54 protein-coding genes, 1 tRNA gene and 2 pseudogenes (1 of these 57 running past the window's edge) are annotated in these 57,671 nt (G+C 47.7%); 34 read left to right on the top strand and 23 right to left on the bottom strand.

Annotation, left to right across the window (positions count from 1 at the left end):
* The 3 genes and pseudogenes from HZB61_09520 to HZB61_09510 all read right to left on the bottom strand — a co-directional run.
* A protein-coding gene (locus HZB61_09520) for a metallophosphoesterase (protein MBI5056837.1) crosses the window boundary here: on the bottom strand, positions 1 to 2,581 show its 5' portion. 527 nt of this gene lie to the left of the window's left edge; 2,581 of the gene's 3,108 nt are visible here — the first part of the coding sequence; it begins with the start codon at positions 2,579 to 2,581; its stop codon lies off the left edge, out of view.
* 537 nt (positions 2,582 to 3,118) lie between these two features.
* A pseudogene (locus tag HZB61_09515) lies at positions 3,119 to 3,279 on the bottom strand (DUF1016 family protein).
* A gap of 100 nt (positions 3,280 to 3,379) precedes the next feature.
* Positions 3,380 to 3,960: pseudogene (locus tag HZB61_09510) on the bottom strand (hypothetical protein).
* A 273-nt stretch (positions 3,961 to 4,233) separates the two neighbouring features.
* Between HZB61_09510 and HZB61_09505 the strand changes: the two are divergent.
* Positions 4,234 to 4,464, top strand: a complete 231-nt coding sequence (locus HZB61_09505) for a DUF2132 domain-containing protein (GenBank protein MBI5056836.1) — start codon at positions 4,234 to 4,236, stop codon at positions 4,462 to 4,464.
* Positions 4,465 to 4,492: 28 nt separating this feature from the next.
* Here HZB61_09505 and HZB61_09500 read toward each other — a convergent pair whose 3' ends face one another.
* Positions 4,493 to 5,410: a tRNA-dihydrouridine synthase family protein gene (locus HZB61_09500; GenBank protein MBI5056835.1), complete on the bottom strand. Its 918-nt coding sequence runs from the start codon at positions 5,408 to 5,410 to the stop codon at positions 4,493 to 4,495.
* Between the two features lie 358 nt (positions 5,411 to 5,768).
* Here HZB61_09500 and HZB61_09495 point away from each other — a divergent pair, with 358 nt between their 5' ends.
* A complete protein-coding gene (locus HZB61_09495; GenBank protein MBI5056834.1) occupies positions 5,769 to 6,092 on the top strand; it encodes an iron-sulfur cluster assembly accessory protein in 324 nt (107 codons plus the stop codon).
* On the opposite strand, the gene HZB61_09490 is transcribed toward HZB61_09495, so the two are convergent.
* The 4 genes from HZB61_09490 to HZB61_09475 all read right to left on the bottom strand — a co-directional run bounded on the left by HZB61_09490 (position 6,002) and on the right by HZB61_09475 (position 11,715).
* Positions 6,002 to 8,794 (bottom strand): PAS domain S-box protein, encoded by a 2,793-nt coding sequence (locus HZB61_09490; GenBank protein MBI5056833.1) that lies wholly within the window; start codon positions 8,792 to 8,794, stop codon positions 6,002 to 6,004. The two genes, HZB61_09495 and HZB61_09490, sit on opposite strands and share 91 nt — an antisense overlap.
* 144 nt (positions 8,795 to 8,938) lie before the next feature.
* The gene (locus HZB61_09485; protein MBI5056832.1) at positions 8,939 to 9,823 is read right to left on the bottom strand and encodes a menaquinone biosynthesis protein; all 885 of its coding nucleotides are present in this window, start codon (positions 9,821 to 9,823) and stop codon (positions 8,939 to 8,941) included.
* Between the two features lie 5 nt (positions 9,824 to 9,828).
* The gene (locus tag HZB61_09480) at positions 9,829 to 11,274 is read right to left on the bottom strand and encodes an RtcB family protein (protein ID MBI5056831.1); all 1,446 of its coding nucleotides are present in this window, start codon (positions 11,272 to 11,274) and stop codon (positions 9,829 to 9,831) included.
* 27 nt (positions 11,275 to 11,301) lie between these two features.
* The gene (locus tag HZB61_09475) at positions 11,302 to 11,715 is read right to left on the bottom strand and encodes an archease (GenBank protein ID MBI5056830.1); all 414 of its coding nucleotides are present in this window, start codon (positions 11,713 to 11,715) and stop codon (positions 11,302 to 11,304) included.
* Positions 11,716 to 11,795: 80 nt separating this feature from the next.
* Between HZB61_09475 and HZB61_09470 the strand changes: the two genes are divergently transcribed.
* A complete protein-coding gene (locus HZB61_09470) occupies positions 11,796 to 13,937 on the top strand; it encodes a S8 family serine peptidase (GenBank protein ID MBI5056829.1) in 2,142 nt (713 codons plus the stop codon).
* Between the two features lie 15 nt (positions 13,938 to 13,952).
* Positions 13,953 to 14,315, top strand: coding sequence for a cupin domain-containing protein (locus HZB61_09465; protein ID MBI5056828.1), 363 nt, complete (start codon positions 13,953 to 13,955; stop codon positions 14,313 to 14,315).
* Between the two features lie 64 nt (positions 14,316 to 14,379).
* On the opposite strand, the gene HZB61_09460 is transcribed toward HZB61_09465, so the two are convergent.
* The 7 genes from HZB61_09460 to HZB61_09430 form a co-directional block, all read right to left on the bottom strand.
* Positions 14,380 to 16,845 (bottom strand): molybdopterin-dependent oxidoreductase, encoded by a 2,466-nt coding sequence (locus tag HZB61_09460; GenBank protein ID MBI5056827.1) that lies wholly within the window; start codon positions 16,843 to 16,845, stop codon positions 14,380 to 14,382.
* Positions 16,842 to 18,713: an NADH-quinone oxidoreductase subunit NuoF gene (gene nuoF, locus HZB61_09455; GenBank protein ID MBI5056826.1), complete on the bottom strand. Its 1,872-nt coding sequence runs from the start codon at positions 18,711 to 18,713 to the stop codon at positions 16,842 to 16,844. Before nuoF (HZB61_09455) ends, HZB61_09460 begins: the two co-directional genes overlap by 4 nt.
* A gap of 90 nt (positions 18,714 to 18,803) precedes the next feature.
* Positions 18,804 to 19,187: a (2Fe-2S) ferredoxin domain-containing protein gene (locus HZB61_09450; protein ID MBI5056825.1), complete on the bottom strand. Its 384-nt coding sequence runs from the start codon at positions 19,185 to 19,187 to the stop codon at positions 18,804 to 18,806.
* A 214-nt stretch (positions 19,188 to 19,401) separates the two neighbouring features.
* Positions 19,402 to 20,271, bottom strand: a complete 870-nt coding sequence (locus HZB61_09445; protein ID MBI5056824.1) for an NAD(P)H-dependent oxidoreductase subunit E — start codon at positions 20,269 to 20,271, stop codon at positions 19,402 to 19,404.
* Positions 20,272 to 20,393: 122 nt separating this feature from the next.
* Positions 20,394 to 21,158 carry a response regulator gene (locus HZB61_09440; GenBank protein ID MBI5056823.1) on the bottom strand — a complete coding sequence of 255 codons (765 nt, stop codon included), beginning with the start codon at positions 21,156 to 21,158 and terminating at the stop codon, positions 20,394 to 20,396.
* An 85-nt stretch (positions 21,159 to 21,243) separates the two neighbouring features.
* Complete coding sequence (locus HZB61_09435) at positions 21,244 to 21,792, bottom strand: sensor histidine kinase (GenBank protein ID MBI5056822.1); 549 nt, start codon at positions 21,790 to 21,792, stop codon at positions 21,244 to 21,246.
* A gap of 2 nt (positions 21,793 to 21,794) precedes the next feature.
* Complete coding sequence (locus HZB61_09430) at positions 21,795 to 22,538, bottom strand: PHP domain-containing protein (protein MBI5056821.1); 744 nt, start codon at positions 22,536 to 22,538, stop codon at positions 21,795 to 21,797.
* A 215-nt stretch (positions 22,539 to 22,753) separates the two neighbouring features.
* Here HZB61_09430 and HZB61_09425 point away from each other — a divergent pair, with 215 nt between their 5' ends.
* The 4 genes from HZB61_09425 (at position 22,754) to HZB61_09410 (ending at position 26,484) form a co-directional block, all read left to right on the top strand.
* The gene (locus HZB61_09425; protein ID MBI5056820.1) at positions 22,754 to 23,074 is read left to right on the top strand and encodes a hypothetical protein; all 321 of its coding nucleotides are present in this window, start codon (positions 22,754 to 22,756) and stop codon (positions 23,072 to 23,074) included.
* 81 nt (positions 23,075 to 23,155) lie between these two features.
* Positions 23,156 to 24,349 (top strand): DUF4382 domain-containing protein, encoded by a 1,194-nt coding sequence (locus tag HZB61_09420; protein ID MBI5056819.1) that lies wholly within the window; start codon positions 23,156 to 23,158, stop codon positions 24,347 to 24,349.
* 65 nt (positions 24,350 to 24,414) lie between these two features.
* Entirely contained in the window at positions 24,415 to 25,086 is a 672-nt protein-coding gene (locus HZB61_09415; GenBank protein ID MBI5056818.1) for a response regulator transcription factor, read from the top strand.
* Entirely contained in the window at positions 25,087 to 26,484 is a 1,398-nt protein-coding gene (locus tag HZB61_09410; GenBank protein MBI5056817.1) for a sensor histidine kinase N-terminal domain-containing protein, read from the top strand.
* A 162-nt stretch (positions 26,485 to 26,646) separates the two neighbouring features.
* Here HZB61_09410 and HZB61_09405 read toward each other — a convergent pair whose 3' ends face one another.
* The 5 genes from HZB61_09405 to HZB61_09385 form a co-directional block, all read right to left on the bottom strand.
* Positions 26,647 to 26,979, bottom strand: a complete 333-nt coding sequence (locus HZB61_09405) for a serine kinase (GenBank protein ID MBI5056816.1) — start codon at positions 26,977 to 26,979, stop codon at positions 26,647 to 26,649.
* A 179-nt stretch (positions 26,980 to 27,158) separates the two neighbouring features.
* Positions 27,159 to 27,596, bottom strand: a complete 438-nt coding sequence (locus tag HZB61_09400; GenBank protein MBI5056815.1) for an ATP-binding protein — start codon at positions 27,594 to 27,596, stop codon at positions 27,159 to 27,161.
* Position 27,597: 1 nt separating this feature from the next.
* Positions 27,598 to 27,948 carry a hypothetical protein gene (locus HZB61_09395; protein MBI5056814.1) on the bottom strand — a complete coding sequence of 117 codons (351 nt, stop codon included), beginning with the start codon at positions 27,946 to 27,948 and terminating at the stop codon, positions 27,598 to 27,600.
* A 51-nt stretch (positions 27,949 to 27,999) separates the two neighbouring features.
* Positions 28,000 to 28,380, bottom strand: a complete 381-nt coding sequence (locus HZB61_09390; GenBank protein MBI5056813.1) for a sigma-54-dependent Fis family transcriptional regulator — start codon at positions 28,378 to 28,380, stop codon at positions 28,000 to 28,002.
* The gene (locus tag HZB61_09385; protein ID MBI5056812.1) at positions 28,377 to 29,978 is read right to left on the bottom strand and encodes a HAMP domain-containing protein; all 1,602 of its coding nucleotides are present in this window, start codon (positions 29,976 to 29,978) and stop codon (positions 28,377 to 28,379) included. Before HZB61_09385 ends, HZB61_09390 begins: the two co-directional genes overlap by 4 nt.
* Positions 29,979 to 30,247: 269 nt before the next feature.
* Between HZB61_09385 and ndhC the strand changes: the two genes are divergently transcribed.
* From ndhC to HZB61_09305, 16 genes are all read left to right on the top strand, one after another.
* Positions 30,248 to 30,604: an NADH-quinone oxidoreductase subunit A gene (ndhC, locus tag HZB61_09380; protein MBI5056811.1), complete on the top strand. Its 357-nt coding sequence runs from the start codon at positions 30,248 to 30,250 to the stop codon at positions 30,602 to 30,604.
* 97 nt (positions 30,605 to 30,701) lie between these two features.
* Positions 30,702 to 31,220, top strand: coding sequence for an NADH-quinone oxidoreductase subunit B (locus HZB61_09375; protein ID MBI5056810.1), 519 nt, complete (start codon positions 30,702 to 30,704; stop codon positions 31,218 to 31,220).
* A gap of 40 nt (positions 31,221 to 31,260) precedes the next feature.
* Positions 31,261 to 31,791 (top strand): NADH-quinone oxidoreductase subunit C, encoded by a 531-nt coding sequence (locus HZB61_09370; GenBank protein MBI5056809.1) that lies wholly within the window; start codon positions 31,261 to 31,263, stop codon positions 31,789 to 31,791.
* A 72-nt stretch (positions 31,792 to 31,863) separates the two neighbouring features.
* Positions 31,864 to 33,081, top strand: coding sequence for an NADH-quinone oxidoreductase subunit D (locus tag HZB61_09365; GenBank protein ID MBI5056808.1), 1,218 nt, complete (start codon positions 31,864 to 31,866; stop codon positions 33,079 to 33,081).
* A gap of 82 nt (positions 33,082 to 33,163) precedes the next feature.
* Entirely contained in the window at positions 33,164 to 33,628 is a 465-nt protein-coding gene (locus tag HZB61_09360) for an NAD(P)H-dependent oxidoreductase subunit E (GenBank protein MBI5056807.1), read from the top strand.
* 5 nt (positions 33,629 to 33,633) lie between these two features.
* Complete coding sequence (gene nuoF / locus HZB61_09355; protein MBI5056806.1) at positions 33,634 to 34,896, top strand: NADH-quinone oxidoreductase subunit NuoF; 1,263 nt, start codon at positions 33,634 to 33,636, stop codon at positions 34,894 to 34,896.
* Positions 34,897 to 35,012: 116 nt separating this feature from the next.
* Positions 35,013 to 37,577 (top strand): NADH-quinone oxidoreductase subunit NuoG, encoded by a 2,565-nt coding sequence (gene nuoG, locus HZB61_09350; GenBank protein ID MBI5056805.1) that lies wholly within the window; start codon positions 35,013 to 35,015, stop codon positions 37,575 to 37,577.
* A gap of 170 nt (positions 37,578 to 37,747) precedes the next feature.
* Entirely contained in the window at positions 37,748 to 38,713 is a 966-nt protein-coding gene (gene nuoH, locus HZB61_09345) for an NADH-quinone oxidoreductase subunit NuoH (protein ID MBI5056804.1), read from the top strand.
* A gap of 97 nt (positions 38,714 to 38,810) precedes the next feature.
* Positions 38,811 to 39,359: an NADH-quinone oxidoreductase subunit I gene (locus HZB61_09340; GenBank protein MBI5056803.1), complete on the top strand. Its 549-nt coding sequence runs from the start codon at positions 38,811 to 38,813 to the stop codon at positions 39,357 to 39,359.
* The gene (locus tag HZB61_09335; GenBank protein MBI5056802.1) at positions 39,356 to 39,871 is read left to right on the top strand and encodes an NADH-quinone oxidoreductase subunit J; all 516 of its coding nucleotides are present in this window, start codon (positions 39,356 to 39,358) and stop codon (positions 39,869 to 39,871) included. Before HZB61_09340 ends, HZB61_09335 begins: the two co-directional genes overlap by 4 nt.
* 103 nt (positions 39,872 to 39,974) lie before the next feature.
* Positions 39,975 to 40,277 carry an NADH-quinone oxidoreductase subunit NuoK gene (gene nuoK, locus HZB61_09330; protein MBI5056801.1) on the top strand — a complete coding sequence of 101 codons (303 nt, stop codon included), beginning with the start codon at positions 39,975 to 39,977 and terminating at the stop codon, positions 40,275 to 40,277.
* A gap of 140 nt (positions 40,278 to 40,417) precedes the next feature.
* Complete coding sequence (gene nuoL / locus HZB61_09325) at positions 40,418 to 42,340, top strand: NADH-quinone oxidoreductase subunit L (protein ID MBI5056800.1); 1,923 nt, start codon at positions 40,418 to 40,420, stop codon at positions 42,338 to 42,340.
* A 143-nt stretch (positions 42,341 to 42,483) separates the two neighbouring features.
* Positions 42,484 to 44,028 carry an NADH-quinone oxidoreductase subunit M gene (locus HZB61_09320; GenBank protein ID MBI5056799.1) on the top strand — a complete coding sequence of 515 codons (1,545 nt, stop codon included), beginning with the start codon at positions 42,484 to 42,486 and terminating at the stop codon, positions 44,026 to 44,028.
* Complete coding sequence (locus tag HZB61_09315; GenBank protein MBI5056798.1) at positions 44,028 to 45,473, top strand: NADH-quinone oxidoreductase subunit N; 1,446 nt, start codon at positions 44,028 to 44,030, stop codon at positions 45,471 to 45,473. Before HZB61_09320 ends, HZB61_09315 begins: the two co-directional genes overlap by 1 nt.
* A 61-nt stretch (positions 45,474 to 45,534) precedes the next feature.
* Positions 45,535 to 45,864 (top strand): PilZ domain-containing protein, encoded by a 330-nt coding sequence (locus HZB61_09310; GenBank protein MBI5056797.1) that lies wholly within the window; start codon positions 45,535 to 45,537, stop codon positions 45,862 to 45,864.
* An 81-nt stretch (positions 45,865 to 45,945) separates the two neighbouring features.
* Positions 45,946 to 46,030, top strand: a tRNA-Leu gene (locus HZB61_09305).
* Positions 46,031 to 46,048: 18 nt separating this feature from the next.
* Here the strand turns inward: HZB61_09305 and HZB61_09300 are convergent.
* Positions 46,049 to 46,306 (bottom strand): hypothetical protein, encoded by a 258-nt coding sequence (locus HZB61_09300; GenBank protein ID MBI5056796.1) that lies wholly within the window; start codon positions 46,304 to 46,306, stop codon positions 46,049 to 46,051.
* A 135-nt stretch (positions 46,307 to 46,441) separates the two neighbouring features.
* On the opposite strand from HZB61_09300, the gene HZB61_09295 reads away from it, so the two are divergent.
* The 9 genes from HZB61_09295 (at position 46,442) to HZB61_09255 (ending at position 54,969) form a co-directional block, all read left to right on the top strand.
* Positions 46,442 to 46,930 (top strand): zinc ribbon domain-containing protein, encoded by a 489-nt coding sequence (locus HZB61_09295; protein MBI5056795.1) that lies wholly within the window; start codon positions 46,442 to 46,444, stop codon positions 46,928 to 46,930.
* 158 nt (positions 46,931 to 47,088) lie between these two features.
* Complete coding sequence (locus HZB61_09290; protein ID MBI5056794.1) at positions 47,089 to 47,403, top strand: PilZ domain-containing protein; 315 nt, start codon at positions 47,089 to 47,091, stop codon at positions 47,401 to 47,403.
* Positions 47,404 to 47,538: 135 nt separating this feature from the next.
* Entirely contained in the window at positions 47,539 to 48,090 is a 552-nt protein-coding gene (locus HZB61_09285) for a nucleotidyltransferase family protein (GenBank protein ID MBI5056793.1), read from the top strand.
* Positions 48,074 to 48,301, top strand: coding sequence for a hypothetical protein (locus tag HZB61_09280; protein ID MBI5056792.1), 228 nt, complete (start codon positions 48,074 to 48,076; stop codon positions 48,299 to 48,301). Before HZB61_09285 ends, HZB61_09280 begins: the two co-directional genes overlap by 17 nt.
* 99 nt (positions 48,302 to 48,400) lie before the next feature.
* Positions 48,401 to 48,811, top strand: coding sequence for a winged helix-turn-helix transcriptional regulator (locus HZB61_09275; GenBank protein ID MBI5056791.1), 411 nt, complete (start codon positions 48,401 to 48,403; stop codon positions 48,809 to 48,811).
* Between the two features lie 20 nt (positions 48,812 to 48,831).
* Positions 48,832 to 50,205: a TolC family protein gene (locus HZB61_09270; GenBank protein MBI5056790.1), complete on the top strand. Its 1,374-nt coding sequence runs from the start codon at positions 48,832 to 48,834 to the stop codon at positions 50,203 to 50,205.
* 32 nt (positions 50,206 to 50,237) lie between these two features.
* Complete coding sequence (locus HZB61_09265) at positions 50,238 to 51,353, top strand: efflux RND transporter periplasmic adaptor subunit (protein ID MBI5056789.1); 1,116 nt, start codon at positions 50,238 to 50,240, stop codon at positions 51,351 to 51,353.
* Between the two features lie 119 nt (positions 51,354 to 51,472).
* The gene (locus HZB61_09260; protein MBI5056788.1) at positions 51,473 to 54,697 is read left to right on the top strand and encodes an efflux RND transporter permease subunit; all 3,225 of its coding nucleotides are present in this window, start codon (positions 51,473 to 51,475) and stop codon (positions 54,695 to 54,697) included.
* A 50-nt stretch (positions 54,698 to 54,747) separates the two neighbouring features.
* Positions 54,748 to 54,969, top strand: a complete 222-nt coding sequence (locus HZB61_09255; GenBank protein ID MBI5056787.1) for a DUF2892 domain-containing protein — start codon at positions 54,748 to 54,750, stop codon at positions 54,967 to 54,969.
* On the opposite strand, the gene HZB61_09250 is transcribed toward HZB61_09255, so the two are convergent.
* Positions 54,970 to 55,800, bottom strand: a complete 831-nt coding sequence (locus HZB61_09250; protein ID MBI5056786.1) for a hypothetical protein — start codon at positions 55,798 to 55,800, stop codon at positions 54,970 to 54,972.
* The gene (gene ald / locus HZB61_09245; GenBank protein MBI5056785.1) at positions 55,797 to 56,870 is read right to left on the bottom strand and encodes an alanine dehydrogenase; all 1,074 of its coding nucleotides are present in this window, start codon (positions 56,868 to 56,870) and stop codon (positions 55,797 to 55,799) included. The genes HZB61_09250 and ald overlap by 4 nt, the downstream gene beginning before the upstream one ends.
* Positions 56,871 to 57,308: 438 nt before the next feature.
* On the opposite strand from ald, the gene HZB61_09240 reads away from it, so the two are divergent.
* Positions 57,309 to 57,671 (top strand): putative metal-binding motif-containing protein (locus HZB61_09240; protein ID MBI5056784.1); only part of this gene is annotated, 363 nt, incomplete at its 3' end.

Here is a 57,671-nt window from a genome sequence, read left to right as displayed (position 1 = left end):
CTCGGTTGCCCCATTCAACTGCCGGTTCATAAGCCCCTTTACACCAATACATGTAGCAACGAAGATTACACAAATTAACGTACCTCGCACTTTTACCCTCAATCGCATCCTCATACCTTCTTAAAAATGTGTCTGCGCGCTCGTATTGCCCAAGGTGAGATAGCACATCAATAAAGGAACTGAATACATCGTCAAAATGAGCATATTCATTCAAAATAGCATCAGCAAAAAGGAGTTCTTTAAAAAGAAGGTTAGCTACTCGAACAAATTCTTCAGGATGCCCTGTTGCTCGCAAAGCATTTTTAACCTCATTGAGGATATTTAAAGCGATCTTGTAATTATTAGCATTTAATGCCAGCTCTGCACGAAATATCCAGTGCTCTAAGATTGAAAAGGAGGCTCCCTTGTCTATACTTCCCCTCATTTTTGAAATTAGCAAATCAAAAAAAGATGCTATCTTATTAATAAATTTTTCACGCTCTTTAATCGGAAACTCTGTTCTGATGAAACTTCGAATTAAAGGATGCAATTCCAAGGTTTTTTTAGTGTTTGGCGCTGTCTTGATAACTATTAGATTTAGGGCTTTCAAAACTCGAAGCGCTTTGCTAAATTGATTCCAATTCAATTCATTACAGATATACTCTTCTAAACGTTCCTCTGTTTCCGGTCTAACAGCTTCCGCCATATATCTAAGAATTTTGCGCTGTTTATCATTTAGAGTTTTCCATATTGCATTTAACATGACGGATGGAAGATCCAAGTCCTTGCCCTGCCTCATGTCCGTTAAAATGTCATCAAGATTTCTTTGATTCTTAGCAACTTGTTTTGCAATCAGATTTAACCACAACGGATGCCCTTGAGTGAGATTTTGAGCTTCGACAATGCCTTGTTGAGTATTTCCCTTTTTAACATCTACTCCGCTCAACTTGAATAACTCAAGGGTTTCAGGCTCTGAAAGGCCAAACAAAGAAATTTGGACAAATGCCGGATGATTGTCATATGCAACAGTGGGACGACAAGTGAAGATAAATTGTGAATTATGCCTCTTCCTTAGTGCATTATCTATTAAAAGTTTTATTCCTTCCACCGGTTTATTAGCTGACACATCAATGTAGTGGTCAATATTATCAAAAACAAAAAACCCCTTCTTGTCATCTAATATTTCAAAAAAGAACTCTATAACAGCTACAATTCCTTCATCAATAAAGGCAGAGCAAGCAATTCGACCCTTGCTTATTCTTTCAATAATCCTGATAAGATGCGTTTGTAATGTATCGCCTTGCTCACGACAGTCACGCCAATCCCAAAATTGTTCAGTATTCACGTTGTGTTCAATGTAACGAGCAGCCAAGGCAGATTTACCCTGTCCACCAATGCCTGTAATCGCCAATACTTTAATTGAGGGATCACTTAACAATTCTAATTCAGCGTGTCTTCCAACCCACGAGGGAGTAATCGGAGGTGAATCACAATTTGACCATAATCGTGTACTTCCAAACGAGGCTACCTTAATTATAACGGGGATTGGGCTTTCGTCCGATGAGGTGTCAGCAGATAGGCTACCAGAGTTAAAACTAACTTTCAAATTATGCTGAGCGTAATGCAATCCATCTGGCACATTGTTGACATCAACGCGAAACTCTTTAGCAGGATCAACCCATAACCTAGGCCAAACTCTAACTCCATATTCGCTGTCCTTCTGATTATGAACTAAGGCTGCTATGTTATAACCATGGCTAACTGGTTCGTCAGAATGGGAATGAGTTGCTCCGGATATAATCTTTATATACTCGCTACCGCTCCCAGCTCGTAAACTCTCAAATTCTGTCCCGTGTATATGCCCATAAAGATGGATATGAGCATTATTTCTTACCCATCGACTCGCAGTCTCATAATCCGATAACCAATCAAAAGGATGATGACTGAGCACAACTTTTAATTCATTCATAGCCGATTTATCAGCTAACAAAAAACCCTCTAATTGCTTAAGCCCAAGTTGCAACTTGCCTTTATCATATTGATCTTCGGCAAGCAAAGCTGTATTTAATCCGAGCAATGAAATCATTAGATTCGATTTATGCGTAATTCTATAATGCCAGAACAAATCATCGTGGTTATGAATGTATCGAAAAGGAGCAAACGAACGAGCAAAAGACAAATAATTGCTGAGACGTTGAGTCAACAAAAATTTATCTTCATCATGAGCAAATGTGTCGTCTATTTTTTCTTCACCAGACCGTAAATTATGTAGCAACCTTTGCAAATTACGATCATAGCCTGCCACGTTTCTCTGAATATCATGATTACCGGGAATTACAAATATGTGATTTTCATCTAGCGCTATAGAATTAGCTAACTGGATGAGCCATTCCGTTGCCTCATCATATTCGTGACCAGTATTTGCAATATCTCCGGTGACGAAAATAAAGTCTGGTTTTGGAATTTGTCGCGTTTTTGCATTGGCTACATCTTCGAGCAATTTATTCAGGACAAGTTTTTGATCCCATTTATCGGATGCAAAACCGTGACCAAAATGAATATCAGATATATGAAGCCAAGATAGAATATATTCGTCGACCACTGATAACCACCCCCCTTATATCATTAACATACCTTAAGCACCTATCTGACGCCGTTATCCCAATTTGTCCCTCGTGAAATACGACAGCTCTTCGATATACAACCTGACAACAGTACAATAGCATAGAAGCGCGGAAGTTCGGAAGAACAAAATATCGGAAGTAACCCTGAAAAAGTTACGAAACATATGCGACATTGGTAGATAGGTAGATCACTACGCAAAAGCATACCCGATATTAGTAGGCTACGAGGTTATAGGAGGTTACAACGGGGGAAGAACAGGGCCAGGCTTAAAAATTGAATTCAATATCTCAATATGTAAGCCTAGTCCATATGCCTTTGTAGTGTAGAGGTTTATAACGAGGACAATTTTAAAGAAAGACAAGGGGGCTGCCCTTGAAATTGTACTGCCGGTAGCAAGGCGGGAGTCAGGTATACGATTTTCAGAATCATAAAAAATAGCATCAAATACATTCCTGAAAAAGTTTCAACCGCTTGAACAGTTTAACAACTCAAGTGAATAACTCGGTTAATAAAATCACATTAATTTCTTCTCCCCCCTTATCAACTCAATCTCATGCCGTAACTCTTTCGCCAGTTCCTCTTCTGTCGGCAGGTAAAGTTTGTACCGGAGGCGAACATCTGTTTGTTTTCATTAAGCACGCTGTACTTAACTATCGTCTCATTCTTTTCAGAGCAGTTGTTTTTTTCTTTATCCCCCTTCGATTGTTTTAGGGATGGTTCATGGCTGAACGCGTTAAGAATTAAAAACTGTTTGAGCGAAGCGAGTTTTTTTAATTTAGCGGGCAGGTATGAAGCATACCGTGAAAAAACAATCACCGGGCGGCCTTCTTTTGGTTCCGTTTTCTTGGCCGCGCAAGAAAATGAACCGGGGTTTGGGGCAGAGCCCCATTATTATTAATACGATAGCTTCATTCAGATAAAAATTACGGGCATTCTCGTTCTCCACCTTCAATAATAGCCGATAATGGGTCAGGACAGATCCGGCCTGACAACGGGCAATTCATCACGCACTGCGTGATGAATTCCTTTCAGCGGAAATAATGAACTCTCTGCGTTAGCAATTTTAAACAAAAGATAAAAAAGCCTCATATAACGCAGATTAGTCTCAGTGAAGCCTTTTCCGAACTCAACTGTCAGGCGTTTCGCGAGTTCCTTGATAAGGTATTCCCCGTAGTCTGCCTTTGTTTTCCCCTTCTGCTCTTCCTCTACAACTACCCGGCCGATATTCCAGTACGCCTGAACCATGGCAATGTTTACAGCCCGATATGCCGTGCTGCGTGCTTCTTCGAGTATTTTCTTTATGCCTGAGTAAACTGCATCTACCGAGCCCGTTTTTGAAACATCAGCTTTTTTCATTTGCATGCCCCATTCATAAAAAGATATTAAACGCTTGAATGTTCAAATGGCTTTTTAGAAAAAACTACAGCCTGAGTCCCCGTAATAACGGTTGATTATAACATACGAGGTATTGGAGGTTCAGGTCTTTAATTTTAGCGTTTCACAGAGGGGTGTCTACGATCGATGCCCTATATCTCCCCTTGGGCATATGCGCGTCGAGATTTTAGAGCTGCTAAGTGTATACTTTTAGAAACGTTATTGAAAACTGAAATGATCTATTAGGGCTGAAACATGACTAAGCAACAATCCAACGATCCTCTTCACGGCATCACTTTAGAAATGATGCTGACCCGGCTGGTAGAACTTCTTGGCTGGGAGAAAATGGGAAGACTTATCCGCATCAGATGTTTCAATAATGATCCGAGCATCAAATCCAGTCTGCACTTCTTGAGAAGGACCCCCTGGGCCAGGAATAAAGTCGAAGCCTTATATCTGAGGCACAAGGATGAGATCAGTGAGTAACCCACCCAAGGTTTGGGTGGTGTCAGGTCTACTCTTTGCTGTTCGCAAAGAACGTCCCGGCCCGTTCCCTTGCTTCATCCATACTGCTGCTTGACTGGACTTTGCAAGCCAGAGAGTGTCCGAATTTATAATTCCTGGCGAAGTAGTGGGTAAATGCCTTCAGCCTGCCCAGGCGGTATATCGGGCGATAATCGGCGTTCAAGGCTTCGATAAAGGCCGTGTAAATATCGGGCAACGAAACAATCGGCTTCGGGATATCGACGCCGTATACAGCCCCGGCAATTTCCGAGAAGAGCCAGGGCCTTATCACCGCCCCCTGTCCGAGCATCAATCCGTCGGCTCGTGATACCCTCAGACATTTTTCCGCATCCTCTACCGAGAAAATTCCTCCATTGGCGATAACGGGTATCTTAATGTAGTCTTTTATTTCGGCTATATACTCCCACCGCGGATTTCTTGCAAAGGGTTCATGCTTGAACCGGGCATGCACCGTAAGCATATCAATGCCCTCACCTTCGAGCATAGAGCAGAACGTCTTTAATTTCCCGCTGTCGGCCTCTCTGCCCAGACGGATCTTCACACTCAGGGGCAAGGCGGTGCGTTTTCTGGCCTCGGCCACTATTCGGCGGGCCTCATCCGGCCGCTCCATCAGAATTACGCCAGCGCCGAACTTGCCGACCGCTGTAGATGGGCAGCCCATGTTTAAATCAACAGCGTCAGCCTTTAATTTGTGAAGGGCATCAATGGCCCGGCCTATCTCCTGGTGATTGGAAGTCAGGAGCTGATAGGAAAGCGGGCTTTCCCTTTCGGTCCTGATCAGATACGGAGAGATGCGGGGATTTTCCACGGGTACGCTTTTAACCGAGAGCATTTCGGTCGACAAAAGGCCGACCCCGCCGAAGCCGATCATTATCCGCCGGATGGCGCTGTGGGTAAGGCCTGCCATCGGCGCAAGGAGAAGCGGCGGACCGATAAGCAGATCGCGGATCTGTATCGCTTGCGGCTGTGTTTGCACGTTCGTTTCAGCTTTTATCGACACATTTCCTATCTCTTTTTCTCTTGCCTCGGAGCTATGAATTAAGTAATTTTGCGATTTGACATGTTAACAGGAAAACCGGCGGTTCGGCAATGCTGCCCGGAATGTGACAACGATTTTGCAGTAGGGGCGAACGGCCGTTCGCCCCTACTGGTGATTCAGGCAGTTTGATTTTTCAGGTGCATTTCCTTTACTCTAAAAAGAAATGAAACAGCGTCTCAAGAATGTCCGTTTTTTGAGGGGCAGGAAATAAGGAGGATTTTTTTAAATGGTTACAATTACAGATGCAGCCGCAGAGAAGGCAAAGGAGATTCTGATTACAGAAGGAAAGGCTACCTGGGGACTCAAGTTTTTTATGGCAGGCAGCAGCTGCTGCGGCCCCTCATACGGGATTGATATTGTCGAGGCGCCTGAAAGCGGCGATAAGGTTGTGGAGCAGAACGGCCTCAAGATTTTTATGGATGCCGAGACATATGAAAAACTTGAGGGTATGAAATTCGATTATATTGTTGAAGGCGATAAAGAAGGCTTTGTGCTTGCCGGAGGCAGCAAGCCGTCATGCGGCCCAAGCTGCGGTTCTTCCTGCGGGTAATTATTGTACGCCATTTTCATAAAGACTTCCACTACTTCAGGGTCAAAGTGTGTGCCTGCCTGTGAGCGGATGTATGCGAGGGTTTTCTCTTTGGCCCACGCAGGCCGGTAAGGACGGTTTGACGTTAACGCGTCCCACACATCAACTACCGCGAATATCCTTGCCGCAAGGGGGATGGCCTTGCCTTCCAGGCCCTTGGGGTATCCCGATCCGTCCCATTTCTCATGATGATATAATGGGATGTCGAGGGCCGGTCTTAAGTAGTCTGTTCCGCTAAGCATGTCATAGGCGTAAAGAGGATGGCGTTTCATTATTACCCATTCCTCATCCGTTAATTTACCGGGCTTAAGAAGGATGTTGTCGGGAATTCCCATCTTCCCGATATCATGCAGGAGGGCTCCCCTTCTGATATGCACGAGCTCGTCTCCGCTTATCCCTATTTCCATAGCTATGCGAGTGGTCAGATCGGTCACTCTGAGTGAATGACCTTCTGTCTCTTTGTCCCTCATATCAAGCGCGGTGGACCATCCCACAATGGTGCTGTCATAAGCGAGTATAAGTTCATTGCGTGAATGCTGGAGGTCATTGAACAGCGAGGCATGGTCAATGGCGATGGCAGCCTGGTCGGCAATGGTGTCGAGAAAATCCAGCCAATCAGGATTGGCATCGAACTGGCTGCGGTAAAACAACTCCAATACGCCTTTTACATCGCCCTTGGCAATAAGAGGGACGGCGAAATATGAGACAAATTTCTCATCGGGAAACAACCTTGACCGCACAAAGCCGTCGGGTTCCTGCACGAGATTTGCGATGCCGATGATGCGCTGTTCAACAGCGGCCCGGCCCGCATTGCCCTCTCCCAGTCTGAGATGTGTGTGTTTAAGCGCGCTTGAGCGGAAACCTTTGTTGATGACATGGTCAAGCGATTGAGTGTGTTTGTTCAGCAGTAAAACCGAAACGGCGTCAATGCCTAATTGCGTTGTGATCTGGTCTGTAAGGATGTCGAGAGTTGAATGCAGGTCGATACTGGAGTTGACCGCTTTCTCAATTGAATGCAGCACATTGAGGCGGTTAAGCTGAAGCCCGATTAATTCTTCCGAATGCTTGCGGTCTGTTATGTCCCTGAATATTGCGGTAAAAAAAGTTTCCCCTTTCTTCCTCCATATCGCAATGGAGAGTTCGGCGGGGAATTCCCGGCCGTCTTTTTTTTGACCGGTAATCTCGACTGTCTTGCCGATAATGTCCTCGTTTTCCAATACAACTGCCGGGGCCAGTTCTTTTTGACAGAAGTCGTGGAACTGCTTTGACATGAAGCCTGTGATATGCCTGCCCACGGCCTCATCGGTGGTGTACCCGAAAATCCTTTCAGCGGTCGCATTCCAGAAAATGACCCTGCCTTCGCTGTCAAAAGACGCGATGGCGTCGTTGGCAGTTTCTATTACCGAGCGCAGCCTCTCCTCGCCTTCCTGCAGGTCTTCAGTCAGTTTGTCCCGCACCATTGCCGTCATCTTCAGGTCCTCCCTCATCTGGTTGAAGGCGTCCGCCAGCTCGCCGATCTCGTCGTGAGAGTTAATGTCAATTTTCACATCCTGTTCGCCCTTGCCGAATTTGATCGCGGTGTCCCGCAGCTTCAGGATTGATTTTGTAATGCGTGAGGACATGAAAACGCCCAGGACAACTGCAAACAGTGTGATGCTCAGGGAGATAAATGAGATCTTGTTCCGCAATTCGATGACAGGAGCAAATACTTCCTCCGCGTCATAGTCCGTAATTAATATCCATCCCAGGCCTTTAATGTCTTTGTAGTCCTGTGCCTGAATATACACGGACAGTCTCCCGTCGTGTTCGGCGCTTAAGGCCCTGGTCTTTTGTATTTCCTGAAACAGGCCCGGTTTAAAGGAATGAAAAAAATCCTGAAAAAGCCTGTCGCCTTTTTCTGAGGAGTAAATTAATTTCTTGTCATGAGTGATAAGCCTGACTTTCACATTATGCCTGTCCTGCTCATTTTGTATATAGGTTTTTAAATTATTTAATGTGGCTGTGATCTGTTTGGCGCTCAGCAGGAATTTCATTGCTCCGAGGAAATTGCCGTCTTCATCGTCAATCCTCAAGCCGACACTTATGCAATAATCATTAGCGCTTTTATCATATTTAACGTCTTCAACATATAGCCCGTTCTTCTTTGCGGCCTGCCACCATTCTTCATCATCCTGCCTGTAGTCCTCTGTTCTATTGGTCATGGCGACAACAGCCCCGTATTTATTCGTAAAAAATACTTCGCTGAAGATATTGTGGCCGTATCTCTCCCTGTAGTATTCCGTTTTCTCTTTTAATTCCTCCGATAGATCGTTTTCTGTGAGACTGCGCATAAACGGAGTTTCAGCATTTTCAGGAGTGTTTTTCCACTCCGCATTTTTTTGTTCGAGGAATTGTTGAATGTTTCCGAGCTTCTCAAACTCGCGGTTTGATTTTATCAACGTCCGGGGAACAAATATGTCCCTGGAATATTCGCGGAATACCTCGACCTTGTTATAAATTTCTTTTTCAAGGGCTGAGAGGATCTCTTTAGACAGGGATTCGGCGTTATCAACGAAAAGCTCTTCCAGTGTCTTTCTGCTGATATCAATGATCAAATAACCGGTAGTCCATATCAGCAAGGCGACCGCCAGGAACCCAATAGTCAATTTATGAGCTAACTTCATCTTTCTCTCATTTTTTTACGAGATATTTCATCAAGTAAATATGCTCACCCTTAGTCAGCCCTAAGGACAAACCTAAGCTCTTATCGGCATTTCAAGTGAGTTCCCTAAGTTTGTAAAGAATAGGAGGGAGAATGTTTAACTGGGTTACTTGCCGGATAATTTCAATGCGTACTTCTCGAACAGCCGCAGGCCCTCAAGGTGTTTTTCAGTGAAGTCATAGGAGATGGTCTTCCAGTAGTCAATAAGTTCTTTTTCCGTCAGCCATTTATTTTGAGGGGCGTCTTTTGCTATCAGCGGGAATTTTTTACCTGCGTACTTTTTTGCGTTCCTTAATTCCGAGGAGAGTTTTTTGATAAGCTCTTTTTTCTCCTCAACAGCATCTTTCGTTACAACCCACAGGGCAAACACAAATGGAAGTCCCGTGTATTTAAACCACAGCTCTCCAAGGTCGTAGATGAAAAGCGGCTCAGAACCCAGAAGACAGACCTCAGATGCCAGACTATTATTTGTTTTCTTTTTTCTGTCTTCTGTCTTCTGTCTTCTGTTTTCTGTCTTCTTCGCTTCCTGCATCGCCGTGTCGCCTATGTGAAGGACAGCGGAAAAAGTCGACAGGATATTTTTGACGCTGCGGTGGTCCGTGGGTTTGAATTTGCATTTTAGCGAGAGGAATTCTTTCAGGATTATTTTCAAGAGCGCGGTGGATGTTTCAGACGCTGATGACAGCGCAATGGCCTTACCGCCTAGTTCATTTAACGGGTATTTCGAAAACAGGAGGATGCTTTTGATGGGCCCGGAGGAGCTTATGGAAGAGTAGGGCACGATAAGGTATTTGTTCTTGTTCCGCAGGTATTCAATGGAAGATGAAGGGCTGATGTCGAGTTTGCCCTCGCGCAGCATTTTATTCACCTTTGAAGGAACGCCTTTGACAAATCTGTACGCTGAATGATTGCATTGCTTTTCGAGATAGTAGAATATCGGGAAAAGGTTTGCGTACGGGATCCTGCCGATCCTGAGTTTCAATTTTTTCATTAACTTTATCCCTTTATCACACCGAGCGGCCTGAGCCTCGCGACCTTTTTTGAAAGTCCAGCGTTATGCACTACGTCCACAACATTTGAAACGTTCTTGTAAGCCTCCGGCATTTCCTCCGCAAGCGTCTCCCTCCCGGCAGACCTTACGACTATGCCCATGTCTTCCATCTCTCTGCGGATAGAGCGCCCTTTCGCCCTTCTTATCGCCTGATGCCTTGACATCAGCCTGCCTGCGCCGTGGCATGTGGAGCCGAAGGCTTCCGCCATTCCTCTTTCAGTCCCTATGAGGACATAAGACGCCCTGCCCATATCGCCCGGTATTATAACAGGCTGGCCGATATGTTTGTATGCATCGGGAAGTTCAGGATGCCCCGGAGGGAAGGCCCTTGTTGCGCCTTTGCGGTGTATCACAAGTTTTCTCTTTTGCCCGTTGACAATGTGCTCCTCCACCTTTGCAATGTTGTGCGCAACATCATATATCAGGCTCATGCCGATCATTTTCGGCCCTGTGCCAAAGACATTCATGAAGGACTCCTTCACCCAGTACATAATGAACTGCCTGTTGGCCCATGCGAAATTCGCGGCAGCCCTCATTGACGCTAAGTAGTCCCTTGCCTCAGGGCTGTCAAAGGGCGCGCAGGCAAGCTCCCTGTCCGGCAGCTCAATCTTGTATTTTGCCGCCGACCTCTGCATTACTTCAAGAAAGTCCGTGCACACCTGGTGGCCGAAACCGCGCGAGCCTGTATGGATCATAACTGTGATCTGGGTCTTAAACAAACCGAGGGCATTGGCGATCTTCTCATCGTAAATCTCGTCAACGTACTGGATCTCCGTAAAGTGGTTGCCTGAGCCGAGAGTTCCGAGCTGCGACCTGCCGCGCTCATAAGCCTTGTCGCTGATCAGGCCGGGGTCCGCCCCGTCGATGCATCCCCCAGACTCCGCGTGAATGAGGTCTTCCTTTTCTCCGAAACCCTGCTCCACTACCCAGCGCGCTCCTTGCAGAAGGACCTTTCTGTGTTCTTCGGAATTCAAACGCAGTTTCCCTTTCGACCCTACGCCTGTCGGGATGTCCCTGTAAAAGCCCTCGATAAGCTCTTTGATCTTCGGAGCGACCTCTTCTCTGGCAAGATTGGTCCTCAAAAGCCTGACCCCGCAATTGATGTCATAACCAACTCCACCCGGAGAAATGATCCCCTCTTTCAGATCGAACGCGGCAACGCCTCCTATGGTAAAACCGTACCCTGTATGAATATCAGGCATTGCGAGCGATGAACCGACAATCCCCGGGAGTGTGGAAACGTTTGCGACCTGCTCAATGGCCTCTTTCTCAAGTTCTTTCTCAAGGACCTCATCAATATAAATAATTCCGTTCGTCCTCATTCCGGCCTTGTAGCCCTTCGGCACCTCAAGCCTCGTGGCGTCAATTCTATGTAATCCCTCAATGGTCATGATCTCACTTCCTTCATTTCTCTTTGACTATATATCAAATATTACCACAGCCTCCCACTTTGAATTGATCTTTCTTACCGACAGGTTGTGATATGTGGCGGCCTTGATAAGCAGCCTGCTTTCATTGGCCTGAGGATTAAAGATCCCGCCTGAGATCTTTGCCTTCAGCGAGGTGTTTTCAATCCTTATATCAAATGACTTTCCAACAAGGCCGAATGTATCAAAGAGGAAGACAAGCTCGTTGAGCCATTTGATGAGCAAATCTTCAATACTTTCAGCGCGGACGGCAACTTCCCTTTCTTCCGGTCCTGTTACATTTAAGACATCTGTAATGAGATTAAACATCCCTTCCGCGGCATTCGCAAAAAGCTCAGGCAGCCCATCGCCCCATATCCTGAGGCCTGCGTCTCCTGAGATATCAATAGGTTCGTATTTTTTCATGTTGATTTTCAAAAGAAAGGTTTATAATAAAACTATCGCAATTTCTTGTTTCATTCATCAATAGAGCCGGGAAAGTCACGATGACAAAAGCAATAAAGCTCGCTCCTATTATACTTATTTTCACTTTCCTGATATATTCCTGTTTTCTTTTGCTTAATAAAGCGGAGGCTGCAAATATCAATGCCGCTGATGTTGATGCCGCAGTTGACCGCCTCTTGTCCCCCGAACATGTTAAAGGGGAAATGATTATTAAGTTTAAAGGCGAAGTTGCCGCCGATAACCTGGTATTGAAGCAGGCCTCTTCCCTTGTCCATTCAAGGACCGGCGTGATGATAAAAAAAGAATTCGGGGGTTTAAGAGGGCTCCAGCTTGTTAAGACGCCTGGCAATGTTTCTTTGAGGCAGGCGCTAAGAGATTATCTTCTTGAGCCGCAAATAGAATATGCTGAACCGAACTATATTGTTCACGCTGATGTTATGCCCGATGATGTTTATTTCACCAACCTGTGGGGGCTTGATAATACGGGGCAGACGGGCGGGACTTCAGATGCGGATATCGATGCCCCGGAGGCGTGGGACATTACCACGGGTTCAAACAGTGTTGTGATAGCTGTGGTTGACTCCGGCGTTGCGTATAACCATCCTGATCTAAGCGCAAATATCTGGACCAACACCGGGGAGACAAGCTGCGTCGATGGAATTGATAACGACGGCAATGGCTATATAGATGATTGCCGGGGATGGGATTTTATCGGCGACGACAATGACCCTGCTGATTACGCTGCTCACGGCACTCATGTGGCGGGCACAATAGCGGCAGCCGGAAATAACGCCCTGGGAATAACAGGCGTCATGTGGCATGCGAAGATTATGCCTCTGAGATTTCTTGGCGTTGGCGGCAGCGGCACTACAGCGGATGCTGTCTCTGCAATTCTTTACGCAAATGCAAAAGGCGCCCACGTAATAAACAACAGCTGGGGCGGCACGGGTTACAGCCAGGCGTTGAAAGACGCCATTGACGCATCCCCCGCGGTCGTTGTGTGCGCAGCAGGAAACAGCGGCACAAATAATGATGCAACCCTTTTTTATCCTGCAAGCTACACAAGCCCCAATATAATATCCGTGGCGGCAACCGACCACAACGACGCGCTTGCATATTTTTCAAATTACGGGGCCTCCACCGTTGACCTGGCAGCGCCCGGGGTAAACATTTACAGCACAGTGCCTGTTTTCAGCTACGGCGCTCCTCTAACGATCTTCAGCCAGAATTTTAATAGCACGTCCGGAAATCTTCCTCGTCTTGGATGGAGCAGGGGAGGCACGAATTCCACCTGGGCAATAACAACCGGGACAGGCTATGGCGGCACTAACAGTCTTGAAGACAGTCCGGGCAAAAACTATCGTGGCAATACAAGTTCATGGGCCGGCTATATGACCCCGATAGCATCAGTAAAAGATAACCTGTACACGCTTTCATTTAAATGGAAGGGCGTGCTTGAGAATAATTTTGATTATCTGGACATCAATTATTCCCTGGATGGAATTAACTGGGGCTGGGTGGATTACAGGACCGGGACCACCAGCGGGAGTTTTATTTCGGATTCGACTACCGGATTGACTTCGGCGGCAGACATGTCCGGCAGTTTTTATTTCGGCTTTGGATTGTCTGCCGATCCTATCAATCACAACGACGGGGTTTATATTGATGACGTAACACTTGACAGGAGATCGATCAGTATCAGCGGCTATGGTTATTCAAGTTACCAGGGGACATCAATGGCCTCGCCTCATGTATCGGGTGTTGCTGGACTGATAAAGGCATTCAATCCTGCTCTTACGGGTATTGATATAAAGAATGCCGTCCTGAATAATGTTGATGTTAAAACATCTCTGTCCGGCAAGGTCCTGACCGGCGGGAGGTTGAATGCATTTAACGCCTTAAATTCTCTGACCTGTCCAAACCAGCCCGTGAGGATACTTCGTATAATCCCCGCGTATTATTCAACCCTCCAGGCTGCTTATGATGCCGCCGCTGACGGAGAGACTGTCCAGAGCAGGGCGGTGAGCTTGACGGAAAGCCCGAACTTAAATCTTAATAAATCGGTAATATTAGTCGGCGGTTTTAATTGCGATTATTCATCAAATACCGGCAGCACGGCTTTGAGCGGGAACATGAATATCACTAACGGAATACTTTCAATAGAAAACTTTGAGCTCAAATAGCATAGGGATTTTCAGATGCCGACATTGATCAGGAAACCATCCGTCATCACTGCCGCGGGAAACAAGCCGAAGATCATAGAAGAGTATCTCGGAAGGGTGAATTCCAGAACAGAAGACCTGAGCATCGCCAGGATGAAAAGCCCAGGCGGCTGGATCGAGCCCGGCCAGCAGCCTGAGTTTGATGAATATACACTCGTACTCAGAGGTATGCTTCGGGTCACAACAAAAGACAAAATCATAGATGTAAATGCGGGTGAGGCTGTAATCGTTCACCGTGGAGAATGGGTGCAGTACAGCACCCCAGGCAGTGAAGGAGCGGAATATATCGCAGTATGTCGCCCTGCATTCTCACCTGAAACTGTTCACAGGGATGAGTAGAGCTTTCAACTCTATGCTCTCTGCCCTTGCCCTCTGCAACCATTGGAAAGATGTCCGGCAGTCTCTACTTCGTAGCCTCGACATTCACCGCAATGATCGGCGGCTCGCCGTTTGAGGAGGCCTGAGTGAGAGCGTTTATCTTTGCGTAAGGGAAGTGCGTGGGCACAAAGACCGTGCCTTCTGGAATTTCATCTGAATATTGGGCCTTCAGGTACACGGACCCGCGTTTTGAGACCAGCTTCACATGACTGTTATCGAGTATGCCGTGCCTCTTTGCGTCTTCCTCATTTATTTCAAGCAATGCCTCGGAGATAACGAGGTCGAGTGATTTGGAGCTTGTGGACATGCTGCCTGAGTGCTGAAGGACATCCCTTATCACAAGCTTCAGCGGATAATCAGGATTCGGGTCCTCTCCAGGTTTATACTCTACAGGGTTGAACGTCTTTTTCTCCCCTGCCGGGTCGTGGGCTGAGATAAGAGATTTTATTTCCTCCTGGATACCCTGCAGGTTTTTGACTCCCGCGTCTTTGCCCATGGTCAGGGCGAGATTTTTCAGTATCATCCAGTCCGGATATGATTCGCCTGCGGGGTCTGTCAGTTTGTAAACTTTTTGCAGGACGCCTTCTGCATTCATGAAGGTCCCGTCTTTTTCGGCCCAGCTTGACGCGGGCAGCACCACGTTTGCAAGCTTTGCGGTTTCAGTGAGGAAGATATCCTGCACCACGAGGAAATCAAGGGACTTCAATCTCTTTATTATCTTTGCGCTGTCGGGGAATGTGACTGCCGGGTCTTCTCCCATGATATACAGCGACTTGAGCGAGCTCTCTTCACTGTAAAGCATCTCGAAGACGCCCATGTTCAGCGGCTGCTGGAAGGGCCTTACGCCCATCTGGTAGAGACCGTAGCTGTTTGAGTAGTTCGCGGGAATTTGCAGGGCCTCAGGGCTGTCACCTAAAAGATTGACGAGGTTCGCGGCGGCAAGCACTGTGTCCATGCCTTTTGTGTTTTCAGACGCGCTGACAGTAAGTGAGACCATCCTGCTCTTTGCCTTTGCAAATGTTTCTGCGGCAGAGATGATTTCATCTTCCGGGATGCCTGTAATATCTGAGACGTTTTTAAGGGTGTAATTTGCCAAGGCTGATTTTAGAGACGAGAAACCTGATATCTTTGACGCGGCGTCTTTATCATAAAGTTCCCTGTCGATGATGACTTTCATTAATCCGTTTAAAAAGGCGACGCCTGTGCCGTCCTTGATACTGAGCCACTGCGTGCTGTGTTTTGTCAGCTTTGTCTCTCTTGAGTCAGCGACAATGAGTTTAGCGCCTTCTCTTTTTGCCTGGAGGATGTTAAGCCCGTACACCGGGTGTGTGACGCTGATGTTTGATTCGATTATAAGGATGGCCTCTTTGCCCAGAGGATATCTCAGGTCTATGGGATGGTTTTTCCCGCCGAAGGACATTTCCCATGCCTTCTGCACTTTGTTGTAGCCGAATGCGGCGGAGGAATCAATATTGTTTGTTCCGATTACCTTCCTCATGAATTTTTGCAGGACATAATTATCTTCGTTGGTGCATCTCGGAGAGCCGATGGCTCCTATTGAAGCCGCTCCGTGATTTTTTATCACAGCGTTCAGTTTGTTTGAAATATAGGACAAGGCCTCTTCCCATGAGACAGGGACCAGTTCGTCGCCCTTTTTAATTAACGGTTTTTTCAGGCGCTTTTCGTTGTAGATATAATCAATGCCGAACCTGCCCCTTCCGCAGAGGTTTCCGTCATTGACGCCTTTGCCTTCCTCTCCCCTGGACCTCAGTATCTTTCCTTCCCTGATGCCGATGGTGAGGGTGCAGCCGACGCCGCAGAACGGGCAGATGGTGTCCTTCTCTTCAAGGAACCACGAGCGCGAAGTGAATTTATAAGGCTTGCTCAGTATCGCCCCCGTGGGACAGATGTCGAGGCACTGCCCGCAGTAATCGCATTCAAGTATCTCACCGAAGGCGGGCTGAACGACTGTGGGAAAACCTCTTCCGATCAAACCGAGCGCGCCTCTTCCCTGGTGTTCAGCGCATATCCTCACGCACTTTCCGCAGAGTATGCATCTTCTTGAGGTCAACTCGATCAACGGCCCCCTGACGTCTGCCGTGGCCTCTTTCCTGTGTCTTAAAAAACGCGCTTCGGGCTTGCCGCATTCATAAGCAAGGTCCTGCAGCTGGCATTCACCCGCCTTGTCGCATTCAGGACAATCGAGCGGATGGTGGACTAAAAGCAGCTCGATGACCGTCTGGCGCAGCTTCCTGAGTTTGGGCGTGTCCGTGGTGACGACCATGCCGTTTTCAGCAGGGGACGAACAGGCCGCAAAGAGCCTCGCCTGTCCCTCGACCTCAACTATGCACAGCCTGCATCCGCCGTAGGGCCTGAGCCTTTTGTCGTAGCAGAGGTTGGGTATATGAATATTGTTTTTCAGCGCGGCCTGCAGTATTGTCGCTCCGTCTTCAGCAGTAATTTTTTTACCGTTAATGGTCAGATTAATCATCCCTTGACCTCCTCAACTTTCTCAACCTTCTCCAAAAGCTCGCGCATGGCTTTTATGTCTTTGCACCCTTTCGGGCCTATCTTTATTGATCCGAACTTACATGTGTCGTAACAGTTCCTGCATTGTATGCAGAGCTCCTGGATGATCCGGTGGGGCTGTTTCTTCTCGCCGACGATCGCCTGCTGTGGGCATCCTCTTAAACATGCGCCGCATCCTTTGCAGAGGTCTTCAAATATATGGAAGGAACAGAGGTTCCTGCATATGCCCGTCTTGCACCAGTTGTCAATGATGTGTGATTCATATTCATTTTTAAAATATCTGATCGTCGAAAGGACAGGGTTTGGGGCTGTCTGCCCGAGACCGCAAAGAGACGTTAAAATAATGTCCCTGCTCAGGTCCTGAAGCGTTTCAATGTCACCGTCTTTTCCCCTGCCCTCCGTGATGTCGGTGAGCATATCAAGCATTACCCTCGTGCCGACTCTGCACGGCGTACATTTGCCGCAGGATTCGTCAGCGGTGAATTCAAGGAAAAATTTTGCAGTGCTCACCATGCAGGTGTCTTCGTCCATGACGACCATGCCGCCTGAACCCATGATGGCGCCGGTCTTGACAACGTCTTCATATGTGACCGGGATATCAATATGGCTTTCAGGGATGCAGCCTCCTGAAGGCCCTCCCATCTGCACTGACTTGAATTTCTTTTTCTTGTTCTTCATCCCGCCGCCGATGTCATAAATTATGGTCCTCAGCGGGATCCCCATCGGGACCTCGACAAGGCCCACGTTCCTGATGTCGCCGGTGAGGGCGAATACTTTTGTGCCGGTGCTTTTTTCAGTGCCCAGGGTTTTATACCAATCAGCCCCGTTCAGAATGATCGGCGCTACCTGGGCGAGGGTTTCGACATTGTTCAGGACCGAAGGCTTGTCCCATAAACCTTTGTGGGCAGGGAAGGGCGGTCTTGGTCTCGGCATCCCGCGCTTGCCTTCAATTGAGCGCATGAGCGCGGTCTCCTCACCGCATACGAACGCACCGGCGCCAAGATATATTTCAAGGTCGAAGTTAAAGCCGCTGCCGAGAATATTTTCTCCTAACAGTCCCGCCTCGCGGCATTTGTCTATTGCCAATTGCAGGCGCTTTACCGCCAGCGGATATTCAGCTCTTACATAAATAACGCCCTTGCTCGCGCCAATGGCCTTTGCGCCTATCATCATTCCCTCTATTACCGAATGCGGGTCTGCCTCCATGACCGACCTGTCCATGAACGCGCCGGGGTCTCCTTCGTCTCCGTTACATAGCATGAATTTCTGGTCCGCAACCGACTTTGATGCGAAATCCCATTTCATTCCCGTTGGAAATCCCGCGCCGCCGCGCCCCCTGATCCCTGAGTCTTTCATGACCTTTATTATGTCCGCTGACGTCATTTCATGGAGGGCCTTTGCGGCAGCCATGTAGCCGTCCCTTGCAATGTATTCGTCAAGGCTTTCAGGGTCTATCAAACCTTTGTTTCTCAGGACCCTCAGCACCTGGTGTTTGAAGAACGGTATGTCCTTCATCAGGGGGATCGCCGACTTTTTCTCCGGCTCCCTGAACATCAATTTTTCATAAGGACGCCCTTTAAGAAAATGTTCTTCAACAAGCTTTGGAATATCTTCAACGGTGAGCTTCTGGTAAAAAATCTCATCAGGATAAACGAGCATGACAGGCCCCTCAGCGCAGAACCCGTTACACCCGGTGAGTACGATCTTTATCTCATCGGCAAGCCCCCTCTTCTGCAGCTCTTCCTGCAAGGCAGCTTTTACCTTGGGGGTCCCGCTTGCTACGCAGCCTGTTCCCGCACACATTAGTAAGTTTGCACGATACTTTTCCATTACAATCTCCTCTGAGAATAGGGGTTGGGGGTTAGGGCTTAGGGGTTAGTGAAAAACCAATCCCCAATCCCTGACCCCTAAGCCCTGCTTTTAATACGTTGTTTCACTTCCTGCAACCAGCGCGTATTTTTCTACAGGGTTGCCGCCCAGAACGTGCTCTTTAAATATCTCTCTCAGCTTTTCTGCTGTCAGGTCGCCGTATTTCACCGGCGGTTTGTTCAGCACCTCAACGGTTATCATCGGCTCGCGCGCGCAAAGCCCAGCGCAGCCTGAGGTTGTTGTAATTATGTCTTCAGCCTTTGACTGGGCTATTTCATCAAGCAGGGCCGCCATGATCTCTCTCGCTCCGGCGGCGATCCCGCATGTGCCCATGTGGACTGTGACCTTCGCCCTGTATCCGCCTTCCCTGAGAGTGAAGGTGGCGTGCTGTTTTTCCTTTATCTTCTTTAGGTCCTCAATGGTTAATCTCGCCATGTTGACTCCTTTATGTCCACAGATTACGCAGATTTCACAGATAAAATATTTATTGTTTACAAACTGTATCAGTCATTCCGGCTTGTCCGGAATCTTTCTTTAAGAAGGATTCCCGATGCGCTTCACTTGCGGGAATGACATACATTCGTGTTTCACATTTATCCAATATCCAAATAACAATCTGTGTTCATCTGTGTCATCTGCGGATATTTTTTCATTTATACTGTTCGATGATCTCAGGCACTTTCTTCGGGCTCATTGCGCCGTAGGTCTCATCATCAATGACCATGACAGGCGCAAGGCCGCACGCGCCGAGGCAGCGGACTGTTTCCAGAGAGAATTTTTTGTCCGAAGTCACTTCGCCGACTTCCAGTTTCAAATCTTCTTTTATCTTGTTCAGGACTTCTTCAACCCTTTTAACGTAACACGCAGTGCCGAGGCATATCCTGATGTTGTGGTCGCCTCTGGGCTTCATTGTGAAAAAGGAATAGAAGGTAACAATGCTGTGGATCTCAGCAGGGGTTATATTCAAACCCCTTGCGATGCGTTTCTGCACAACAGGAGGGAGATAACCCACTATCTGCTGGCAGCGCTGCAGCACGGGTATCGAACTGCCGGGTTTATTTTTATACTGTTTTATCACCCTGTCTATTTCCTGGATCATGGAAGGCGGGAATTCTTCTTTGACTTCCTCTGTTACAGGGACTTTTCCTTTTACCCATTCAACCGCTCTTTGGGTCACGTCAAGAAGCACTGCCGGGGTAAAAGGTTTCGGAACGTAATCAATAATGCCTAATTCAAGCGCGTCTTTGATCGTGTCCTGCGAAGGATAGCCTGTGATTATCACTATCCCCGTGTCAGGTCTTTTTTGCTTGATCCATCTGATAAGGGTTATGCCGTCAACTTCAGGCATCTTCAGGTCAGTGAAAACGAGGTCGTAGGGGTTTTGCTCCATCTTGAGTATCGCGTCTTTTCCGCTCAGCGTACCTTCGATGTTATATCCTTCGGCCTTGAGCACGGCCACGCAGCTTTTTATAACAATAGGCTCATCGTCAACGACAAGGATTTTCAGATTGTCTGCCATCAAAAGCCTCCCTAACTTTCAAGAATACAGAAATATTATAGAAGTTATGAAGTTAAGAAATTGAGAAGATAAGAAGTCTCAACTTCACACCCTCTCAACTTCATAACTTCAGTTACTTGTTGCTAACTTCCTATCGGCAATACTTTTGCAAGCCACAGGAGCCAGCCTTCGGACAAATGGTCTTTCAATAGAGCGACCATTACATCGTTCGCCTTTGTATTGACTTCAGTTATTTCCCCGTTCATCGGAGAAAGCAGTTCGCTCCCCTGTCCGCCGCTTGAGTAAATTCTTGCGAAGGGCCTCCCCGCTTCCAGTTTATCTATGTCCTTCATTAAATCAACGTACATGAGATTTCCCGCCAACATCCAGTATCTGAGATCGCAGCCGATCTCCCACATGCCGTCCTTGACGGGCCTTGCCCAGGTCCCTTCCTTATAAAAGATGACCGGATTTTCCTGGTCCCTCAGCGGGGTGACGGAATCCCTGAACTCGTCGATGAACGCCTGCCTGAGGATCCAGCCCCTTGTGTCGAAGATCTTCTTTGCGACATTGATCATGAAATCAGGCGTGAAGGGCTTTTCAATATACTCATGAGCGCCGAGCCTTGTGGATTCCCTTGCGTCTTCGAGCGTGGGATAGCCGGTGATTATTACAACGTCCGTCTTCGGCTTGATGACCCGTGCCTCTTTGAGCACGGTCATGCCGCTGATATCAGGCAGTCTTACGTCGGAGATGAGGAGGTCGAAATCTTCCTTGGCGAGTTTATTGAGGGCGTCTTCTCCTTTTTCGACAGTTGAAATGCTGTAGCCTTCTGCGCCGAGTATTCTCTTGCAGCTCAGGGTCACAACAGGATCGTCATCGAGTACTAATATTCTGCCTTTTTCCATACAGCCCCCTTCGTCATATATATTTTTTTGCCTGACTCCATAGGTAAAATAATATGTGCTGATTTAATTAATGGTACGTTCGAGCCTATTGTATCATAATGTTTGTACTAATTAACCATGCGCTTATATCATCTTTAATAATTTTTATCACATCGGGTAAATTGATCGGAACATCATCCAATTCCTTCTTGATTTCAGAGGTATTCAGGACGTAAGATTCATCATTTCTCCTGTGCTCATAAATGAAATCAACATCAGGATTCGAGGCGATCAGGACGATCATTGTCTTGCAGATATCTCCAAGAGGCTTCCTGTCGATATGGTCAAACTGAAAACGCGCGCTGATCGTTGTGCCTATGCCCGACCCCGTTTTTATAGTCAGATCACCATTACATTCCTTTGCCGACTGCGCAAGCAGCGGGATGCCCAGGCCTGTCCGCTTGCACTTTGTGGTAAAGAAAGGGTCATGGACCTTTTTCAGCATCTCCTCATCCATGCCCCTGCCGTTGTCGCTTATTTCAACGGAGAGAATATTTACTTTGGTGTCTTCAACGATCTTTATCCCGATCTCTGTGGCGCTTGCGTTTATCGAGTTCTCAACGATGTCGAGGATGTGTAATGAAAGGTCTTGCATGATTACCCCCACTCCACCTTTCTTCCGTCAATGTTTTTCATGGCCAGTCTCATCTCCTCCAGTGTCGGCCGGTTTATGAGGAAGGTGGTTGTTCTTTCTCCGATGTCTTTCAGCCAGTGTGCATCCGAGGAAGTTGTCCAAGCAAATGAGGCGTAGTCATTATATAAAAGCACAGCTTTCCCCCTGTCGGTCCTTGGCGACATCTCAAGCGCGTCAAAATTTAAATCCTCAGGAATGAAGCCTAACTGTGATACGATGCTGAAGGCGTCCCTGTCAATGTGCGAAGCGATGGCAATGCCGCCTAAAGTGTGTATCGTGTCAACGATTGTCTTTGCGGGCAATGATGTCGCTCCGATGAGCAGGCGTTTATTAAAATCCATGACCTCGTCTTTTTCATTTACAACTATCTGCTCGCCGAAGAGTTTTTCGTCGTTCTCTCCCGGCAGCAGATTGTCGTACACGATATCCTGTAATTTCATAATTCCTTCAGCATCATCAAAGAGCGCAAGGATGTGCGCTTCCTCCGAGGATGTTACCTCCATCCCGGCAAGCACTGTCAGTCCTGAATTTTCAGCGGCCTTCCGGGCGGCGATTATATTTTCCGCTGAATTATGGTCGGTGATAGCGATGATGTCTATGCCTCTTTCAAGCGCCGTTCTTACTACAGCGGATGGGCTCATTTCAAGGTCGGCGCACGGGGAGAGGCATGTGTGGATGTGGAGGTCGGCCTTAAACGGTTTCAGCATTTTGTATCATATTTCTTTTTTGACTTTTCTGTAAACCCCGTTATGGTTTTCTATAGCTGCGTTTTAAACTAAAATACAATGCGTTAGGAAAGTTGTTTCCCTGCGGGACGTAAGATTTTAATCTTCCTTTAATCTTGGTTTGATATAATCATTTTTATAAAAGGTATGACAAGGAATGCAGTTCAGAATAAGAACAAGAAACAGGAGGTGATGCTTTGAAGGTCTTATCAGCTGTTCTGTCTATCGGATTGATAGTTGCTTTGACTGCGGGGGTTGTGTTCGGCAGCAATGATGACGAAGAGCATAAACATCATAAGAGATATGAAAGCAAGCTCTACGGTACGATAGAGGAACTCCCAAAGGGGTTAATAGGGACCTGGATAGTGAACGGGAGAGAGATACTGGTCACATCCGATACCCTGATTGAGGAGGACCACGGAAAGGCTGAGACAGGCGCATATATTGAGGTGAAGGGCGGACATGAAGGGAAAGGGTTTTCCGCGGATAAGATCGAGATCAAAAAGGCCAGGAAGTGAGGCGTGATCTCTGTTCGCCGGGAAATGCATCACATAAAAAATGCTCAATGCTGAGCAGAAAAAATTCAGGAGGTTAATAACATGATTACCAAAGGAAAAAAAATGCTTTTGCTGTTAGGGGCAATAAGTGTTGCATTGATACTTGCGTACTGTAGCGGCGGAGGCAGCGGAGGCGGCTCAGGTTCAGGCGGAGGCTCAAACAGTTCAGCAGGGGCGAAAAGCGTCGGGGTGTTTTTAACGGATGACCCGGCAGACCAGTTCCCCGCGATAACGGTAACTGTTTATGAGATCAATCTGTGTTCTGACAATGACTGTACAACCAAGGAGAACCTCTACATAAATGCAACGGGGCTTTCAGTTGACCTTGCAAAGCTTAACGGTGTTCTCCAGTTAATAACAACTGCCACCTTCCCTGCGGGGACATTTAACAGGCTTGAGATCATCATCGGGAACATGGCAAGCATAACGGACAACAGCGGCGTTGCTCATAACGCTTTCTTTTCCGACATGGATGAAAAGCCAAACAAGCCTGATACAGTGCAGTGCCCGGCAGATGGCAGCAATAAATGCTTCATAAGGTTTAACGGCAGGGTCCAGCCATTGAGCTCAGATAAGCTCGTGGTTGATTTTGTCCTTAAAGAGTTTGAGGTAAAAAAGTATTCGTGTACAAGTCCCGCTGATACATCTTCGTGGTGTATAACAGAAGTAAAGATGCAGCCGATTACATCTGAAAGCGAGATAGAGGCTTCGGAATTTGATCTGCACGGGACATTGACTAATGTCGGGGCTGACAGTATAACCGTCAAACACATGAGCACGGATTTTACGGTTAACCTCACGGGCAGCACGATCTGCGAAGTGAATGATATAAACTATTCCGGCGCGGCGAACTGCCTGAATGCCCTCACCCTCAATACTTGTCTCGAAATAAAGACATCCGATGATCTGTCTTCAACAACTACAATCACTGCAACCAAGATAGAAGCTAAATCATCATCATCGGATTGTGAAGGTTCTGATTCCGGCAGCGATGAAGGTGAAACGCACCAGAACAGGGAACTCAAAGGAAAGGTTGCTACTAAAGGCGCAGCCGATTTCACATTAGACACGGCCCCGGCCCCGATCACTGTCACTGATAACACAGTGTGCAAATACACACAGGGCATGATGGGTCAGGGCGAAGCCTGTTTTACCGACCTTCAGACAGGATGGATCGTGGAGGTCAAGATCAACAGCGACACCAATGCGGCTATCAAGATAGAGCTTGAGGACTAAAAACATCCTGCACAGGCAGCCAGGCAAAATGCCTGACTGCCTGTGCAGACTTTGTTCCAAATCCTATGCGTTTACTTATAGTAGAAGATGAGAAGAAATTAGCGGGGATACTGAAGAAGGGCCTTGAAGAAAACGGCTTTGTTGTGGAATTATGTTTTGACGGCGAGGAAGGGCTTTTCATGGCAGAGACATATTCTTACGACGCTATCCTTCTTGATATCATGCTTCCCAAAATGGACGGGCTTACAGTCCTGAAAAAGATCAGGGCAAAACAAGTAGCCGTGCCGGTCCTTATGATAACGGCGAGAGGGGAAGTTGATGACAGGATAAAGGGGTTGAATACCGGGGCGGACGACTACATTGCAAAGCCGTTTGATTTTTCAGAGCTGCTTGCAAGACTGAAGGCCGTTATAAGAAGAAGCAGGAGCAAACCCTCGTCAACCATCGGTATAGGCGACCTCGAAATAGACATGAACTCCATGACCGTAAAGAGAGGCAACAGGGAGATCAAACTTTCTTCAACCGAATATAAACTGCTTGAATATCTCGCGCTCAACACCGGCAAGGTAATAAGCAGGACCGAACTTACCGAGCATATTTATGATTCGGAGTTTGATCTTGACAGCAACGTGATAGACGTCTATATCAACTATCTGAGAAACAAGATTGACAAGGGACGCGGCAAACAGCTTATTCGAACGGTAAGAGGCGCAGGCTATGTCCTGGAAAAGGAGTAAGTGAAGATATTCCCCAAATCCATCAAGGGCAGGTTATTCTTCTGGTTCCTCAGTTTGACGTCCATTCTGCTTATTACCGTCAGTCTGTTCCTCTATCATGAGGTAGAGCGGATCATCTTTGCCTCTGTTGACCGGGCGCTCCATTCGCAGCTTCAGGTCATTACGGGTTTACTTCACGAAGAAGACGGCAGGATAGAGCTTGAACTCTCCGAGATCATCGCAGGGGCGTATTCCATCCCGCGCTCGGGACATTACTACCAGGTGCTGATGAACGGAAGGCTGCTTGCGGCATCACCTTCACTTGCCGATGAGGATATTAATTTAACATCAGCCAAACTTGAATATTACGATGAAGCGCTCAGTGAAAGGGTCTATACATCCGTCGGGCCAGACAACGAACCGGTGCGGATAAAACAGCATGACCTTGACTTCCTCGGCATTCCCGTCAGCGTATTTGCCGCCGAAAGCATCGCTGACAGCCTTGAGATGATCAATATGTTTAAACGTTTTTTGCTGATCGCGGCTTCCGTGGGTATCCTTATAATCAGTTTTGCAGGGCTGTGGGCGGCAAATCATTCTTTGGATCCTTTAAAAATATTTTCTTCCGATATCGAAAACATCACCCATAAAACCCTCAGCAAGAGGATAGACGTTGAGGCAGTGACCAATGAGCTGTCCGTGCTCGCGGATTCTTTCAATGCGATGCTGGACCGGCTCCAGAAGGCGTTTGAGACGGAGCGGCGTCTTGTCGCTGATGCGTCCCATGAGCTTAAGACACCTGTTACTGTGATAAAGACCCACTGCGACGTCCTGCTTCAAAAGGACAGGACAAAGGATGAATACGTTGAAGCGTTGAGTACGATCAGGACCGTCTCTGAGAACATGGGCAGGCTTATAAAAGACCTGCTTTCCCTGGCGCGCCTTGATTCGGGGATGCTGTCTCCGGATGGTTTTAAGATCGTATCTTTAAATGAATGCATCCGGGAAGCGGCGCAGATGGCAGTGCCGCTGACAGAAAAGAAATCCGTAACAATAAATACGGTCCTTAAAGATGACATTAATATAACGGGAAATAAAGACAGGCTCACCGAGGTATTTCTGAACATAATTGAAAACGCCGTGAACTACAATAAGGAAAACGGAGCAGTGGAAATTACCACGGCAAGAAATAACAATACCGCAGTGATCTCAGTCTTAGACACAGGCCCCGGCATCGGGCAGGACGATCTGGAAAAGATATTTGAACGGTTTTACAGGGCGGACACTTCAAGAAGCGAAGACGGCACCGGCCTTGGCTTGAGCATATCAAAGATAATTGTAGAAGCGCACGGCGGGAACATTAAAGTGGAAAGCGCATTTGGAAAGGGCAGCCGGTTTTTAATTAATTTGCCACTGTAAAAAAGACTTTTTAGCCACGAATCACACGAATAAACACGAATGAAAATAAAAAATAAGACCAGAAGCAATTATCATGATTTAAGAAAATAAGCTTATCCGCGTATATCAGCGAAAATCTGCGGCCTGATATTTCGTGATTATTCGTGTGATTCGTGGCAAATGTTATTTAAGAATCTGATAAATTTTGCCTGACGCCTCGAATGAAGGCAACGCGGTCGTCAGTATTGTGACCTTTTCCTGTTCAGCTTTTTTAATGGTCTCTTCCTGCGCCTGCCTGCCTCCGACGATTATAATAGCGGAGAGGTCTTTCATGCTTGCAACAGCAACAATATTCAGATGGGTCTGAAGGGTTATCCAGACATTCCCCTTTTTGCTGTTTCCCATCACATCGGAAAGCAGGTCGCTGACATATGCCCCGGTTATGTCATTTCCAAGGCCGTCATTAAATGATCTGACATCCAGAGACAATTGATCAACAAGGTCTTTGACTTTCATATCGGTTCTCCTTTTAACTATTAACCACAGAGGTCACAGAGGAATTTTATTGTCCACAGATTTCGCAGATTGCACAGATTTTCAATAGGAGTTTTTTCTAACTCTGTGCAATCTGAGAGATCTGTGGATTGTTTTATTTTTATCTCCGTGTCCTCTGTGGTTATCTGTTATCTAAAAGGTTAAGGAAAATTTATGACCATCTCCACTGTTGTGCCTTCGCCGACAACCGAGTCGACTGTGAATGTATCGGAATTTTTTTTCATGTTCGGCAGCCCCATGCCCGCGCCCCAGCCCATTTCCCTGACCCATTCAGGCGCCGTGGAATAGCCTTCCTGCATTGCCAGTTCAATGTTCTCGATTCCGGGACCCATGTCTTCTATTCTTATTTTTATGCTTTCAGGGGTGATGTAGTAATGAAGCCAGCCCGCGGCCGCGTATATTATCACGTTCATCTCAGCCTCAAAGGTCGCTATGGTCGCGCGCCTGATAATTTCCTCATCGACACCGATCTCAGCGAGTTTATGTTTCAACTGGGTGGAGGCCTCACCGGCGGTTGAAAAATTCCCGCCGATCAATTGAAAAATACCGTCTATATTTCCAGTTATATTTAAAGCCATCTTATTTGGTCAGACAGCCCGGCAGGCCCGCGCTGAACAGTCTTCCTGATGCGGTGTACATGCAGCACGGCGTGCTGAGGAGCGGGATCTTCTTTTGCCTGGCCAGCTCGATAGTTAACGCGTCAGGCTTTTTGTTCAGGACGAACACTATTGTCTTTATGCCGGCGATCTCAGCGGTCCTGATAACATGCGGCTGGGTAAGGCCGGTTATGAGCAGGGAATTCGGGGTGTGGTAATACAGCACGGCGCTCATCATGTCGGCGCTGCATGCGTTTACAATCTGAACGTTTAAATCATCTGAATCTGAAATAATTGTTGCGTCAAGGATCTCTGCTATCTCTTTGAGAGTCATTTTTTTTCAATTAAGGATGAAGGCGGAAGGATGAAAAAGATGCCTTCCTCATTAATCCTTTTTAATGTCCCCTGAATTTTCAAAAACCTCTTTGACAGCAGCAACCAGCGTGTCGGGGGTAAATGGTTTTTCAATAAAATTATACGCGCCAAGTCTGAGGGCCTGCACAGCAGTCTCGACGGTGCTGTAACCAGTGACCATAACGACCTTGGTATTCGGCCAGTTTGTGTTGATCAGGTTTAAAACCTCGATGCCGTCCATGTCAGGCATCTTCAGGTCAAGCAGGACCAGTCCGAAAGTCTCTTTCCTGAGGAGCTCAACTCCCTCCCTGCCGCTGGCCACTGTTTTCACTTCATAGCCTTCCGGTCCAAGGGCCCTTTCGCAGCTTGTCCTTACAATCGCTTCGTCGTCAATTACCAGTATTTTTTTCATTTTCCCTCTTCCGCTAAAGGTAGTCTAACAAAAAAGCTTGTACCTTTGCCAACGGCGCTTTGCACCTTGATATAGCCGCCCAAATGTTTAACGATACCGTGGCTGACGGAAAGTCCAAGCCCCGTGCCTTTCCCAACAGGCTTCGTTGTAAAGAACGGTTCAAAGAGCTTCGGCATGTCCTCTTCTTTTATACCGCTCCCCTCGTCAGTAAATTCTATCTCCACATAGGCTTTATTGTTTTCAGTCATCCTGCGGGTTGCAACAAATATATTGCCCCTGCCGTTCATGGCGTCAGCCGCGTTGATGAACATATTCAGGAATATCTGCTGGAATTGCGACGGGTCGCCGACAATTATAAACTGGAAAGTCTCCAGGTTAATATTGAACTTGATGTGATGGAACTTCTCCTGGTTCTGCACCATGAATATGGTCCGGCTCAATATGTCGTTTATGCTGACCTTCCCTTTTTCAGAGGGCGTGGCGCGCGCAAAGGTCAGAAGGTTTTTTATTATCTTTGAACACCTCTCCGCCTGTTCGATGATGACATTCAGGTCTTCCGACTCAGAGCTGTTTGCCGGAAAACGCTTCTTTAAAAGATATGCAAAAGTTACAACGCCTGTCAGCGGGTTGTTGATTTCATGGGCCACGCCTGCGGCCATCCTGCCGAGAGAGGCGAGTTTTTCAGTCTGCATGAGGTTCGTGTGGGTCTTTTGGATCTCCTCCGTCTTCTTTGCTACCTCCGCTTCAAGTGTCTGGGTAAATTTCTCACTCTGGTCGCGTGCCGCCTTCAGGTCTTTGATCATAGAGTTAAATGTCTGGGCCAGCACACCCATCTCGTCCGCGGATTTTATTGAGACGGAGTAATTGAGATTGCCGCCAGCGACCTCCTCCATGCCGCTGACTAAGTCTCTGACAGGCTTGGAAACGATCTTGTAGATAATTATTCCGAGGAACACCGACACGGCAATAACGAATATTACAACGTAGGCTGTAAGGGCAAGACCCTGCTTGAAAAGCGCCTCGTCAAGAAATGCCAGGGACAGGTCCGCCTCGACAAATCCGAGGATCTTCTGCCCTTCGGGATGCGCGTGACAACTTGCAGTAGAACAGCCCGGTTCATTCGGTATCGGCCCGACAATTTTAAGGTGAGTGGCGCCTTTGTCCTTGTAAACAGACCATACCTGAGGCGTCTGCAGGAGCGCCGGAGACTTAGCGGGTTCAACATGGCAGCCCTTGCAAGCGACAGAGTTCTTATCGATGATCTGCCCTACGCTTTGTTTGTGCGAGCAGAAGAGTATGGTGCCTTGATGATTATAGATTCTTACTCTCCTGACGCCCTCAGGTGTGGCGAGAGTTTCAAGCACCCGCTGTGTCTCTTCGCGCTGGAATGTCAGCAGGCTGTGATGAATGCTCTCTTTTGTAAAATTCACGAAGGACCCGCCGTATTTTACGGCTATGGACCTGATGTCCACTTCCTGTTTCTTCAGGATGGCATACCAGAAAATAAAGCTTACGATGCTGATCAGCAGGCCGATTGCAATGACGAGTTTTGTCGCAATGGATTTTTCGGGGTTTCTGAAATTGAAGATGGTCTTCATAATGGGGAGTATTATAGGATGCTTTTGAAATTTTTAAAAGGACAAAATGAAAGGATTTCATTTTCTTATAAAGCGCCTTTAAAAATCGTAACGCGTGATGCGTAACGCGTAATGGGTGCAAAGAACAACTTATAACGCATTACTCATGACGGCTTTAACAGGTATCGCGCGGTCCATTTCCTGTAAGCGTTATAGAACGATAAACAAGATTAATTTGACAAGGGTGTCTGTTTTTTTGTATAAAAAACAGCGTTATGCCAGGAACATTTATTCCATCAGATTATTTCCCGGTTGTAATCATTGTGCTGATTGCGTTATTCATCGGGCTCGGCTCCCTGGTAATCGGAATCCTTGTCAGGCCCAGGAGGCCATATACGCAAAAGCTCTTCCCTTATGAATCAGGAAACCCCCCGGTCGGCGAACCGCGATACAAATTTTCCGTTAAGTTTTACATCGTAGCAATGCTCTTTGTCGTGTTTGACGTTGAAGCGGTTTTCCTGTATCCGTGGGCGGTCGCTTATGATAAACTCGGAATATTCGGCTTTGTAGAAATGATGCTGTTCATGTTCATCCTCTTAGTCGGCTATATATATGTCTGGAAGAAGGGCGCGTTCGAGTGGGAATGAAAAACCGTGAAGCGTTAAGCGTAATGCGTAAAGTGTTTGAACAAAATATCCATTACACATTACTCATTACGCATCACGAATTACGAAGGTCCATTAAATGATAATACCGGGAACGGATTTAATAGAAGTCGAAGAAGGCACAAAGATCATACCGGGAGGCAACACCATCATTACCTCCCTCGATAAGGTCATTAACTGGGGAAGGAAAAACTCTCTCTGGCCCATGACCTTCGGCCTTGCCTGCTGCGCCATTGAAATGATGGCAACCGGCGCAAGCCATTACGACCTTGACCGTTTCGGGATAGTGTTCCGCGCCTCTCCAAGACAGGCCGACGTTATTATTATCGCAGGTACGGTAACAAAGAAAATGGCCCCTGTTGTCAGAAGGGTTTACGACCAGATGCCTGAGCCCCGCTACGTGATCGCAATGGGCAGCTGCGCTTGTTCAGGCGGGATATTCAATACCTACTCGGTCGTTCAGGGATGCGACGCCTTTCTGCCGGTAGATGTTTATATCCCCGGATGTCCGCCAAGGCCCGAAGCCCTGATGGAGGGGTTAATAAAGCTTCAGGACAAAATGGAAAAGGAATATTTCAGATGGAGCCCGTGGAGATGAAAAGCTCATAGCTTACAGCTATCAGCTTATAGCTAATAAAATGGAACCATTAGATATAGCAAATAAGATCAGAGAAAAATTCCCGCTTGATGTCGTGGACATCACGAGCTTCAGGGACCAGGTCTTTGTAAGCGTAAAGTCGGAAAGGACCACTGACATATGCCGCTACCTTTATGAAGACCCTGATGTCAGTATGAATTTTTTAGCTGACCTGTGCGGCGTTGATTACCCGGACAAGAAATTTCGTTTTGAAGTGATTTACAACCTTTATTCCATAAAACATAATCACAGGATCATTCTGAAGGCCCTGATACCGGAAGACAACCCAACCGTTGACAGCGTTGTGCCGATCTGGAACGGCGCCAACTGGCATGAGAGAGAGGCCTGCGACATGTTCGGGATTATTTTTAACGGGCACCCTGATCTGCGGCGCATACTGATGCCTGATGACTGGGAAGGGTTCCCTCTCAGGAAAGATTATCCTTTGAAGGGGAAAGAAGGCGTGGAGTACAGGGGATTTGAAGAGCTGAAAGAGTTGCACACTCATGACAAAGAGTGGAGTATTTCGTAATACACAGTTTCTTAAACTGAATTAAACGGGTTTCTTAATTTTAAAATTATAATTTGATACTCAATCTGTGCCATGAAAAACAATAGCGAAGTTTTAAACAACACAGAAAGCGTCCGGCTGGCTACGAAGGAGCTGACCCTGCAATTAGGGCCCCAACACCCGGCCACTCACGGCGTTTTGAGGATTGTTCTGGACCTTGACGGAGAGACCATCGTCAAGTGCACTCCGTATGTCGGGTATCTTCACAGGGGCGTTGAGAAACTCGCGGAGCACAGAAATTACCTCCAGATAATGCCGCTCACCGACCGCCTTGATTACATATCTTCAATGTCAAACAACATCGGTTACTGCGAGGCGGTGGAAAAATTGTTCGGCATTGAACTGACGGAGAGGACAAAATTCATAAGGACTATTGTGGGCGAGATGAGCCGTATCGCAAACCATCTCCTGTGGCTTGCCACCCACGCCCTTGACATCGGCGCGATGACGGTATTCCTCTACTGTTTCAGAGAAAGAGAAAAGATACTCGATCTGTTTGAAAGGCTTTGCGGCGCGAGGCTCACGGTTAGCTATCCAAGGATCGGCGGGCTGAAGAACGATGTCGATCCCCAATGGCTTGACGACCTTTATAAATTTACCGCCGAGTTTCCCATGAGGGTGGACCAGTACGAGACCCTTATTAACAAAAACCGCATATGGCTGCGCCGCACAAAAGGAGTCGGAGTTATCTCCGCTGAGGAGGCAATTAACTGGGGCTTGAGCGGGCCTGCTTTAAGAGGTTCCGGTGTCCCCTACGATATTAGAAAAGTAATGCCTTACGGGGCGTATGACAAGGTGAAATGGGAAGTGCCCGTGGGCAAGAACGGCGACATCTACGACCGTTACCGGGTAAGGATGGACGAGTTCCGCCAGTCAAATTCGATCATACGGCAGTGCATAGAGATGCTGCCTGAAGGGCCTATCATGGCTGACGCCCCGAAATTTATTTTGCCTGCGAAGGACAAGGTCCTTACAGACATGGAACATCTTATTCACCATTTTGTGCTTATAACAAAAGGGCCGCAGACAGCGCCTGAGGGAGAGATTTACGTCGCTACAGAAGTCCCGAAGGGTGAACTCGGATTTTATTTTGTAAGCGACGGCACGGGTAAACCATACCGCATGAGGGTAAGGTCCCCTTCCTTTGTGCATGTTTCGGCATTGCCCAAGCTCTGTGAAGGAGAGCTTATCGCGGACATAATAGCGAATATCGGGAGCATAGATATAGTGCTCGGAGAGTGTGACAGGTAAAGGAAGGGATCAGGGACTGGGGATTAGGGGTTAGTTAAAAAAACTAATCCCCGATCCCTAACCCCCAACCCCATTTTTAACTATGTTTAACGAAACTGTTTTAAAAGAGATCAACGATATAAGGGTGAAATATCCTGACCGGAGGAGCGCGCTCCTGCCGTCGCTTTATATCGCGCAGAGGGAATTCGGATGGCTCAGCCATGAGGCCATGCTGTGCGTTTCAAAGGCACTGAACCTGCCTGAGGCTGAGGTCAGAGGGACAGCGTCCTTTTACGCGATGTTCAAGAACAAGCCGGTGGGACGCCACGTGATACAGCTCTGCACAAACATTTCGTGCATGGTCCTGGGCGCGGAAAAACTGGTGGATTTCATCGGCAATAAATACGGTGTCCAGCCGGGCGGCATAAGCCAGGACGGCAGGTTTTCACTTGTGATAATGGAATGCATAGGCGCCTGCGGCACCGCGCCTGCGATGCTTGTCGACACTGATTTCTACGACAACCTCTCTGAACAGAGGATAGAAGAAGTCTTAGGGAAATATAAATAGGGACAATGGAAAAATTTTTATTAAAGAACATTGAAAACCCCAACTCAGCCGACGTGGACGAATACGTCAAGGTCGGCGGATACAGGAATTTATCCAAGGCCCTTTATATGCAGCCAAAGGACATACTCGAAGAAGTAAAGAAGGCGGGGCTCAGGGGAAGGGGCGGCGCAGGTTTCCCGACCGGCATGAAATGGAGTTTCGCAATGGCGGACCCGAAATTCCCGAAATATCTTTTATGCAATGCCGACGAGGGCGAACCGGGCACATTCAAGGACCGTCCGATACTCGAAAAAAATCCGCACCTCCTGATAGAGGGCATGACGATCTCAGGATACACGCTCGGCTCTGAATACGGATATATATATATCAGGGGCGAGTACCCTTACGCGAAAGACGTCCTCAAAAAAGCGATACAGCAGGCATATGAAAAGAATTATTTAGGCGACAACATCCTCGGTAAAGGAAAGAGGTTCCACCTTGGCGTTTACCAGGGGGCAGGCGCGTATATCTGCGGAGAAGAGACCGCGCTGATTGAATCCATCGAGGGCAGGAAAGGACAGCCGAGGAACAAGCCTCCGTTTCCGGTGAATGTCGGCGCGTGGAACATGCCGACAATCGTCAATAATGTTGAGACGCTCTCCAATCTTCCATACGTTCTTGAGATAGGCGGGGAAGCCTATTCAAAGATAGGAAGCAAAGACTGCCCGGGGCCAAAGTTATACAGTGTAAGCGGCTGCGTTGAGAAACCGGGGGTATACGAACTTCCGATGGGCACAAGCCTGAAGGACATTATTTACAAACACGCCGGGGGAATCAGGAACGGAAAGAAATTGAAGGCCGTGATACCGGGCGGAATTTCCACGCCGGTGCTGCCCGCCGCAAACATAGATTGCGCGATGGACTTTGTCGCGATGCAAAAGGCCGGGAGTATGCTTGGCTCAGGCGCGGTAATTGTCCTTGATGAGTCCGTGTGCATGGTCAAGGTTACATACAGGGCGCTGAAATTCTTTGAACATGAATCATGCGGCAAATGCGTCCCTTGCAGGGAAGGAACAGAATGGCTCAGAAAAATTCTTCACCGTATAGAGAACGGGCAGGGAAGGGAAGGGGACATTGAACTGCTGACCGATGTCACATGGATAATGTCAGGCAAGACCTTTTGTCCCCTTGGAGACGGGGCCGCGGGAGTTGTTACAGGCATGTTGAAATATTTCAGGAATGAATTTGAGGAACATATAAAAAACGGGAAATGTGAATTTGTCAGTTAGAATTTATTCTTTGCGTCATTCCCGCAGTCTGTTGAGCGGGAATCCAGAGAATAAAAAATAGATTCCGGCTTAAGGACTGCCGGAATGACAGACAAAATGGAATTTATAAACTAATTATGATAACACTGACCATAAACGACAAAGAGATCACACTGGAAAAACCGGTGACCGTGCTTGAAGCGGCGAAGCAGGCGGGGATAAAGATCCCCACCCTCTGCTACCACGAGGCTGTGAAACCCTTCGGAGGGTGCAGGCTTTGCGTGGTGGAGGTTGAGAGGATGCCGAGGCTTCAGACCGCGTGCACCCTGACCGCTGCTGACGGCATGATCGTAAGGACGGAGTCCGAGACAATCTCCAGGGTGAGGCGCGGGATACTGGAATTTCTGCTCATCAATCATCCGCTGGACTGCCCTTACTGCGACAAGGCTGGAGAGTGCGAGCTGCAGGACCTCGTGAAAAAATACGGGCCTACGGTGGGCAGGTTCAAGGAAGAAAAACGGAGGGTCCCGGAAAGCCACAAGGACCAGATACTCGCCAGGAACATGGAGAGGTGCGTTGTCTGCACACGATGCGTCAGGATGTGCAGCGACGTTCAGGGCGCTTCCGCTATTTCAATTATGGGGAGGGCCGGACATTCGAGGATGGAGCCTTTTTCTTCGGCCTCATTTAACTGCGAATACTGCGGCAACTGCCTGACGGTCTGTCCCGTTGGCGCGATACTCAGCCGCCTCTACATTCACAGCTTCAGGCCGTGGCAGGTGGACAGGGAAGTGGAGACGGTCTGTTCATACTGCGGCGTCGGGTGCTCCCTTGTGGTGCAGGTGAGAGATGAATCCATTAAGCGCGTGATACCCAAAATCGGTTTTGGATTAAACAAGGGCCTTCTCTGCTCAAGGGGCAGGTTCGGCTACGAATACATAAACAGCCCTGACAGGCTTAAGACCCCTCTTGTCAGAAAGAACGGCAAGCTTGAGGAAAGCACCTGGAGCGAGGCATTGTCCCTTATCGCCGACAGACTGACAAAGATCAAACAAGCGGACGGCGGTACTGCCATCGCGGGCATCGCCTCGCCGAGATGCTCAAATGAAGACAACTATGTGTTCCAGAAATTCATGCGCATGGCTTGCGGCACAAACAATATCGATTCGATATCAAGGACGGGATTCGCGGCAGCGCAGAAATATTTTGAAGACGTGTTAGGCCAGGGCATAACAGCCAATATCATAGAGGGACTGAAAAATTCAGAGACCATCTTAGTGCTCGGTGGCGATCCTACCGCTGTCAATCCGATACTCGGCCTTTCCATCAGGGAGGCTGCAAGGAGAGGCGCGAAGATTATCGTACTCGGCAACGCAAAAGGGCTTGAGAGATTCAAGACCCTTCAATTGGTCCCAGATGTGTTTAAGGAAGCCGATGTGCTTGACGCCCTCTTAGTTGAGCTCTCTCATGCCAAGGGTGTGCGCGGCGAGATCTCAGCCGTAGACAAAGGGATCAGGATGCTTTCTGAAAAGTCAGCCGGGAATAAAAACGTTCAGGGCTTCGATGAACTTAAAAACATACTTCTGAACAGCCCTTCCACATCCATTGTCCTGGGTATGGATATTATGCAGCGCACAGACGGGCACAGGGCGCTTTTCGCCATTGCCGGACTTACATATTTACTTGAGGCGAGGCTGTATCTTCTCTCTGAAAAACCCAACGAGCAGGGACTCATTGACGCGGGATGTGTTCCCGACATGCTCCCCGGCGGAAGGCCGCTCAGTATCCATGACTTCAAGAGAAAATTTGAAGACGCATGGAACGGAGCTGTCCCTGCTGATGACGGCATGACCCTCTTTGAGATCATCGCAGGCGCGAGGGACAAGAAAATAAAAGCCTTATATATCATGGGAGAGAATCCCGTGTTCAATCTTCCGGGCAGGTCTTCTATAAAAGATTCCCTGAAGGCGCTCGATTTCCTTGTGGTGCAGGACATCTTTCTTACCGAGACCGCGGAGATCGCCGATGTGGTTTTACCCGCCCTGGGATGGACGGAGAAGACAGGCACATACACAAACCTCGAACGCAGGATCCAGTTGCAGAAAAAAGCGGTGGAGGTATCGCACGGCATGGAAGACTGGAGGATCGTCTCCGAGGTATCTAATAAAATGGGATACAAAATGGAATACTTGGAACCAAAGGACATCATGGATGAGATGGCAAAGGTCTCTCCTCTTTACCGCGATCTGACATACCGTGAAATAAGCCTGGGAAACTCTTTATGGCCTTATCTCGGAGAGCCTCTCAGAGGAGAGACAAGTGAAGTGCCTGAGGCGTCCTATGCCTCAAATCAATATAAAGAAGACTTCTACCTGTCGGTTGAAAAACCGCTGTATCATTCAGGCACGCTTTCAAGAAGGTCGCCGGCACTTCTGAAAATATATCCAGAGCCGGCCCTGAAGGTCGGAGCGAAGAGCGCCGAAAGGCTGGGTTTGAATGAAGGTGACAGGGTGCAGTTCTTCACCCAGACAGGAAGCAGGGAGGCGGCCGTTTCCATTGATGACTCAATTAAGGACAACAGGGTTTATTTCAGCAACAATTTTCAGGGCGGCGGAGTTTTCAGTTTAATGACCTGCAATATTGATAAAGTAACAAAGGCCCCCGGCATCGAGGGCTGCGAGGTAAAGATAAAAAAATTGTAAAAGTTTTTTTAAAAGTTATAATGGATGCAAAATGTCATGCTGAATTTATTTCAGCATCTATGCAGAAGAAGTTAATCATGAGACCCTGAAACAATACTGAATCAAGTTCAGCACAAGGTTCAGGGTGACAGAAAACAGAAATTAGGTAAAAAACTATGACAATGACGGACATGTTCTGGATATTCCTGAAGACATTTATAGCGGTCAATGTGCTTTTGCTTCATGTGGCGTATGTTGTGTATTTCGAGAGGAAGGTCATCGGCCATATGCAGGCCCGGCTCGGGCCCATGAGGGTAGGCTGGCACGGGCTGCTTCAGCCGATTGCGGACTTTCTGAAACTGTTCTTTAAGGAAGACATCATTCCCGCAAACGCGGACAAGCCGATATTCTATATAGCCCCTGTCATCGGAGTGATTTCCGCAGTGTCTTCGCTTGCGGTCATACCGTTATGGAAGAATTTTTCAATTGCCAATCTTAATATCGGAATTTTATATATGCTGGCGCTTTCATCTATCGGCGCCTACAGCGTCATACTTGCCGGATGGGCGTCCAATTCAAAGTATTCGTTCCTTGGCGGTTTGCGCTCATCGGCGCAGGTCATCAGCTACGAAATTTCTATGGGGTTGAGCCTCGTCGGCATCATGATGATGTCGAGCAGCGCGAACCTTTCGGATATAGTCAGTGCGCAGTCCGGCGGGCACTGGTTTATCTTTTCACAGCCGGTTGCATGTTTAATATTCGTCATGTCGGCAATTGCCGAGACGAACAGGGCGCCCTTTGACCTGCCGGAGGCAGAGACCGAGCTTGTTGCGGGCTATGCCACGGAATACAGCGGGATGCGCTTCGGCCTGTTCTTTATGGCTGAATACGCGGGGATGTTCATTATGTCGGCGCTGGGCACCATCTGCTTTTTGGGCGGATGGAACGGCCCTGATTCTGGAATATTCGCCGGTGTCCCGAAGATCGTCTGGCTTTTGCTGAAGATCTACGGCTGTATATTTATCTATTTCTGGATAAGGGCTACCTTGCCAAGATACAGATATGACCAGCTAATGAGCCTCGGGTGGAAGTTATTTATACCTCTGGCATTGGCGAACGTAGTGGTGACGGGGTTGATAAAAATTTTATGGAAATAGGAAGGTGCAACAAAATTTAATGATGTCACCCTGAACTTGTTTCAGGGTCTTAAAAGAGAGATGCCGAAACAAGTTCGGCATGACAATAAAAAGAATTATGACAGCCAACGAACTCATTAAAAAAGTATTTTTCATTGAGATCCTCCAGGGGCTTGCCCTCACCTTTAAGCATATGGTGACACCCGCGGTCACGAGGCAGTATCCAAAGGAGAAGAGGGAGCCTTTCCCCGGTTCAAGGGGGCTCCACGCGCTTGTGAAGGACCCTGAGACGGGCAAGGAGAAATGCGTGGGCTGCGGCCTCTGCGCTGCAATATGCCCTTCGCAGTGCATACATATTTATACAAGCGAAGACGAAAACCACAAAAAAGTTGTGGACAGATATGAGATAGAAGTACTGAGATGTGTTTACTGCGCGTATTGCGTGGAGGCCTGTCCGTTCGGGGCGATCGCGCTTACCGACCACTTTGAATATTCCGGCTACACCAGGAAGGAATTTTATTATACAAAGGAACGCCTCTTGGAAAACTGGGACAAATACATGGCAGGTGATAAGGGGAAAATGTACCTGGAGAAATTCTGGAGGCCGAAAGCAGTGGACTTCGGAGCTCAGCAGGTAATTAAAGAGGAAGAGAGGACACGGCAATGAGCACACCGCAGTTGTTCTTTGTATATTTTGCGGTCATGATGACAGGATTGTCACTCATGGTGGTGACGAGGAAGAACCCGGTCCACAGCGTTTTGTATATGCTTATACTCTTTGCCCACATCGCGGCGCTTTACCTTTTCCTGAACGCTGAATTTCTGGCCGCCATACAGATAATAATATACGCCGGAGCGATACTTGTCCTGTTCCTGTTTGTCATCATGATGCTTAATTTGCGGAAGGAAGAGACGGAGAAGAGGTTCCAGAAGCAGTGGCCTGTTGGAATAGGCATCGGCGTAGTCCTTGTGGTGTTCTTAATTATGATAGTCGGCAAGATTACCGTGGTCCCGCCGTTAGGACCATACAGTATAGACGCGGTAAGATCGGACGGCCATATGATGACCGTCGGCAAGGTCTTATACTCTGAATTTTTGCTGCCCTTTGAGATAGCGTCGTTGATCTTATTGATAGCAGTAGTGGGCGCGGTAGTTTTGGCAAAGAGGAAACTGGAATAATATGTAGATAGTAGTCAGTAGTTAGTAGTTAAGGGGGAGGCCGGTTTTTTCCCTGACTACCAGCTACTGACTACTGACTACCTTTTTTATGAGGAGGTTTTAATTGGTCCCGTTAAGCTGGTACATATTACTTAGCGCGGTGATGTTCAGCATCGGCGTGTTCGGTTTTCTTTCAAGGCGTAATTTGATACTTATATTTCTGTCCCTGGAACTGATGCTGAATTCCGTGAACATCAGCCTTGTGGCGTTCAGTCATTATCTTCAGTCCATGAGAGGGCAGATACTCGTGTTTTTCATCATAACCGTCGCGGCTGCCGAGGCCGCGATCGGGCTGGCGATACTGATCGCGTTTTACAGGAACAACCCCACTATCAAGGTGGATGAGATCAATTTGATGAAAGGGTAAATGACAGAACACAGAACAAAGAGGACAGACTGGCGGACTGTCACCCTGAACTCGTTTCAGGGTCTATCAACAAAGAGATGCTGAAACAAGTGAAACATGACATGAAACAGCATGAACATTAAAATGAGGCAAAGAGACATATGCTGAAATATATACTGATACCGTTACTGCCGTTGATCGCGTTCATTATCAATATCCTGTTTGGCAGAAACTTCATCAAAGACAAGGCGCACTGGATCGCGGTGCCGACTGTTGCGGCTTCCTTTATCCTCGCGCTCAGTGCCTTTATGGATGTGGCTTCCGGGAATGTTATCAATATAAATATTTACAACTGGATAGTATCAGGCACTTTCACTGTGACAATCGGCTTTCTCATCGATCAACTGACGGCGATAATGCTTATTGTCGTCACGTCGATCAGCACTTTGATCTTTATTTATTCCATCGGCTACATGCACGGCGACAAAGGATATTACCGTTTCTTCTCGTACTTGAGCCTGTTCGTCTTCTCCATGCTCATACTTGTTATGGCGAACAATTTCCTGCTCCTTTATTTCGGGTGGGAGGCGGTCGGACTGTGTTCGTATTTCCTGATAGGCTTCTGGTATGAGAAAAAGTCCGCTGCCAACGCGGGCAAAAAGGCGTTCATCGTAAACAGGTTCGGAGACTTCGGGTTCGGGCTTGGCGTGATACTCGTCTTCCTTACATACGGGAGCCTTGAGTACACACAGGTCTTCAGCGATGCGGGCAGCATTGCGGGGCAGACAATAAATATCTTCGGCAGCGACGTTGATCTTATAACATTAATATGCCTCCTGCTTTTCTGCGGCGCTGTCGGAAAATCCGCGCAGATGCCGCTTCACGTCTGGCTGCCTGACGCGATGGAAGGCCCCACGCCTGTCTCCGCGTTGATACACGCTGCGACAATGGTCACGGCGGGCGTATTTTTAGTGGCGCGCTGCAACCCGCTCTTCAGCCTTTCACACACGGCAATGAACACTGTGGCGATAGTAGGCGGTGTGACTTCAATATTCGCGGCCTCTATCGGCCTTGTGCAAAATGACATAAAGCGCGTCATCGCTTATTCAACGGTAAGCCAGTTAGGCTATATGTTCCTGGCCCTCGGCGTGGGCGCTTATTCCGCCGGGATATTTCATCTCTACACGCACGCGTATTTCAAGGCGCTTCTCTTCCTCGGTTCAGGAAGCGTCATTCACGCGCTTGGTAATGAACAGAACATGCAGAAGATGGGCGGGCTGAAAAAGTACATGCCAGTCACTTACGCCGTATTCGTTATAGCCACATTGAGCATCACGGGTATACCGGGATTGTCCGGATTTTTCAGTAAGGACGAGATCCTGTGGCGCGCCTATTCAAGCGGAGAGCTTGGAAAGGTCCTCTGGCTGTTAGGGACGATCGTGGCATTGATGACCGCCTTCTATTCATGGCGTCTGATATTTCTTACATTTCACGGAAAGTTCCGGGGCACGCATGAACAGGAGCACCACCTGCATGAATCACCAAAGGTGATAACTGTTCCTTTGATGTTCCTTGCTTTTGGGGCGGTATTCGCCGGGTATGCAGGCATCCCTCCGCTTATTTTGGAACACGGCGACAAGATCGGCGAGTTTCTTGGACCGGTGCTCGGGCATCCCCACGGCGAAGGCTCGCACCTTGAAGAGATCATGGTCATGATGACCTCTGTCCTGGTTGCGGCAGGGGGATGGTATGCCGCTTACATAATGTATGTGAAGAAACCGGACCTGCCGCTTGAAGCGGTCTCAAAATTTACGCCCTTATATAATCTGCTCTTCAATAAATATTACGTAGATGAAATATATGACAAGGCTTTTGTAAAGCCTACTCTTAAAATGTCGGACAAGGTTGTTTTAGGTTTCTTTGATGTAAAGATAATAGAGGGTATTGTCAACGGTGTGCCAAACCTTGTCGGCGCGTTCAGTAAAAAGTTCCGGGAGATACAGACAGGCATGCTGTCCAATTACGGGCTTGTGATGGCGCTTGGCGCGCTGTGCATAATCGGGTATGTGATTTTCTTGAAATGATAATTAACCACAGAGGACACAGAGAATGAAGAATAAATTTTATCCACAGATTTCACAGATAACACAGAGTAGAAGACAAACTTACTTTATTAAATCTGAGCCAATCTGCGAAATCTGCGGATGTGGTCTTTTGAGGTAATTGAATGGAAAATGTGATTCTTAATCAACTGAATTATCCGGTACTGAGTTACACGGTGTTCCTGCCTGTGTTAGGCGCACTGCTTCTGCTCTTTATGAGAAACACCGCCATGATAAGGTGGACCACACTCCTTGTGACAATGGCCACTTTTGTAATTTCACTGCCCCTTTTGACCAACTTTGACAAGACAACTTACAAGATGCAGTTTGTGGAGAGGCACCAGTGGATACCTTCGTGGAGCATAAATTATTTTATCGGCGTTGACGGTATCAGCGTCCTGTTCGTCTTTCTGACGACATTACTTAGTATCCTCTGCGTCCTTGTCTCGTGGAAGGCGATAGAGAACAAGGCAAAGGAATTTCACATAGCCATTCTCATTGTGGAAGCCGCGATGACAGGTGTGTTCGTCTCCCTGGATTTCTTTCTCTTCTACATCTTCTGGGAGGCGATGCTTATTCCCATGTTCCTTTTAATAGGCGTGTGGGGAGGGCCGAACAGGGTCTACGCTGCGATAAAGTTCTTTCTTTACACTCTCGTGGGAAGCGTGCTCATGCTGGTCGGTATCATAGTGCTGTATTTCGCGGGCGGAAATACGTTGGACATCTTAACGCTGGGCACAGTCCACTATCCCGTGAAGCTTCAGTTCTGGCTGTTCCTCGCGTTCTTTGCGGCTTTTGCCGTAAAGGTCCCGATGTTCCCTGTTCATACGTGGCTGCCTGACGCTCACACGGAAGCGCCGACTGCGGGCAGCGTTATTCTTGCCGGAGTTTTGATCAAGATGGGGGCTTATGGATTTTTAAGGTTCTCCATGCCGATGTTCCCTGACGCGGTAAGATTTTTTATGACGCCGATGCTTATATTGTCCGTTACCGGAATTGTGTACGGCGCGCTGGTCTGCCTCGCACAGAAAGACCTGAAACGCCTTATCGCGTATTCCAGTGTCAGCCATATGGGTTATGTTACGCTCGGTATATTCGCCCTGAATTCACAGGGGATGGAAGGCGGGATACTGCAGATGCTCAACCACGGCATCATCACAGGCGCGCTGTTTTTAATGATAGGAATTATTTATGAGAGAACCCACACGAGGGTGATCGCTGATTACGGCGGGTTCGCCACTCTAGTCCCGTGGTACGCGGGCCTCTTCATAATTCTTACCTTTGCTTCAATAGGGCTGCCGGGCACGAACGGGTTCATCGGCGAGTTCCTGATCCTGTTCGGGGCGTTCAAGGCGCAGAAATTATTCGGCGTGCTCGCGGCAACAGGCGTTATCTTGGGCGCGGGCTACATGTTGTGGCTTTATCAAAGGGTCTTCTTTGAAACCCCGAACCCCAACTGGGGACCGGGCCATCATCCTCTGTGGGATTTAGACCTGAGGGAAGTGATTACACTGGCCCCTTTGTTCGCGCTTATCTTCGTGATCGGATTTTATCCGGAGGTGTTTCTGAGCTATATGCACCCTACAGTGGAGAATTTACTTAAACATATAAACACGCACGCTTTTGCAGGCGAAGGCCTGATAGCAAAACATCTTATGGAGATTTTCTGATGGACATGGCGAACTACTTGTTTGAAATGACTATGATCATGCCTGAGCTTACGCTCGTATGCGTGGCGTTGATACTGCTTTTATTAGACCTTGTTGTCAAGAAAAAGGAAGTCATTGCGGTTGTCGGCATTGCCGGGACGCTTGTTGCTTTATATGCCACATATAAACTGTATGTTTTTAACCAGCCCCAAAACGTATTTGCCGGCATGTTCGTGCTGGACGGATACTCCAATTTCTTCAAGCTGATTTTCTATATCAACATCATCCTGACGATCTGTATCTCGCTTAAATACATGACAATAGAAAAGTCGTCCTTCGGAGAATATTACGCCTTGATCCTTTTTGCCACTACCGGCATGATGTTCATGGCCTCAGCCGCTGATCTGATAATCCTCTACCTCGGACTCGAACTGATGGCGCTTTCCACTTACATCCTGGCAGGCCTTATCAGGAAGCAGCCCCGCTCAAATGAGGCGGCCCTTAAATATTTCTTTTTAGGCGCTTTTTCCTCTGCGTTTTTGCTTTACGGCATTTCACTCACCTACGGAATGACAGGGACTACCAATATAAAAGAGATAGCGGTTGCGCTTCAGTCATTGAACATCGTTGACAACCCGATCGTGTTTCTTGGGATGATATTCATGATAGTGGCCTTCGGGTTCAAGATCGCCCTGGCCCCTTTTCACATGTGGGCGCCCGACGTATATGAAGGCGCTCCGACCTCGATAACCGCTTTTATGTCCGTGGGGCCCAAGGCCGCGGGATTTGCGGTAATGGGCAGGGTGTTGTTTGAGTCCTTTGGCGCAATGCAGCTCCAGTGGAACAGCGTACTGATACCTGTCGCCGTTATTACAATAGCTGTCGGAAGCATAATCGCACTTGCGCAGACGAACATTAAAAGGATGCTTGCCTACAGCTCCATCGCGCACGCCGGATACATGCTCCTCGGCATAATCGCGGGCACAACCGACGGGCTTACGAGTACAGTTAATTACCTGATGATATATATGTTCATGAATGTAGGCGCCTTTGCCGTGGTGATCTCGTTGAGGCGTGAGGGCTTTCAGGGCGAAAACCTTGAGGACTACATGGGGCTTGCCAGGAAGCATCCCGTAACATCCGCATTGATGCTCGTATTTATGTTTTCCCTCACCGGCATTCCTCCGACCGCCGGGTTTATCGGGAAATTCTACGTCATCATGGAGGCGGTCAATTCAGGGCATACGTATCTTGCCATAATAGCGGTCATATTCAGCGTCATTTCCGCATTCTTCTATTTAAGGATTGTCATGTACATGTACATGAAAGACCCGAAAGAGGAAGTGGTCCTCACCTCATCTTCTTCATTGAATTTCGCTCTTGCGGTCACAACCGCCATGGTCATAATCCTCGGTGTTTTCCCGTCTTTTCTGCTTAACCTTGTGAGGTCTTCAATCGCAGGCTGACAGCCTGCTCCGGTCTAAGAATTGTCTTGACTAATGTGTCCTGTTTCCAGTATCTTTGACTATGGTTAATAACGATAAAAGAAAAGCTGTAAGGGTGCCGAAGCGCCTGGAAGTGAAGTTCCATTCGACCGCTGAAAATACTGCTATCACAAATGACCTGTCCGAGAACGGATTGTTCATCACAACTAGTAAGGGTATTGACGCCGGAAGCCCCATAGACATAAAACTGCATCTTCCGAACTCCGACGCGCTGTTCATTAAAGGCAGGGTTGTAAGGAATTTAAAGGCCATGCAGGGAGTTAACAACGGGGCCCAGATCGGCATGGGAATTGAGCTGATCAATCCCCCTGTGGATTTCATAAACTATATCCAGTCTCTCCTTCATTCTTAAGCGGCTTGTAAGTGAAAGCGCAAGGGTTGTATTGAAACCGCCTTCTGTTTTATAATTACAGTCGCAAATAATCTCAGATATGCCGAAGTGGTGGAATTGGTAGACACGCACGTTTGAGGGGCGTGTGGAGCAATCCATGCGGGTTCGAGTCCCGCCTTCGGCACCATCTTTCCCATCAACTTTTCTAAGCCGGAGTGTAACGTAATGTCCCCAGGCATTTTGCGTATACTGAACCCTTGGTCGATCCTTCCAATGGCGCCTGACACAGGTCCCCGCAATTCAGCGGCGGACTGCCGTAAGCATTGCCGCATTTTGTGCACTTTAATAAGGAATGGATCAAATGCAGTGTCCCTCCGCAGTCTTTCCTCGTGCACGTCATTCCGACGAAGTTATGTACACTCTCCTCGAAGACATCACCGCAAGTATCACACTTTACTCTCATAATCGTCCTCCTCTTTAACTATGCAAAAATGCTATCACGGAATATACGCGGCGTCAATTAATAAATCCCTTTGCCAGTCTTCCTGAAAATTGCTAAAATACTTGCATTCTAAGTTATTACGCGAGGTGAGACGCTATGCCCATTTATGAATTTTACTGCGAAAGGTGCAACACGATCTACAACTTCTTTTCCCGAAGCGTCAACACAGAGAAGGTCCCTGACTGTCCGCATTGCAAGGAAGTGAAGCTGAAACGCAAGATGTCCATATTCTCCCCGGTCTCAGGCGGGAAGGGCGAAGGGGAAGCTGCCGGTGGCATGCCTCAAATAGATGAAGCAAAGATGGAAAAGGCGATGTCCATGCTTGCCGGCGAGGCAGGCAAGATCAACGAAGACGATCCCCGGCAGGCAGCCAGGCTGATGAAAAAACTTTCTGAGGCCACAGGCATTAATCTGGGGCAGGGAATGGAAGAAGCCCTGCGCCGTATGGAACAGGGGGAAGATCCCGAAAAGATCGAGGCGGAGATGGGCGATATCCTGGAAAAAGAGGAACCGTTTATTGAGGGAGAGAAAAAGGTAAGCAGAAGGCAAGTTCCAAAAGTGGATGAGACAATTTATGAATTGTGAGAGTAAGTAATTTTGCCACGAATATGCACGAATGAACACAAATAAATTAATCCGGTCAAGTTTTTACAATTCGAGGCAACTCGAGTCAATTCGTGGCTGATAACTTTTCTTGGGATAAAGGCAACAAATTAATTACTATTTGCTATAATCAACTTGAAATGGAAAAAAGAATTTTTAAAAGGATAGTTGCCGGGTATAAAGCTGAAATAATATATGAAGGCAAAAGCTATGACGGGGTAATAGACGATCTTTCCGAAAGCGGCGTAGGGATTATAATTTCCCCGTCGGAAACGGAGATAGCTATTCCACCCGGCGCAGAACTTGAATTGACATTCCAGCCTGTTTCAGGGGAGACCCTGAACCTGCAATGCAAAGTTAAATGGCTGAGGAAAGCCCCTCCGCATAACCTGGCGGTTAAAATGGGACTGGAGATCATAAACCCGCCCTGGGACAAGTGCGATTACTTTCTGTAGTCTTACGTCACAGTAAAAACTTCTCGTTAAGCCTCTAAATTCATATATGTCCGAAATCTCATCCGTAAAAATCACTCCTGCAAAAAAACATCTTTACTTTCACCTCTGCGCTTTGTAATAATTTCTCCATAACACATGGACTTTAAACTTGTTCTTGATAAACTTCTTACGTTATTCAGGGAGCAGAATATTCAGTATGCACTAATGGGTGGATTTGCTCTTGCGGCATGGGGAGTACCGAGAGGTACTGTGGATATGGATTTTCTCGTACAGCGTGACGACATGGAGAAGATTGACGGCATCATGAAAGGACTCGGATATGAATGCAGATACAAAAGCGAGAACGTTTCGCAATATCTTTCACCTGTAAAGGTATTCGGAGAAGTGGATTTTCTCCATGCATTCAGGTCGCCCTCATTAAAGATGCTTCAAAGGGCGGAAGAGAAAAAATATTTCGGCGAAACCCTGTCTGTAAGAGTGTTGAAAGTCGAAGACCTGATAGGCTTCAAGGTGCAGGCCATTGCCAACAACAAGGACAGAACAGCTTCCGATATGGCTGACATAGAAGCTCTTCTTGTCTTTAATAAAACAAGCATTGACTGGTCCCTTCTTGAGGAATACTTTTCACTTTTCGGACTAAGTGACCAGTTAAGAGAACTGAGGATGAAATATGGCGCTGATCAGTGAGTCTGAAAAATACGAAATGCTGCGTCTGGCAGGTTCATCGTCCCTCAGGGAAGACATGCAATACCTGTCATCTCACCGGCACAACCCGGTGCTAATTGACGGAAGAGTTGATATGGACCGGTTGATTGAATTCCTTAACGGCTTCAACGAATTCATCAACCACGAGCCGAAGCCTTTCAAGCCGATGATTGATAAGAATATGAAGTTGTAAAAGCAGCTTTGTCATTCCGGATTCAGGAATCACACCTCATCTTTTCTCCCCAGCCTATTTTTTCTTGACAAACATATAAACACATGTTAATATGTTGATATGAAAAACACGATTGAGGTTTTTAAGCTTCTCACCGATGAGCTGCGGGTACGCATACTGATGCTTCTTGACAGGAAGGAGTTGAGCGTGTGCCAGCTCATGGGGATCATCGGGGCGTCGCAGCCGCTTGTTTCGAGGAACCTCTCATTGTTGTATAAAGGCGGCTTTCTTGATGAGAGAAGGGACGGCAAGCTCAGGTTCTACAGTATCAGGAGCGACATCGCGGAAGATAAAGTTGCCGTGCTTGTTTTGTTGCGTACTCTTCTGAAATCTGATACAAGATTTAAAGAGGACCTGCAAACGCTTGCCGAATGCACCGCGTTTCAGAAGAAGGCAGGCAGGTGCGACATGAGGACCCTGACTGAATTCATGAAATTAAAGGAACGAAAGATGAAGGGAGATAGAAAATGAGAAGTGGGGAAGTTAAGAAAATGAGAGAAAAAACCTTACATTACTTTTCACAATTTCATAACTTCATAACATCTCAACTTCTTATTTTTGCAATCTGTGTAATCTGTGGCGTAAATGCGTCAGCCGCTGAAACACTGACACTCAGGGAAGCCATAAGCGCTGCTCTTGAAAACAACCCGCAATTAAAGGCCTTCAACTGGACTGTCCAGTCTCAGAAGGAAGATTCAAATATGGCAAAGAGCCACCTTTATCCAAAGCTAAGCATTGAGGAGAAGTTTACACGGACGGACAACCCGACCTATGGTTTTATGGCGAAGCTCAACCAGGAGCGTTTTACCCAGCAGGACTTTGCCATAGACTCGCTTAACCATCCTGATGACATATCCGACTTTCAGACCTCATTCAGCTTCGAGCAGCCGGTATTCGTTCCAAGGATCTTCTATGGGATCAACCTTTCGGAAAGAGAACTGGACGCTAAGAAGACCGAGTTTGAAAGGGCGAAAAGTGAAGTGGCGCGTAATGTTGTAAGGAGCGCGCTTATGATCCAGACGGCAAAGGAATATTTAAGGATATCGCAATCGGCGTTGAATGACGCGCAGGAACACAAGCGCCTTGCTTCTCTGAGATACGACACAGGACTCGGCCTGTATTCAGACGTGCTTAGGGCGGATGCAGGAATAAAGAACGCCGAAGTTATGATGGCAAAGGCGGAGGGGAATCTTGAAATTGCAATGAGGACGCTCGGATTAGTTACCGGCAGCGCCGGTCCGGTTGATATTGTTGATGAGAAACCATCTTTGGTCTTGGATGACCTGACTGTTTATCTTGAAGCCGCAAATCAGAGGGAAGACCTGAAGGCCGTTAATCTGAGATACGAGAACACCATGAAAAATGTAGAAATGGAAAAAGCGATCTTCCTCCCCGAGATCGGCATCGGAGGCAGTTACCTGCTGAATGACCATAAAAGCCCTTTCGCCTCCGAAGGAGAGAGCTATGTATTCACGGCGTTTCTCAGATGGAACCTCTTTGACGCCTCTTTGTATCACAAGGTCAAAAAGGCGGAGGCTGATGCAAATGAGATGAAGCAGCGCGCTTCAGGATTGGGACAGGAGATACAGTTCAGGGTCAATGAGGCTTACATAAGGATCAGGGAGAAGGGTAAGACGCTCTCTCTTTCAAAGGCCGCGCTCGAAGACGCAGCGGAGGCCCTCAGGCTTGTAAGGACAAGGTATGAGAACGGGCTTGCTCCCGTGGTTGATTTGCTCGATACTCAGGTCATGCTCGACAACGCAAGGGCAAAAAACCTGGAAGCTGAAAATGAGTACGTTAATTCAATAGTGGACCTGTATTACCAGAGCGGGATGCTGTTAAAGGGATTAGGGGTTGGGGATTAGGGGTTGGAATAAAGATGAAGAGGAGGTTGTTGATGAAGAAGTTCATTGTTATTGCCGGGATCATAATCATAAATGCATTCATAATTTCCTGTGGTGAAAAAATAAAGCCGGGCGAGAATGAAGTAAAAAGACCTCTTGTCAAGGAAGTCGGCATTGAGGAAGTGAGATTGTCCGAGAGAAATGACTATTACGAAACGTCCGGGACGCTCAGGTCAAGGAATACCGCGCTCGTTTCGGCGCAGATCATGGGCGAGGTAAAAGAGATAAAGGTGAAGCCAGGGGACAGGGTGAAAAAAGATGATGTCCTTCTTGTCATAAAAGCCCCTGATATCAGCGCCAGGGTCCAGGCGGCGCAAGAGGCGTTTGAGGAAGCACAAAGAGGCCTCAGCATGGCGGGCGAGAACAAAAACCTGATGGAGAAAACCTTTGAGCGTTACAAAAAACTTTTTGATGAAAAGGCCATCTCCGGGCAGGAGTTCGACGAGATAAAGACAAAGAAAGATATTGCGGCGCTTGAGTATGAAAGGGCGCAGAAAGGGTTGAAACGCGCGGAGGCGGGGCTGAACGAGGCAGAGGCGTTTAAGGGTTACGCCGTTATCAGGTCCCCGCTTAACGGAATTGTTTCTGAGAAGAAGATCGATACCGGCAGCATGACCGCCCCGGGCGCTCCATTATTTATTATTGAAGAGCCCGTGTACAGGGTTGAAGTCCCTGTTGATGAGGGCCTGCTGTCTTTCATAAATACAGGCACGCCTGTCGATATCGTAATTGACGCTATCGGTGTACAAACAAGCGGCAGGGTAGGCGAGGTGGTCCGGCAGATCGATCCGCTTACGCGGACCTTTACTGTCAAGATTGATATCAGTGAAAGTGCAAAACCATTGCAGGGCGGTTTCTACGCAAGGGCGAAGTTCACGATCGGGAAAAAGTCCGGGTTGTTCATTCCTGAAGGCGCGATTGTATCAAGAGGTGAATTGAAGGCAGTCTACGCGGTAGATCAGGACGGCATTATTACATTCAGGCTTGTAAAGACAGGAAAGAGCGCAGACGGAATAACAGAGATACTTTCGGGACTCAATGCCGGTGATAGGATAATCGTGAAAGGGGTTGAGAAGGCGGTTGACGGGGGAAAGGTTGCAGGCAACTAAAATTTCATCCGCAGATTACGCAGATTTACACAGATGTTAAGTAGCAGTATTTTTTATTAAACTGCGCAATCTGTGAAATCTGTGGATTGGTCTTAATAAAAACTAATGAAGGTTACTAAATGGAACGGACAGGAATAGCGGGACGGATAGCAAAGACATTTTTACAGTCAAAGCTGACGCCTTTGATAATCATCACTGCGCTGCTGCTTGGGATATTCGCGGTCGTCATTACGCCGAGGGAAGAAGAGCCGCAGATCATTGTTCCCATGGTGGATGTGTTTGTTCAGTATCCGGGCGCTTCTTCACAAGAAGTAAATGACCAGGTGGCAAAGCCGATGGAAAAGCTCCTCTGGGAGATAAAGGGCGTCGAGTATATTTATTCAATATCAAAGCCGGGCACGGCTGTTTCCATAGTGAGATTTTATGTCGGCGAGGACATGGAGAAGAGCCTTGTAAAGCTCTACAACCAGTTGATGTCCAATTATGACAGGATACCCCCAGGTGTTTCACAGCCTCTTGTTAAGCCCAGGTCCATTGATGATGTGCCTATCCTGACGCTTACACTCTGGAGTGAACGCTACGACGGTTATCAATTACGAAAAGTCGCCAATGAACTTGCGGACCAATTAAAAAAGGACGCGGAGGTCTCCGAGGTAAAGGTCATCGGGGGGCAGAAAAGACAGTTGAGGGTAATACCCGACACGTCGCGCTTAAAGGCATACAATGTTTCTTCATTAAAGATACTGCAAATGCTTCAGGGTGCGAATGCCTCGCTCAGTTCCGGGAAGTTCCAGAATAAAAATGAAGAGGTTGTTATAGAAGCAGGCGGTCTGCTTCAGACTGCGGAAGATGTGGGCAATGTTGTGGTTGGAGTTTATAGCGGAAGGCCCGTGTATCTGAAGAACGTTGCGGAGATAAAAGACGGGCCTGAGGAACCGGCGAATTATGTACTTATGGGTTTTGGTCAGGCTGCGGATAATGCAGGGGCGGGTTTGAAACCCGCCCTTACGGGACAATACGATGCCGTTACCATTTCAGTCGCCAAGAAGAAGGGCACGAATGCAACACACATATCTGAGAGACTGCTTGAAAAGACAGAGGCGCTGAAGGGTGTCATAATTCCCGGCGGAATAGAAGTGACGACCACGAGAAATTACGGGGACACGGCAAAGGACAAATCCGATGAGCTCCTTGAGCACATGCTTATCGCCGCAATTTCCGTTACTATCCTGATCGCTATCGCATTGGGTCTGCGTGAATCAGCTATCGTAGCCGTGGCTGTGCCTGTTACACTCGCGCTGACAATCCTTGTTAACTACATGTACGGATACACGCTTAACAGGGTGACGCTCTTCGCGCTCATCTTCTCCATTGGTATTTTAGTTGATGACGCGATAGTCGTTGTGGAAAACATCCACAGGCATTTCAGGCTGAAAGGCGTCTCTCCCGAAACAGCGGTGCAGGCAGTTGATGAAGTTGGGAACCCGACAATACTTGCGACCTTCACGGTCATCGCCGCGCTTTTGCCTATGGCGTTTGTGTCCGGATTAATGGGGCCGTACATGCGTCCGATCCCCATCGGCGCGTCCGCCGCGATGCTGATTTCCCTTTTGATTGCGTTCATCATCAGCCCGTGGCTGAGTTTTATCGTATTAAAGAAAACAAAACAGGGCTCTGACGCGGACGAAAAAGAGCACAAAATATTTGCAATGCTTAATCATCTTTATGAAAAAAACCTGCGTGGGCTTCTCGAAAGCAATACCAAAAAGGTCATCGCCTTCATTGTGGTATTTCTTCTCTTCGGCGGCGCAATAATGTTAGTGCCGTTGAAACTGGTCACGGTCAAGATGCTGCCCTTTGATAACAAGAGCGAGCTTCAGGTGATCATTGACATGCAGGAAGGCACCACACTTGAACAGACCGCGCTTGTATCAAGAGAGGTCGGAGAATACCTGAAAAAAGTCCCTGAGGTCACAAATTATCAGACCTACATCGGGACGTCTGCGCCGTTTAATTTCAACGGCCTTGTGCGGCACTATTTTCTCCGCTCCGGCAGCAACGTCGCGGACATACAGGTAAACTTTGTCGCCAAAGGTAAAAGAAAATCGCAGAGCCATGACATCGCAAAAAGGCTGCGGCCCGAGATACAGAAGATCGGCGTTAGGTACAACGCCAATATAAAAGTGGAAGAAGTCCCGCCCGGCCCGCCGGTATTGAGCACGCTGGTTGCCGAGGTCTACGGACCGGATTATAAAAGGCAGGTCGAAATTGCCAAAGAGATAAAAAATGTCTTTGAGAAAACAGACGGTGTAGTGGACGTAGACTGGTATGTTGAGGATGACCAGAGGAAAGACACGTTCATTGTTGACAAGGAGAAGGCCGCCTACCACGGCATTAGCACAGACGCTGTTGCCCAAACACTCAGGATGTCGCTTTCCGGAATGTCCGCCGGGCTGCTGCACATTGAAAATGCAAAGGAGCCGGTTGAGATATTTATCAGGACGCCTTTAGCCGAACGGTCGAGCATTGAGGACCTAAAGGGGACAACGCTTTTGTCGTCATCAGGAGCGCCTGTCGCCCTTTCCGAACTTGTTAGGGTCCAGCAGGGCATCGAGGACAAAACCATATACAGGAAGAATCTGAAGCAGGTCGTTTACGTGACAGGCGAGGTTGCGGGCACAGCGGAAAGCCCGGTGTACGCAATCATGAAGATGAAGCAGGAGGTGCAGAAAATTAAACTCCCTGAAGGCTATGAATTAAAGCAGCACAGCACAACGCAGCCGGAGCTTGAAGATAAATACTCGATGAAATGGGACGGCGAATGGCATATCACATATGAAGTCTTCAGGGACCTGGGGATTGCCTTTGCAGCTGTGATGGTCCTTATTTACGTAATGGTGGTCGGCTGGTTCAGGTCTTTTATTACGCCGCTTGTGATCATGGCGCCGATCCCTCTTTCCCTGGTCGGCATTCTGCCGGGCCATGCGCTTATGGGCGCGTTTTTCACCGCTACGTCTATGATAGGGTTTATCGCGGGGGCCGGAATAGTCGTGAGGAATTCCATCATACTGGTGGATTTCATCGAGCTGAAACTCGGTGAGGGAATGCCTCTTGAGGAAGCGGTGGTGCAGGCGGGAATAATAAGGTTCAGGCCGATGCTTCTTACAGCAGCAGCCGTAGTCGTGGGATCGTCGGTCATACTCTTTGACCCCATCTTTCAGGGAATGGCAATCGCCCTGATGGCCGGTGAAGTGGCGTCAACTCTGCTTTCAAGGACACTTGTGCCTGTGCTGTACTATGAATACAAAAAAAGGGTTCGGGGCGGGGTAAACCCGTCCTTTTAAATTGTAGGGCGAGGCGCTGCCTCGCCTTTGAAAAAATGGAGGCGTAAACAATGTATATCGCAAGAACAGACAAATGGTATCTGGAAAGATTGATCTGGCTGCTGGCGGGAATATTCTCCCTCACCGGGACGATACTCGCCGCTGTTGTCAGCAAGTGGTGGCTGATACTGACAGGGCTTGTGGGAGTGAACCTGCTGATATTCGCGTTCACGGGATTTTGTTTGATGGCCAATATACTCTATAAATTCGGAGCGCGGTCAGAGATAGAGTGATCAAAACGCATACGTCAGGTTGGCGACGCCGACTATGATCTGTGTTTTGCTGTCGGGCAGAACCTCCCCGTGTTTTACAACTCCATCCAGTTTGATGAGTGTGTAACTGCCGCCGAAATAAAAATTTACATTCCGCGTAATTTCATTGGCCAACCCTGCGCCGAGGTCAAGGCAGGTCCCGTTTGTATCGAATTTGATCTCAGAGGAGTTTTTCTTTTTTACTGTGCCCTTCGGGTAGTAAGCATAAGCCGCCCTACCGTCAAGAGCCCAATCGCCGAATTTATATCCCATGCCGAAGCCACCGCCTGTGCGCCAGAGGCTGATGTCCTGAGAAGTTGTGCCGGGTTTTTCAATGTCCTGTTCAACGACGCTGCTTCTTTTAAGCCGCATCCCGTCCCATCCGCCTGAGACATACATCCTGTAATAAAGGTTTCCCACACCATTTTTATAACCAAACCGTATGTCATAAAACTGTCCGAAGATATTTAAATCGTTTGTTTGAAATTTCGCCCCGTTTTCTTTATGTGTTTCATCATCAGTAAGCCCAATCGCCCAGTCGGTAGTAAGACCGGTAAAAAAGTTTGCCTGTTTCGAAAAAGAATATTCTCCTGATACTCCGAAGAGGATTGTACTAAGCGTTGATGTGGATTCATGGTCAGCGCCAGGGGAGGAAGTTTCTTCCTCGTATTTGATCGCGCCGTATCCGGCGTGGGTCCCGATCCCGGTGCCGGCGTTGGCAACATTACAAAAAAGGATTATTGAGAAAATTATTAGCGGTCCCCAAAAGAGATTGTTTCGCTTTGCCAGCAATGACGGGAAGATGTTTTTCATATTGACCCGGCAACTGCCTTATTCATGATATTGCCGTTATAAGTATTCAGTGCGCTTCTTAAGGGATGCTCTTCTTTTGCAGAAGCTTCAACGCCGTCCTTTGCGAGGAGTTTAATGTACTCAATCGTCTTACTTGTGAGCGCCAGGGTGGATGTCCTCGGATATGCTCCAGGCATGTTTGCGACAGTGTAGTGAATGACACCGTCAACCGAATATATGGGGTTGTTGTGCGTTGTCGGCCTTGTTGTCTCTACGCATCCGCCCTGATCGACCGAGACGTCAACAATGACCGCGCCTTTTTTCATCCTTGCAACAAGTTCTCTTGAGACGAGTTTCGGCGTCTTTGCCCCTGTGACGTAGACAGCCCCGATAAGCACATCAGCCTTGACCGCCTCCGCCTCGATATTGTCACTTGTTGACATCAGAGTTTTTACATTGCCGGAATACATTTCGTCTATCTGGCGCAGTTTGTCAGCGCCCTTATTTATTACGGTTACATTGGCCCCCATGCCGTAAGCAACCTTCAATGCGCTCACCCCGACAACCCCTGCGCCAAGAATAAGGACATTTGCGGCAGGGACACCTTCCACACCCGTAAAAAGCAGACCTTCGCCGCCGTGAATTTTTTGAAGGTAGTATGCGGCGATAACAGGAGCCATCTTTCCGGCGATCTCGCTCATCGGCCTGAGAAGGGGCAGGGCGCTGTTTGCCTCGAGCGTTTCATAAGCAAAGGCGGCAATCTTCTTTTTCATCAGGACACTCACAAGCCCCGGGTTAGAGGCAAGATGGAGGTATGTGAATAAGGCCTGTCCTTCTCGGAGCAGATTGTATTCGGAAGGCAGAGGTTCTTTAACTTTTACAATCAGATCGGAATCAGGGAATATTATATCTCTTTCGAAAACTTGCGCGCCAGCCCGCAGGTAATCCTCGTCGGCAAAACCGCTTCCAGCGCCCGCTGATGTTTCAACTATGATTTTGTGACCGGCTTCGGCAAGTTCACCGGCCCCGGACGGAGTAATTGCGACCCTGTACTCATGTTCTTTTATTTCTTTTGGTACGCCGATGATCATGGGCAATATATTAACCAAAATTTATACATTCTTCCATTCACACATCAAAATCCATTAATAATTTTTAATAGCATATAACTGCATATTGACAAATCAGGAGAATGAGCTAAAGTTGTTAACAGTGAAAACCTGCGCTTCGATAAGGAAGGGAATGAGGATGACTGTGTGCGAATCAATTATTTTTGAATTTCATTTTATGCCAACCTGGCACTTTTCTTGTCACTATGGCATATCGTTTTCTCTTTCTAAAACAGTAACTCTATAATTCTAAGTAAATTTTTATTCGGCACAATAATTGCATATTTGCTCAAACAGGCAAGTATGCGGGAGATCTTGTAAAAAATGGGACCCTTTTTTTCTTTAACGCGGGGGACCAATCAGATCTCAAGACAAAAGTTTTATAAAAATTAAATATCTTAAAAAAAGAGGGAGGGTATTATGTTGAAGCATCGTTTTTTTCTTGTGGTCTTGTTTTTCTTGTTTGTACTCAGCCTCGCTGCCGCGCCAGTTTACGCGGCCTGTACTGATGTGGACGGAGACGGTTACGGCAGCCCTGGAGACGCATCATGTCCAAAAGGTGCTATAACGGACTGTAACGACAACGACAACAAAGTCTATCCCGGAGCGCCGAAGATATGCGACGGCAAGGACAACAACTGCGACGGCAGGCTGGACTTCAGCACTGACAAGGACGCGGACCATGACGGAGTATTATGGTGTGCTGGAGACTGCGATGACAACAACGCGGCGCGTTTCCCCGGCAATCCCGAAGTATGTGACGGCATAGACAATGACTGCACA

Source organism: Nitrospirota bacterium (genome assembly GCA_016214845.1).
In the GTDB taxonomy this organism is placed as follows: domain Bacteria; phylum Nitrospirota; class Thermodesulfovibrionia; order UBA6902; family UBA6902; genus SURF-23.
The sequence above is the reverse complement of the archived record's forward strand: the minus strand, read 5'-3'. Positions and strand labels throughout refer to the sequence as shown.

Coding starts and splice junctions, on each gene's coding strand:
- HZB61_09505 (MBI5056836.1), top strand. CDS start 4,234: ATGACTAAGCAACAATCCAACGATCCTCTTCACGGCATCACTTTAGAA.
- HZB61_09500 (MBI5056835.1), bottom strand. CDS start 5,410: ATGGCAGGCCTTACCCACAGCGCCATCCGGCGGATAATGATCGGCTTC.
- HZB61_09495 (MBI5056834.1), top strand. CDS start 5,769: ATGGTTACAATTACAGATGCAGCCGCAGAGAAGGCAAAGGAGATTCTG.
- HZB61_09490 (MBI5056833.1), bottom strand. CDS start 8,794: ATGAAGTTAGCTCATAAATTGACTATTGGGTTCCTGGCGGTCGCCTTG.
- HZB61_09485 (MBI5056832.1), bottom strand. CDS start 9,823: ATGAAAAAATTGAAACTCAGGATCGGCAGGATCCCGTACGCAAACCTT.
- HZB61_09480 (MBI5056831.1), bottom strand. CDS start 11,274: ATGACCATTGAGGGATTACATAGAATTGACGCCACGAGGCTTGAGGTG.
- HZB61_09475 (MBI5056830.1), bottom strand. CDS start 11,715: ATGAAAAAATACGAACCTATTGATATCTCAGGAGACGCAGGCCTCAGG.
- HZB61_09470 (MBI5056829.1), top strand. CDS start 11,796: ATGACAAAAGCAATAAAGCTCGCTCCTATTATACTTATTTTCACTTTC.
- HZB61_09465 (MBI5056828.1), top strand. CDS start 13,953: ATGCCGACATTGATCAGGAAACCATCCGTCATCACTGCCGCGGGAAAC.
- HZB61_09460 (MBI5056827.1), bottom strand. CDS start 16,845: ATGATTAATCTGACCATTAACGGTAAAAAAATTACTGCTGAAGACGGA.
- nuoF (MBI5056826.1), bottom strand. CDS start 18,713: ATGGAAAAGTATCGTGCAAACTTACTAATGTGTGCGGGAACAGGCTGC.
- HZB61_09450 (MBI5056825.1), bottom strand. CDS start 19,187: ATGGCGAGATTAACCATTGAGGACCTAAAGAAGATAAAGGAAAAACAG.
- HZB61_09445 (MBI5056824.1), bottom strand. CDS start 20,271: ATGGCAGACAATCTGAAAATCCTTGTCGTTGACGATGAGCCTATTGTT.
- HZB61_09440 (MBI5056823.1), bottom strand. CDS start 21,158: ATGGAAAAAGGCAGAATATTAGTACTCGATGACGATCCTGTTGTGACC.
- HZB61_09435 (MBI5056822.1), bottom strand. CDS start 21,792: ATGCAAGACCTTTCATTACACATCCTCGACATCGTTGAGAACTCGATA.
- HZB61_09430 (MBI5056821.1), bottom strand. CDS start 22,538: ATGCTGAAACCGTTTAAGGCCGACCTCCACATCCACACATGCCTCTCC.
- HZB61_09420 (MBI5056819.1), top strand. CDS start 23,156: ATGATTACCAAAGGAAAAAAAATGCTTTTGCTGTTAGGGGCAATAAGT.
- HZB61_09415 (MBI5056818.1), top strand. CDS start 24,415: ATGCGTTTACTTATAGTAGAAGATGAGAAGAAATTAGCGGGGATACTG.
- HZB61_09405 (MBI5056816.1), bottom strand. CDS start 26,979: ATGAAAGTCAAAGACCTTGTTGATCAATTGTCTCTGGATGTCAGATCA.
- HZB61_09400 (MBI5056815.1), bottom strand. CDS start 27,596: ATGGCTTTAAATATAACTGGAAATATAGACGGTATTTTTCAATTGATC.
- HZB61_09395 (MBI5056814.1), bottom strand. CDS start 27,948: ATGACTCTCAAAGAGATAGCAGAGATCCTTGACGCAACAATTATTTCA.
- HZB61_09390 (MBI5056813.1), bottom strand. CDS start 28,380: ATGAAAAAAATACTGGTAATTGACGACGAAGCGATTGTAAGGACAAGC.
- HZB61_09385 (MBI5056812.1), bottom strand. CDS start 29,978: ATGAAGACCATCTTCAATTTCAGAAACCCCGAAAAATCCATTGCGACA.
- HZB61_09375 (MBI5056810.1), top strand. CDS start 30,702: ATGATAATACCGGGAACGGATTTAATAGAAGTCGAAGAAGGCACAAAG.
- HZB61_09370 (MBI5056809.1), top strand. CDS start 31,261: ATGGAACCATTAGATATAGCAAATAAGATCAGAGAAAAATTCCCGCTT.
- HZB61_09365 (MBI5056808.1), top strand. CDS start 31,864: ATGAAAAACAATAGCGAAGTTTTAAACAACACAGAAAGCGTCCGGCTG.
- HZB61_09360 (MBI5056807.1), top strand. CDS start 33,164: ATGTTTAACGAAACTGTTTTAAAAGAGATCAACGATATAAGGGTGAAA.
- nuoF (MBI5056806.1), top strand. CDS start 33,634: ATGGAAAAATTTTTATTAAAGAACATTGAAAACCCCAACTCAGCCGAC.
- nuoG (MBI5056805.1), top strand. CDS start 35,013: ATGATAACACTGACCATAAACGACAAAGAGATCACACTGGAAAAACCG.
- nuoH (MBI5056804.1), top strand. CDS start 37,748: ATGTTCTGGATATTCCTGAAGACATTTATAGCGGTCAATGTGCTTTTG.
- HZB61_09340 (MBI5056803.1), top strand. CDS start 38,811: ATGACAGCCAACGAACTCATTAAAAAAGTATTTTTCATTGAGATCCTC.
- HZB61_09335 (MBI5056802.1), top strand. CDS start 39,356: ATGAGCACACCGCAGTTGTTCTTTGTATATTTTGCGGTCATGATGACA.
- nuoL (MBI5056800.1), top strand. CDS start 40,418: ATGCTGAAATATATACTGATACCGTTACTGCCGTTGATCGCGTTCATT.
- HZB61_09320 (MBI5056799.1), top strand. CDS start 42,484: ATGGAAAATGTGATTCTTAATCAACTGAATTATCCGGTACTGAGTTAC.
- HZB61_09315 (MBI5056798.1), top strand. CDS start 44,028: ATGGACATGGCGAACTACTTGTTTGAAATGACTATGATCATGCCTGAG.
- HZB61_09310 (MBI5056797.1), top strand. CDS start 45,535: ATGGTTAATAACGATAAAAGAAAAGCTGTAAGGGTGCCGAAGCGCCTG.
- HZB61_09300 (MBI5056796.1), bottom strand. CDS start 46,306: ATGAGAGTAAAGTGTGATACTTGCGGTGATGTCTTCGAGGAGAGTGTA.
- HZB61_09295 (MBI5056795.1), top strand. CDS start 46,442: ATGCCCATTTATGAATTTTACTGCGAAAGGTGCAACACGATCTACAAC.
- HZB61_09290 (MBI5056794.1), top strand. CDS start 47,089: ATGGAAAAAAGAATTTTTAAAAGGATAGTTGCCGGGTATAAAGCTGAA.
- HZB61_09285 (MBI5056793.1), top strand. CDS start 47,539: ATGGACTTTAAACTTGTTCTTGATAAACTTCTTACGTTATTCAGGGAG.
- HZB61_09280 (MBI5056792.1), top strand. CDS start 48,074: ATGGCGCTGATCAGTGAGTCTGAAAAATACGAAATGCTGCGTCTGGCA.
- HZB61_09275 (MBI5056791.1), top strand. CDS start 48,401: ATGAAAAACACGATTGAGGTTTTTAAGCTTCTCACCGATGAGCTGCGG.
- HZB61_09270 (MBI5056790.1), top strand. CDS start 48,832: ATGAGAGAAAAAACCTTACATTACTTTTCACAATTTCATAACTTCATA.
- HZB61_09265 (MBI5056789.1), top strand. CDS start 50,238: ATGAAGAAGTTCATTGTTATTGCCGGGATCATAATCATAAATGCATTC.
- HZB61_09260 (MBI5056788.1), top strand. CDS start 51,473: ATGGAACGGACAGGAATAGCGGGACGGATAGCAAAGACATTTTTACAG.
- HZB61_09255 (MBI5056787.1), top strand. CDS start 54,748: ATGTATATCGCAAGAACAGACAAATGGTATCTGGAAAGATTGATCTGG.
- HZB61_09250 (MBI5056786.1), bottom strand. CDS start 55,800: ATGAAAAACATCTTCCCGTCATTGCTGGCAAAGCGAAACAATCTCTTT.
- ald (MBI5056785.1), bottom strand. CDS start 56,870: ATGATCATCGGCGTACCAAAAGAAATAAAAGAACATGAGTACAGGGTC.